Annotated in this window: 50 protein-coding genes, 1 pseudogene and 1 riboswitch; of the genes and pseudogenes, 20 read left to right on the plus strand and 31 right to left on the minus strand. The window is 58.4% G+C overall.

From position 1 onward, the window contains the following. Nucleotides 1-70: hypothetical protein (locus tag MKS11_RS13815; RefSeq protein WP_223349232.1), on the plus strand; the 70-nt coding region annotated here is incomplete at its 5' end. Nucleotides 71-95: 25 nt separating this feature from the next. On the opposite strand, the gene MKS11_RS13820 is transcribed toward MKS11_RS13815, so the two are convergent. Continuing rightward, complete coding sequence (locus tag MKS11_RS13820) at nucleotides 96-743, minus strand: OB-fold protein (RefSeq protein ID WP_284109600.1); 648 nt, start codon at nucleotides 741-743, stop codon at nucleotides 96-98. A gap of 144 nt (nucleotides 744-887) precedes the next feature. On the opposite strand from MKS11_RS13820, the gene MKS11_RS13825 reads away from it, so the two are divergent. After that, nucleotides 888-1097, plus strand: a complete 210-nt coding sequence (locus tag MKS11_RS13825; protein ID WP_110219350.1) for a hypothetical protein — start codon at nucleotides 888-890, stop codon at nucleotides 1095-1097. Between the two features lie 8 nt (nucleotides 1098-1105). Here the strand turns inward: MKS11_RS13825 and MKS11_RS13830 are convergent, their stop codons facing one another. Together MKS11_RS13830 and MKS11_RS13835 are read right to left on the minus strand one after the other, a co-directional pair. Next, nucleotides 1106-2677 (minus strand): DUF262 domain-containing protein, encoded by a 1572-nt coding sequence (locus MKS11_RS13830; protein WP_115728891.1) that lies wholly within the window; start codon nucleotides 2675-2677, stop codon nucleotides 1106-1108. A 100-nt stretch (nucleotides 2678-2777) separates the two neighbouring features. Then, entirely contained in the window at nucleotides 2778-4136 is a 1359-nt protein-coding gene (locus MKS11_RS13835; RefSeq protein ID WP_255148202.1) for an integrase, read from the minus strand. A gap of 66 nt (nucleotides 4137-4202) precedes the next feature. Next, nucleotides 4203-4300, minus strand: a riboswitch (TPP riboswitch). Between the two features lie 184 nt (nucleotides 4301-4484). Here MKS11_RS13835 and MKS11_RS13840 point away from each other — a divergent pair. Next, complete coding sequence (locus MKS11_RS13840) at nucleotides 4485-4907, plus strand: universal stress protein (RefSeq protein ID WP_049093674.1); 423 nt, start codon at nucleotides 4485-4487, stop codon at nucleotides 4905-4907. Here the strand turns inward: MKS11_RS13840 and MKS11_RS13845 are convergent. After that, entirely contained in the window at nucleotides 4904-5818 is a 915-nt protein-coding gene (locus tag MKS11_RS13845) for a LysR family transcriptional regulator (protein WP_048336188.1), read from the minus strand. The two genes, MKS11_RS13840 and MKS11_RS13845, sit on opposite strands and share 4 nt — an antisense overlap. A gap of 120 nt (nucleotides 5819-5938) precedes the next feature. Between MKS11_RS13845 and MKS11_RS13850 the strand changes: the two genes are divergently transcribed. Together MKS11_RS13850 and MKS11_RS13855 are read left to right on the plus strand one after the other, a co-directional pair. Further along, a complete protein-coding gene (locus MKS11_RS13850; protein WP_114505950.1) occupies nucleotides 5939-7750 on the plus strand; it encodes an adenine deaminase in 1812 nt (603 codons plus the stop codon). Nucleotides 7751-7752: 2 nt separating this feature from the next. Further along, complete coding sequence (locus tag MKS11_RS13855; protein ID WP_023318729.1) at nucleotides 7753-9096, plus strand: NCS2 family permease; 1344 nt, start codon at nucleotides 7753-7755, stop codon at nucleotides 9094-9096. Here MKS11_RS13855 and MKS11_RS13860 read toward each other — a convergent pair. Continuing rightward, nucleotides 9086-9985, minus strand: coding sequence for a LysR family transcriptional regulator (locus MKS11_RS13860; RefSeq protein WP_211773132.1), 900 nt, complete (start codon nucleotides 9983-9985; stop codon nucleotides 9086-9088). The genes MKS11_RS13855 and MKS11_RS13860 overlap by 11 nt on opposite strands. Before the next feature lie 183 nt (nucleotides 9986-10168). Between MKS11_RS13860 and MKS11_RS13865 the strand changes: the two genes are divergently transcribed. Both MKS11_RS13865 and MKS11_RS13870 read left to right on the plus strand, forming a co-directional pair. Further along, entirely contained in the window at nucleotides 10169-10486 is a 318-nt protein-coding gene (locus MKS11_RS13865) for an RcnB family protein (RefSeq protein WP_004201590.1), read from the plus strand. After that, nucleotides 10476-10922 carry a GNAT family N-acetyltransferase gene (locus tag MKS11_RS13870; RefSeq protein ID WP_032431098.1) on the plus strand — a complete coding sequence of 149 codons (447 nt, stop codon included), beginning with the start codon at nucleotides 10476-10478 and terminating at the stop codon, nucleotides 10920-10922. Before MKS11_RS13865 ends, MKS11_RS13870 begins: the two co-directional genes overlap by 11 nt. Here MKS11_RS13870 and apbC read toward each other — a convergent pair. After that, nucleotides 10919-12028: an iron-sulfur cluster carrier protein ApbC gene (gene apbC / locus MKS11_RS13875; RefSeq protein WP_004201592.1), complete on the minus strand. Its 1110-nt coding sequence runs from the start codon at nucleotides 12026-12028 to the stop codon at nucleotides 10919-10921. The genes MKS11_RS13870 and apbC overlap by 4 nt on opposite strands. A gap of 153 nt (nucleotides 12029-12181) precedes the next feature. On the opposite strand from apbC, the gene metG reads away from it, so the two are divergent. Next, nucleotides 12182-14215, plus strand: a complete 2034-nt coding sequence (metG, locus tag MKS11_RS13880) for a methionine--tRNA ligase (RefSeq protein ID WP_032456480.1) — start codon at nucleotides 12182-12184, stop codon at nucleotides 14213-14215. A 109-nt stretch (nucleotides 14216-14324) separates the two neighbouring features. Here the strand turns inward: metG and MKS11_RS13885 are convergent, their stop codons facing one another. Genes MKS11_RS13885 through MKS11_RS13895 form a run of 3 tightly spaced genes read right to left on the minus strand, consistent with a single transcriptional unit; the run spans nucleotide 14325 to nucleotide 17244 of the window. Next, a complete protein-coding gene (locus MKS11_RS13885; protein ID WP_017899341.1) occupies nucleotides 14325-14795 on the minus strand; it encodes a DUF1456 family protein in 471 nt (156 codons plus the stop codon). Between the two features lie 47 nt (nucleotides 14796-14842). After that, nucleotides 14843-15562: a two-component system response regulator BtsR gene (btsR, locus tag MKS11_RS13890; RefSeq protein WP_004144215.1), complete on the minus strand. Its 720-nt coding sequence runs from the start codon at nucleotides 15560-15562 to the stop codon at nucleotides 14843-14845. Further along, nucleotides 15556-17244, minus strand: coding sequence for a sensor histidine kinase (locus MKS11_RS13895; protein ID WP_004201596.1), 1689 nt, complete (start codon nucleotides 17242-17244; stop codon nucleotides 15556-15558). The genes btsR and MKS11_RS13895 overlap by 7 nt, the downstream gene beginning before the upstream one ends. Nucleotides 17245-17473: 229 nt before the next feature. Between MKS11_RS13895 and MKS11_RS13900 the strand changes: the two genes are divergently transcribed. Then, on the plus strand, nucleotides 17474-17587 hold the full coding sequence (locus tag MKS11_RS13900; protein ID WP_002912762.1) for a protein YohO: 114 nt from the start codon (nucleotides 17474-17476) through the stop codon (nucleotides 17585-17587). Here the strand turns inward: MKS11_RS13900 and MKS11_RS13905 are convergent. From MKS11_RS13905 to bglX, 5 genes are all read right to left on the minus strand, one after another. Continuing rightward, nucleotides 17562-18299, minus strand: a complete 738-nt coding sequence (locus tag MKS11_RS13905) for an ABC transporter permease (protein WP_017899339.1) — start codon at nucleotides 18297-18299, stop codon at nucleotides 17562-17564. The two genes, MKS11_RS13900 and MKS11_RS13905, sit on opposite strands and share 26 nt — an antisense overlap. Beyond that, complete coding sequence (locus MKS11_RS13910) at nucleotides 18283-19230, minus strand: ABC transporter ATP-binding protein (protein ID WP_017899338.1); 948 nt, start codon at nucleotides 19228-19230, stop codon at nucleotides 18283-18285. Before MKS11_RS13910 ends, MKS11_RS13905 begins: the two co-directional genes overlap by 17 nt. Next, nucleotides 19223-20380, minus strand: a complete 1158-nt coding sequence (locus MKS11_RS13915; RefSeq protein ID WP_284109601.1) for an ABC transporter permease — start codon at nucleotides 20378-20380, stop codon at nucleotides 19223-19225. The genes MKS11_RS13910 and MKS11_RS13915 overlap by 8 nt, the downstream gene beginning before the upstream one ends. A 7-nt stretch (nucleotides 20381-20387) precedes the next feature. Continuing rightward, the gene (locus MKS11_RS13920) at nucleotides 20388-21305 is read right to left on the minus strand and encodes an ABC transporter substrate-binding protein (RefSeq protein ID WP_004201600.1); all 918 of its coding nucleotides are present in this window, start codon (nucleotides 21303-21305) and stop codon (nucleotides 20388-20390) included. A 136-nt stretch (nucleotides 21306-21441) separates the two neighbouring features. After that, nucleotides 21442-23739, minus strand: a complete 2298-nt coding sequence (gene bglX / locus MKS11_RS13925; RefSeq protein WP_004201601.1) for a beta-glucosidase BglX — start codon at nucleotides 23737-23739, stop codon at nucleotides 21442-21444. 194 nt (nucleotides 23740-23933) lie between these two features. Between bglX and dld the strand changes: the two genes are divergently transcribed. Together dld and MKS11_RS13935 are read left to right on the plus strand one after the other, a co-directional pair. Then, a complete protein-coding gene (gene dld, locus MKS11_RS13930) occupies nucleotides 23934-25679 on the plus strand; it encodes a D-lactate dehydrogenase (protein ID WP_004201602.1) in 1746 nt (581 codons plus the stop codon). 85 nt (nucleotides 25680-25764) lie between these two features. Next, entirely contained in the window at nucleotides 25765-26319 is a 555-nt protein-coding gene (locus MKS11_RS13935) for a GNAT family N-acetyltransferase (RefSeq protein ID WP_002912829.1), read from the plus strand. Between the two features lie 346 nt (nucleotides 26320-26665). Here the strand turns inward: MKS11_RS13935 and pbpG are convergent, their stop codons facing one another. Both pbpG and MKS11_RS13945 read right to left on the minus strand, forming a co-directional pair. Beyond that, entirely contained in the window at nucleotides 26666-27616 is a 951-nt protein-coding gene (gene pbpG, locus MKS11_RS13940) for a D-alanyl-D-alanine endopeptidase (protein WP_017899335.1), read from the minus strand. Between the two features lie 188 nt (nucleotides 27617-27804). Beyond that, nucleotides 27805-28392, minus strand: a complete 588-nt coding sequence (locus MKS11_RS13945) for a Yip1 family protein (protein WP_004201605.1) — start codon at nucleotides 28390-28392, stop codon at nucleotides 27805-27807. Nucleotides 28393-28545: 153 nt separating this feature from the next. Here MKS11_RS13945 and MKS11_RS13950 point away from each other — a divergent pair, with 153 nt between their 5' ends. Next, entirely contained in the window at nucleotides 28546-29115 is a 570-nt protein-coding gene (locus tag MKS11_RS13950) for a DedA family protein (protein WP_023318737.1), read from the plus strand. Nucleotides 29116-29148: 33 nt separating this feature from the next. Here MKS11_RS13950 and mdtQ read toward each other — a convergent pair whose 3' ends face one another. Next, nucleotides 29149-30588 (minus strand): multidrug resistance outer membrane protein MdtQ, encoded by a 1440-nt coding sequence (gene mdtQ / locus MKS11_RS13955; RefSeq protein WP_023318738.1) that lies wholly within the window; start codon nucleotides 30586-30588, stop codon nucleotides 29149-29151. A gap of 128 nt (nucleotides 30589-30716) precedes the next feature. Here mdtQ and MKS11_RS13960 point away from each other — a divergent pair, with 128 nt between their 5' ends. Beyond that, the gene (locus MKS11_RS13960) at nucleotides 30717-31451 is read left to right on the plus strand and encodes a bifunctional 2-polyprenyl-6-hydroxyphenol methylase/3-demethylubiquinol 3-O-methyltransferase UbiG (protein ID WP_043520336.1); all 735 of its coding nucleotides are present in this window, start codon (nucleotides 30717-30719) and stop codon (nucleotides 31449-31451) included. 33 nt (nucleotides 31452-31484) lie between these two features. Here MKS11_RS13960 and MKS11_RS13965 read toward each other — a convergent pair whose 3' ends face one another. The 5 genes and pseudogenes from MKS11_RS13965 to dusC form a co-directional block, all read right to left on the minus strand. After that, the gene (locus MKS11_RS13965; protein ID WP_023318740.1) at nucleotides 31485-32879 is read right to left on the minus strand and encodes a glycoside hydrolase family 1 protein; all 1395 of its coding nucleotides are present in this window, start codon (nucleotides 32877-32879) and stop codon (nucleotides 31485-31487) included. A gap of 15 nt (nucleotides 32880-32894) precedes the next feature. Next, nucleotides 32895-34869: pseudogene (gene bglF, locus MKS11_RS13970) on the minus strand (PTS beta-glucoside transporter subunit IIABC). Between the two features lie 28 nt (nucleotides 34870-34897). Continuing rightward, a complete protein-coding gene (bglG, locus tag MKS11_RS13975) occupies nucleotides 34898-35731 on the minus strand; it encodes a transcriptional antiterminator BglG (RefSeq protein WP_048295206.1) in 834 nt (277 codons plus the stop codon). Nucleotides 35732-35886: 155 nt separating this feature from the next. Beyond that, nucleotides 35887-37251, minus strand: coding sequence for a carbohydrate porin (locus MKS11_RS13980; RefSeq protein WP_048295207.1), 1365 nt, complete (start codon nucleotides 37249-37251; stop codon nucleotides 35887-35889). Between the two features lie 356 nt (nucleotides 37252-37607). After that, nucleotides 37608-38540, minus strand: coding sequence for a tRNA dihydrouridine(16) synthase DusC (dusC, locus tag MKS11_RS13985; protein WP_014907191.1), 933 nt, complete (start codon nucleotides 38538-38540; stop codon nucleotides 37608-37610). A 357-nt stretch (nucleotides 38541-38897) separates the two neighbouring features. Here dusC and MKS11_RS13990 point away from each other — a divergent pair, with 357 nt between their 5' ends. The 4 genes from MKS11_RS13990 to sanA all read left to right on the plus strand — a co-directional run bounded on the left by MKS11_RS13990 (nucleotide 38898) and on the right by sanA (nucleotide 41992). Next, nucleotides 38898-39302 carry a CidA/LrgA family protein gene (locus tag MKS11_RS13990; RefSeq protein WP_004201620.1) on the plus strand — a complete coding sequence of 135 codons (405 nt, stop codon included), beginning with the start codon at nucleotides 38898-38900 and terminating at the stop codon, nucleotides 39300-39302. Next, a complete protein-coding gene (locus tag MKS11_RS13995; RefSeq protein WP_004201621.1) occupies nucleotides 39292-39987 on the plus strand; it encodes a CidB/LrgB family autolysis modulator in 696 nt (231 codons plus the stop codon). The genes MKS11_RS13990 and MKS11_RS13995 overlap by 11 nt, the downstream gene beginning before the upstream one ends. Before the next feature lie 128 nt (nucleotides 39988-40115). Further along, on the plus strand, nucleotides 40116-41000 hold the full coding sequence (gene cdd, locus MKS11_RS14000) for a cytidine deaminase (protein WP_049093651.1): 885 nt from the start codon (nucleotides 40116-40118) through the stop codon (nucleotides 40998-41000). A gap of 275 nt (nucleotides 41001-41275) precedes the next feature. Then, nucleotides 41276-41992, plus strand: a complete 717-nt coding sequence (gene sanA, locus MKS11_RS14005) for an outer membrane permeability protein SanA (RefSeq protein ID WP_004201624.1) — start codon at nucleotides 41276-41278, stop codon at nucleotides 41990-41992. Nucleotides 41993-42062: 70 nt separating this feature from the next. On the opposite strand, the gene mglC is transcribed toward sanA, so the two are convergent. From mglC to folE, 6 genes are all read right to left on the minus strand, one after another. After that, a complete protein-coding gene (gene mglC, locus MKS11_RS14010) occupies nucleotides 42063-43073 on the minus strand; it encodes a galactose/methyl galactoside ABC transporter permease MglC (RefSeq protein ID WP_002912871.1) in 1011 nt (336 codons plus the stop codon). A 15-nt stretch (nucleotides 43074-43088) separates the two neighbouring features. Continuing rightward, nucleotides 43089-44609: a galactose/methyl galactoside ABC transporter ATP-binding protein MglA gene (gene mglA, locus MKS11_RS14015; RefSeq protein WP_004201625.1), complete on the minus strand. Its 1521-nt coding sequence runs from the start codon at nucleotides 44607-44609 to the stop codon at nucleotides 43089-43091. 118 nt (nucleotides 44610-44727) lie between these two features. Beyond that, nucleotides 44728-45726: a galactose/glucose ABC transporter substrate-binding protein MglB gene (gene mglB / locus MKS11_RS14020; protein WP_004201626.1), complete on the minus strand. Its 999-nt coding sequence runs from the start codon at nucleotides 45724-45726 to the stop codon at nucleotides 44728-44730. Between the two features lie 295 nt (nucleotides 45727-46021). Further along, nucleotides 46022-47044 (minus strand): HTH-type transcriptional regulator GalS, encoded by a 1023-nt coding sequence (gene galS / locus MKS11_RS14025; protein WP_017899327.1) that lies wholly within the window; start codon nucleotides 47042-47044, stop codon nucleotides 46022-46024. Nucleotides 47045-47199: 155 nt separating this feature from the next. Then, nucleotides 47200-48357, minus strand: coding sequence for a DUF418 domain-containing protein YeiB (gene yeiB / locus MKS11_RS14030; RefSeq protein ID WP_135729887.1), 1158 nt, complete (start codon nucleotides 48355-48357; stop codon nucleotides 47200-47202). A gap of 15 nt (nucleotides 48358-48372) precedes the next feature. Continuing rightward, nucleotides 48373-49041: a GTP cyclohydrolase I FolE gene (gene folE, locus MKS11_RS14035; RefSeq protein ID WP_004201633.1), complete on the minus strand. Its 669-nt coding sequence runs from the start codon at nucleotides 49039-49041 to the stop codon at nucleotides 48373-48375. A gap of 360 nt (nucleotides 49042-49401) precedes the next feature. On the opposite strand from folE, the gene fghA reads away from it, so the two are divergent. Then, on the plus strand, nucleotides 49402-50235 hold the full coding sequence (fghA, locus tag MKS11_RS14040) for an S-formylglutathione hydrolase (protein WP_004201634.1): 834 nt from the start codon (nucleotides 49402-49404) through the stop codon (nucleotides 50233-50235). Nucleotides 50236-50305: 70 nt separating this feature from the next. Here the strand turns inward: fghA and cirA are convergent, their stop codons facing one another. The 3 genes from cirA to yieE form a co-directional block, all read right to left on the minus strand. After that, nucleotides 50306-52279 carry a catecholate siderophore receptor CirA gene (gene cirA, locus MKS11_RS14045; RefSeq protein WP_023318747.1) on the minus strand — a complete coding sequence of 658 codons (1974 nt, stop codon included), beginning with the start codon at nucleotides 52277-52279 and terminating at the stop codon, nucleotides 50306-50308. A gap of 300 nt (nucleotides 52280-52579) precedes the next feature. Then, entirely contained in the window at nucleotides 52580-54049 is a 1470-nt protein-coding gene (locus MKS11_RS14050) for an amino acid permease (protein ID WP_004201637.1), read from the minus strand. A 181-nt stretch (nucleotides 54050-54230) separates the two neighbouring features. Continuing rightward, a complete protein-coding gene (gene yieE, locus MKS11_RS14055) occupies nucleotides 54231-55097 on the minus strand; it encodes a DNA-binding transcriptional regulator YeiE (RefSeq protein WP_004201638.1) in 867 nt (288 codons plus the stop codon). 265 nt (nucleotides 55098-55362) lie between these two features. On the opposite strand from yieE, the gene MKS11_RS14060 reads away from it, so the two are divergent. Beyond that, nucleotides 55363-56412, plus strand: coding sequence for a YeiH family protein (locus tag MKS11_RS14060; protein WP_004201639.1), 1050 nt, complete (start codon nucleotides 55363-55365; stop codon nucleotides 56410-56412). 71 nt (nucleotides 56413-56483) lie between these two features. Continuing rightward, nucleotides 56484-57338 carry a deoxyribonuclease IV gene (nfo, locus tag MKS11_RS14065; RefSeq protein ID WP_023318749.1) on the plus strand — a complete coding sequence of 285 codons (855 nt, stop codon included), beginning with the start codon at nucleotides 56484-56486 and terminating at the stop codon, nucleotides 57336-57338. Nucleotides 57339-57347: the final 9 nt, after the last annotated feature.

Below are 57347 nucleotides of genomic sequence, written 5' to 3' on the forward strand. Positions count from 1 at the left end.
TATGGCCCTGGTACGAGCGCTGAACAAAATGACGAAAGCAGGTATGCCTGAAAGCGTGCGTATTGCCTGAAAACACAACCCGCTACGGGGGAGACTTACCCGAAATCTGATTTATTCAACAAAGCCACATCATCCGTGAAATTTTTAGTTATATCCTGAACAACTCCTGTGATTTCGACGTTACGACCACCAATTTTGTCATCTGCCGCAACTTCATTTTCACTATACAGTTCAGCCAGAGTTTTTGCTGTTGTACGGTAAATTCCATCATCAGAAGCTGGCACTTTGGGTTTACTATCGGCAACCTGCGATTGTTCCAGATTAGTCATACTAGCAACGACCGTTTTTATAAATTCTTTTTGCATCATGGTATAGGCCGCTGCACCACCACAACTATCAATCGCGATTTTTTCTTTGGTGATAAGTTTACCTTTTTCCTTCAGGCCGTTACCGAATCCAGCCCCCAAAACGATAGCATTGTGCACATTATCGTAACTCGCCGTGCCCTTCTTCATACCCTCCGTTGCTCGTTTGATCAATACGTCCTCAGAACCGCCTTTCAATGTTTGTTCACATCCAGCAGTAATCAACGTTTTGACATAGTCAGCTAGGTACTCGGGATATGGCTGTACCTCCGTAGTCGGAACGACTTCAGCGAAGGATGAGAAGGATAAGAATACAAGAGGTAATGCAAGAATCTTTTTCAAAACAGCCTCCATAGCTGAATAGATTAAGTACACCATCGGTAAGTTCCCCAACGTTTTTGATTACTTTAATCGATCGAATCAATAAAATCGATCAGTAAAATTGATCAACCTTGTTACTATAATCGTTGAACGATGCATGCAATTTAGCATTGAAGAGGGCAAATCATTCAAGGGGGAGATATGAGAGGTATTCTATTGATTTGCGGTATGTTGCTGGCTTTTAATGCTGCGGCAACCACAATCACCATGAGCAACCCCGACGAGCAGGAGCTAAAGGGCGGAAAGCGGCTTTGCACTTACGAAAACAACATTTATCTGTTTACGCTGGTAACTCGTTCGCAGTCCTGCCCATACTCAAAAACCTTCAACACAAAGGACTCTGAAAAGTGATCTAGGAGTTAGCACTTCACAGACTGGTTACAGTAAGGATGTGTTAGCTGTACGTTGTCAGAACTTCCATCCCCACCTTCACGTACACGCACGATATGATCATATGAAACGGATTTCTCTGTATCGAGGTATCCTTCACAAATAGGGCATTTCAGGGCGTTACGGAGTGCAACCTCTATAAAAACCTTACTTTTTTGCTCATCGCTTATTTTCGCAGATGTTCTCTTAAAATCGCCAGAGATGATCCTGCCCTCCAATTCAGCTAGTTCGATGAGCTTACTCTCATCAATGCTATCCCCAAGCTTTAGCGATTTAATTACTGAGTTCAAAAAATCAGAGTAACGAGTTACTCGAACATTACTCCCAGGTTTTTGCACAATCATCGCTATCAAATCTTTGAATTCAATCATTATTTTTTCAAGCTTGGATCTGATTGATATAAAGTCTCTGAAGAATTGGTTATTGTTGTTAGAAAGTTGTTTTGCAACTAGTAAAACTGTACCCAAAAACATCGGTGTGGAATGTATTCCTGTTGGACCATAAAAATAGATCGCAGGATGAAGCCCCAAACTACCATCACCGTTACCAGTAATCCTGTTGCTCAATGTTGTAGCTTTGGAAAGAATTCTTAATGTATCTGCACCTGATACATCATCGGGATAATCCTCAATCTTCTTCAGCACTCCATTCTGACTGCAATCGGTAATCAGTAAGAAATCTTTTAATACTTGGATTGCAGTCCTAACACCTCTTGATCCTCCCAATGGAAGATCAAGTGTTTTGATCGGGCGATCAACTTCAGGTTCAAAAAGCATTCGATGTAACTTTGCAGATTTTTCCTCAAGTTGTTGCGCAATGCTTTGATCAAATGCCGACCAATACCGATGGCCTCTGCCCGCACGGATAATCGCACGTGTTGCTATTGGTATGCTCTTTTTACGATTTTTGAGGAGCATTTCCTCAATAGCATCTAGTGGTGTCCCCTTCATGTTGATATTGAAGAATGATGTTTCAGCTTTATCAACATCACCTACAACCCACTGAACAGAGATTCCACGAGAAGTTAATACACTAATTCTTCTCTGCTGCTCTTCAGTTAAAGAGGCATCGTCTGCAAGTAGTTTCTGATAATATTCCCAGCTACCGACCCGATCCTTTACAAGTTTTCTAGTTCTCTCAGCTGCTCGGCGCTGTTCGCGAGGAATATCGTGCCCAAACAGCTGGTGGGATACATGACCATCCCCATAATCATCTTCGACCCATGCACGTAAAGCACTCAGCCGATGCCCCCCATCAATCACGAAGAGATTGGTAGAAGATCGCCACAAAATGACAGAGGGTATTAAATCGCCGTTGATGTAGCATTCGAGTAGCGATACAACTTGTTCTGGCCCCCAATGATTGGTTTCTCGTTGGAAATCAGGTTTTCGAAGTAAGGCAGCGATTCCGCTTCCCGATTTCAATTCTCTTGCAGGAATGCTGTTCAGCGTTTCGTATGATGAATGATCTTGGATCTTTAAAGCCAAATCAGCACGCTTAATCAGCGCATCTAAATTCACAAGATTGGAGCGAGCAACCATGTCTATGTTCCTCAAGATGAAAATATGCTCATTATATCTTCAGTGTATGGGTAACAACATGATTTTCTCGACTTTCTGACACTTAAACGCAAAAATCATCTCAGCTTGTCCAGCTCAACCCATCAATCACATAGCAGATGGTTGATAATGGGAACGTGTGAAGATAGCGCCTGGTAATCCCTAACCCGCTTTTCTCATGTCCAACCACCTGTTGCAGGTGCGCTAAGTTGCCAACCCAACCAGCTAAACAGGTTGAGATCATCGTGTGCCGAAAACTATGCACCAATCGCCGCTGCCCATAATCATCAAGGTATGGAATACCAAGCTGGTCGCGAACGTCAGCTAACACTTTGCCGATCTTCGGCATGTTCTTGCCAGACACAGGCGAGAAGATTTTTTCTTTCCACTGCCGATTAACGAAATCAAGAAAACCCCACTCGATCAGTTTGGGATGGATCGCAACTTGTCGCGTTGCATTCTCCGTTTTGCCCTGCCCTCCTTCTGCTATCAGGAGATAATGCCGCTGGCTGTCCTCGTCATACTTGATCTGTGATTTCTCCAGTTTGGCGATCTCTCCTCTTCTGGCTCCGGTGTATGCCAACAACAAGGTGATCCACTTCTGCCACCCGTCGGGCTGCTTGAGCGCCCACCCCACAAACTTTCTCATTTCTGCTGCACTGTATGCCCCAAACCTCGCTTTCGACGGTGTGGCGACAACTCCATCAGTCGGAGACTTCTCCAGAATATCTTTATTGTCAGTCAGGAAGGTTTTGAACAGCGATTTATAAATCTTCAAATGCTTGTGGATAGACTCAGCGCCTACCAAATCTTCAGGCGGGACATCATCACACTCGATTAGTTGCTGAACAGTCATCGACCGATAAGGCTGCACAACACGCTTAGGCAAGTTTTCAACAATTTCCATCACCTGCTTAATGTCTTGCTTGGTGATCGTGGTTACGTCTGTAGATGCACCCAAAACAATCATCAGCACTTCCATAAAGCGCTCATTGGCCTGTGAGATTGCCTTCGTCCAGTTCTGAGCCTTCTCCTTTTTGTACATATTCCACGCGCCAGCCAGCGTTAGCACTTCTTTTGGCTCATCTTGCTTTTGTGGCCTAGTAACTGCTGCCGGGGTAATAGTCTCCCTGTATTCCTGAACTACCATCGGCTGGATATTGTGCTGCGCGTAATTGAGAAACTGATGTGCAATCCAGCGATCTTTTTGCTGTTTCAAGCGATTGCCATACTCAGAAAGACGCTTACCGAAGTGATCCGGTTGGATGGTTCCACATTGAACCAGAGGAATTACAGGAGAAGCAAAAGACATGAGCAACTGAGCCTGGGCGTAGCTGTCAGTCTCCAAAGACTTGCGAAAATATTTATTACCGGGCAGGCGAAAACGAACGTAATAAATCCCGTTGCGTGTGATGGTGTGACGTATGGTTCTGTGGCCCATTCTGAAAGCCTCATTGAGTAATGAACTATCAAAACAGGACGTTAAAGCTAGAAATTTCTTTTTATTTTCAATGGATAATAGCCAGACTACGCTGGCATTATCCAGATCAGGTGGTACGGGTATTTCTCAGCCTTCAACGAAGAAGGGCACCCCGAGTCAAAATAGTGAAATTGTTAAGCGTTGTGGAATTTACCGCAACTCACCGGTTCATACAACAAGCCTTTAGCCCTGCAACGACACCATCGCGGCTATCATGCTTATCAATCGACCGGGCAAGATTGCATTCCGCTGCTGGCGAGCGGAAAATGATGACATCACGCGCTATTTAGCCTACCGAGGATATACGCCATGGCCGTTTATCACCATGCGCTGGTACTGATCAACAGCAGTCAGGACGGCGTCCCGCTGCTCGAGCATGCCGCCAGAATGGCAGAAGAGAACGGCATGCGCATCACCATCGCCCACATCAGCACCGACTACCGGGCGCTGAACTATGTTTCCGACAGCCTGCGCGACGATCAGGTCTCGCAGGAGGTGATCCAGGCCAAAGCCCTGCTCAACGAGCTGGCCTGCACCGTCTCCCTGCCGGTGGATACCCTCTCGCTGGTGACCACCCGCCGCTTTGAAGATGTCGAAACCTGCGTTCGACAGCGGCAGATCGATTTAATTATTGCCGGACACCATAACCGGCTGCTGGGCGTCCTCTCCTCACACTCGCTGGAGTACATCAACCACTTAACCATAGACGTGCTGATCAAGCACCTGCCCTAGCGCAAGGCGGCCTGCAGCAGGGAAAAACAGTCTTCGATAAGCGGCGGCAGCGCCTGCGGCCCGCGCATCAGGGCCACCGTGCGGGTCAGCGCCGGCTGCTGCAGCTGCGCGACCTTGAGCGCCGGGTCCTGCAGATGGGTGGTGTACAGCTCCGGCAGTATCGCCACCGCTAAGCGCGAGCGCACCAGGCCATACAGGGTTTCAATATAGTCCACCTGGTAGCGGGTGGTCAGCGTCAGGCGATGGCTCTCCACTAATGCCGCTACCAGCCGCTGGATATTGCCCTTCGAGAACACGGCAATGTCCCGCCCCACCAGCTGTTTCCACGGCAGATGCGCCTGCGCGGCCAGCGGATCGTCGCGGTGCAGCACCGCCACGAAGGGATCGTCGCGCAGCGGATAGACCAGCAGTTCTGCGGGCAGTGAGCTGTCGATCGCCCCGATGCCGAAATCAATCTCGCCGCGCTGCAGCGCCTGGATGAGCGCATCGTTGGTCTGATCGTGAAATTCAATACGCAGGCGGGGAAAGGCCTGGGCCAGGGTCTGCGGCAGCAGCGGAAACAGCAGCGAACTGACCGACGGCACCAGGCCGATGCGCACCGTCCCATCGCCGCCCGCCTCGACGATCTGCTGCATATCGAAAAAGGCCGCCTGCGCCACGCTGAGGATCCGCTGGGCGTGGGGTAAAATCGCCGCCCCCAGCTCAGTCAGGGTGACCGCCGAAGCGGTGCGGTTGACCAGCTTGCCGCCGAGCACCGTTTCAATCTGCCGCAGAGCGCTGCTCAGCGCCGGCTGGCTAATCGCCAGCCGACTGGCGGTATCGGTAAAATGGCGCAGCTGGGCCAGGGTGACGAAATACTGAAGCTGTTTAAGAGAGAGCGCGGGCAGCCGCTGCCAGGGTTCGTTCATCATCGGGTTCGCTACGGTGGTCCTGCACAATAACCCGAGCTTATCGGGTGATAAATTTATTCATCTGGGCAAACGTTTGCTGTGCCCCTAGAGTATCCGCATTATCCTTGTGCCGGAGTGGTTATGTCCAGCAATGCTCAAGTCCGCCGTCGCGCCGTACAGGCCGCGCGCGGCGAATCCCCGTTTGATCTGCTGCTGGTCGATGCGCAGATCGTCGATATGGTCACGGGCGAAATTCGCCCCGCTGACGTCGGTATCGTCGGCGAGATGATCGCCAGCGTCCACCCCCGCGGCAGCCGCGCCGACGCCCATAAAGTGCGTTCCCTGGCCGGTAGCTACCTGTCGCCCGGCCTGATGGACACCCACGTGCACCTCGAAAGCTCGCATCTGCCACCTGAGCGCTACGCCGAAATCGTCCTCACCCAGGGCACCACCGCGGTGTTCTGGGATCCGCATGAGCTGGCCAATGTCCTCGGCGTCGAGGGCGTGCGCTACGCGGTAGACGCCAGCCGCCACCTGCCGCTGCAGGTGATGGTCGCCGCGCCGTCGAGCGTCCCCTCCACCCCCGGCCTCGAAATGTCCGGCGCCGATTTCGCCGGCGCGGAAATGGAGACCATGCTCGGCTGGCCGGAAGTGCGCGGCGTGGCGGAAGTGATGGATATGCACGGCGTGCTGCACGGCAGCGAGCGGATGCAGGAGATTGTCCAGGCCGGTCTTAACAGCGGTAAACTGATTGAAGGCCATGCCCGCGGCCTGAGCGGCGCCGACCTGCAGGCCTACCTCGCCGCCGGCGTCACCTCCGATCATGAACTGACCTCGGCGGACGACGCGCTGGAAAAACTGCGCGCCGGACTGACGATCGAGATCCGCGGCTCGCACCCCTATCTGCTGCCGGATATCGTCGCGGCGTTGAAAACGCTGCCGCACCTCTCCTCGCAGATCACCGTCTGCACCGATGACGTGCCGCCGGATATGCTGCTGGAGAAAGGCGGGATCATCGCCCTGCTCAACCTGCTGATCGAGCACGGTTTACCGGCGGTCGACGCGCTGCGTTTCGCCACCCTCAACGCCGCTATTCGTCTGCAGCGCCACGATCTCGGGCTGATTGCTGCCGGGCGACGCGCCGACCTGGTGGTGTTTGACTCCCTGGAAAAACTGGCGGCCCGCGAAGTCTATGTTGGCGGGGAACGGCTGGCCCATGCCGGCCGCCTGCTGAAGCCGATCGCCCCGGCGCCGGGCGTGACGCCGCCGCGCGATACCTTACAGATAGCCCCCCTCGCCGCCGATGACTTTATCCTGCGCATCAAGGGCATTCGCCACGGCGTCGCCCGCCTGCGCCATATCCGCGGCGCGCGCTTCACCCAGTGGGGTGAGGTCGAGGTGCAGATCCGCGACGGCCAGGTCCAGCTGCCCGCCGGCTTCAGCCTGATCTGGGTCAAGCACCGCCACGGCCGCCATCAGGCGACGCCGCAAATCGCCCTGCTTGAAGGCTGGGGCGAGCTGCGCGGCGCCATCGCCACCAGCTACTCCCACGACTCACATAATCTGGTGGTGCTCGGGCGCGATGCTGAGGATATGGCGCTGGCGGCCAACCAGCTTATCGCCTCCGGCGGCGGGATGGCGCTGGCGCAACAGGGCGAGATCCTCGCCCATGTGGCGATGCCGATTGCCGGCATGCTGTCGGATCTGCCGGCCGCCGAGCTGGCGCGTCAGTTCCGCGAGCTGCGCGATCTGAGCAGCAGAGTCGCTGACTGGGAGCCGCCGTACCGGGTCTTCAAGGCTATTGAAGGCACCTGTCTTGCCTGTAACGCCGGGCCGCATTTAACCGATTTGGGTCTCACCGACGGCGGCAGCCGCCAGATAGTCGACCCGTTGATAGCCTGCCGGGAGACCCCGGCGCCAACGCCTCACAACAATAATCCTCAGGGAGCCTGAGCATGGCCGATAACACACTTCACTCTTCCGCCCGCGATAACTGGCTGGAGCGCCGCTTTGCGCTGCGCTCGCGCGGCGGCACGCTACGCACCGAATGCCTGGCCGGGATCACCGGTTTCCTCGCCGCCGCCTATTTACTGGTGGTCATCCCGGGACTGCTGGCGATCGGCGGGATGGACAAAGGCGCCGCCACCACCGGCACCATTCTGGTCTTCGTCGTCGGTTCGCTGCTGATGGCGTTTTACGCCAACCTGCCGTTTATCGTCGGCCCGGGCATTGGCGGCTCGGTGCTGGTAGGGGTTACGCTGGCCGGTAGCGAGGGGATTGGCTGGCAGACAGGCCTCGGGATCGCCTGCTGGTCAGGGGTTCTCTTCTTCCTGCTGACCCGCTTTGGCCTGCGCGAAGTGGTCACCCGCTCGGTGCCGCAGTCGATCAAGCTGGGGCTGACGGCCTCCATCGGCCTGTTTGTCGCCGTCCTCGGCTTTCGCAACGCCGGGCTGGTGCTCGCCAATGCGAAAACCAACGCCCTGATGCTCGGCGACTTTCTCGCCCCCGGCGCGCTGGTGGCGCTGTGCGGCCTGTTCCTGGCGATAGCCCTGCAGGCGCGTAAGGTGCCGGGCGCCATTTTGTGGGCCATTCTGTGCGCTACCCTGGTGGGGATCCCGTTCGGCGTGACCAAACTGCCGACGCATTTTATCGATGTCCCCCACTCGCTGGCGCCGGTGCTGGGACAGGTTGACCTGCTGGGGGCGTTAAACATCGCCTTCCTGCCGTTCCTGTTCGTCTTTTTCGCTTCTGAGTTTTTCTCCACCATGGGGACGACGCTGGCGGTGGGCGGCGAGGCAGGTCTGCTGGATGAAGAAGGCAACATGCCGCAGATTAATCGCCCGTTTATGGTCGATTCGATTGCTGCGGCGCTCGGCCCGTGGGTGGGGATTCCGGCGGCAACGGCGCTGATCGAGTCCTCGGCGGCAGCGGAAGCCGGCGGCAAAACCGGCCTCACCGCGCTGTCGGCGGCGGTGATGTTCCTGCTGATGCTGCTGTTCACGCCGGTGGCGCTGATGATCCCGAAGGAGGCCACCGCCCCGGCGCTGATCCTGATCGGCCTGAACATGTTCAGCGGCCTGCGCAAAGTGGATCTCGGCAACTTCACCGACGGCCTGCCGGTACTGATGATGGTGATGATCACCCTCATCGCCAACAGCTTCGGCACCGGTATCGCCGGCGGGCTGCTGTTTTACATTGTGATCAAGGCCATCGCCGGCAAGTGGCGGGAAATCCCGATTGGCCTGTGGGTGCTGGCCGTCCCTCTGGTCTACTACTTCGCGACCTTAGTCAGACATTAAGCCCTTCACAATGTGCTTTCACCTCTTCATATAACAAACGCACCGCGGCAGAGAGCTGCTTGCGGTGCGGACAAATCAGGTTCAACGGCACCATATCCCCCTGGTAACGCGGCAGCAGGCGCCGCAGGCGGCCCGCCCGCAGATCGTCGCTGACGTCGAGCATCGATTTATAGGCAATGCCCTCCCCGGCCACCGCCAGCCGCCGGATCACCTCCGCGTCGTCGCTCATCACCGTGCCGGAGACCTTCTGCTGCTGAACTTTTCCGTCGAGGCTCAGTGACCAGCGGTCGAACGGGCGGCCGCGCAAAATGTAGATCAACGCATTGTGCTGGCCGAGCTCCTGAAGGGTCTGCGGCTCGCCGTGGCGGGCGATCCACTCTGGGGAGGCCACCAGCACCCGACGATTTTCCGGCGCCACCGGCAGCGAAATAAACGAGGCGTCATCGTTATTGCCATAGCGAAACGCGACGTCCACCGGATCTTTAAACACGTCGGTCAGCTGGTCGGAAAAGAGCAGCCGCAGGCGCAGCGCCGGATGGCGTTGCCGAAAGTCGCGGAACAAGGTCAGGAGCAGGTTACGCCCGAGGTCTGACGGCACGGCAATCTGCAGCATGCCGCGAATTTCATCATCCGGGGTCTGGATCTTCTGCAGGCCGGCCTCGAGGGTATCGAGCATCTGGGTGGCATACGGCAGCCAGGTCTCCCCCTCCGGCGTCAGGCGCAGGCTGCGGGTCGAGCGGGCGAACAGGCGAATATTGAGGATCGTCTCCAGACGTTTAATCGCCGCGCTCACCTGCGCCGGCTGCTGCCCCGCCTCGCGCGCGGCGTCGCTAAAACTGCCCAGTGCCGCGGCGCGGACAAATAAGGTCAGATCTTCCAACCTGAACATGCCGATTCTCCCCTGCTTCAGATTGCTCCCAAAATACGCATCACCGTCGCTGCAACGCAAGCGGCGCCGGACTTGCGCCGTGTTTTGCTTACACTTTTTAAAAATCCAGTGCTTGCCATTTCAGCAACGCATCAGGAATGATACGAGGCTGCTATTTTGAGTCCAGGTAATATTGAGGAAATTATGCGTAAAACAAAAATGATGCTTCTGGGCGTACTCCTTGCCACCGCTGGCGCCAGCTGGACGGCTTCTGCCGCGGGGATCGATCAGTATGCGCTGAAAGAGTTCACCGCCGACTTCACCCAGTTTCACATTGGCGACACCGTTCCGGCGATGTACCTTACCCCGGAATACAACATCAAAGGCTGGCAGCAGCGTAATCTTCCCGCGCCGGACGCCGGCAGCCACTGGACCTATATGGGCGGTAACTACGTGCTGATCACCGACACCGAAGGCAAAATCCTCAAGGTGTACGACGGCGAGATCTTCTATCATCGCTGATCCGCTTAATATCCGCATCCGCCCCGGCGAACCAGCGGACTCTCCGGCGCTGCGCCAGCTCTTCCTGCGGGCGCGCAGTGTATCGTGGACCTGGCTTCCCTCCACGACCTGGCGGCTGGAAGATTTCGATGCCGCCACCGCGGATGAACAGCTGTGGGTCGCGGAATGCGACGGCCTGCCGGTGGGCTTTGCCGCCGTATGGACCGCCGATAATTTCCTTCACCATCTGTTCGTCGACCCGGACTGGCAGGGCAAACATATCGGCAGCGCGCTGCTGGCGCAGGTCGAACGGACCTTTACCGCCAGCGGGACGCTGAAGTGCCTGATGGAAAATAAAAACGCCCTGCGCTTCTACCAGCGTCACGGCTGGACCATCGAAGCACAGGGCGCCTCGCCCGAGGGCGGATACTGGCTGATGCGCTCGCCGCGGCCTTAAACGGCGCGGAAGGCAATCTCACCCGGGATCACTTCTCCCTGCCAGTACATCTGGGCCGCCACCCGGCCCGCCAGCTGGCGGTAAATGTCGGTAAATTCGCTTTCCGGACGCGCCACCACCGTCGGCGTGCCGTTATCCAGATCTTCCCGCAGCGTAATATGCAGCGGCAGCTGGCCCAGCAGCTGGGTGTGGTATTTCTCGGCCAGTTTTTGCGCGCCGCCGGTGCCGAAGATCGGCTCGTGGTGCCCGCAGTTGCTGCAGATATGCATGCTCATGTTTTCCACGATCCCCAGCACTGGCACTTCCACTTTCTCGAACATCACGATGCCCTTTTTGGCGTCGATCAGCGCGATGTCCTGCGGCGTGGTGACCACCACCGCGCCGGTGACCGGAATGTTCTGCGCCAGCGTCAGTTGAATGTCGCCAGTGCCCGGCGGCATATCCAGCACCAGGTAATCCAGATCCGGCCACAGGGTCTCCTGCAGCATCTGCATCAGCGCCTTGCTGGCCATCGGGCCGCGCCAGACCATGGCGTTGTCGTCAGTCACCAGGTAGCCGATGGAATTGGTGGCCAGCCCGTACTTCATGATCGGCGCCATATGGGTGCCGTCCGGCGAGGTCGGGCGGCTGTCCTCCGCGCCAAGCATGGTCGGAATCGACGGGCCGTAGATATCGGCATCCAGAATGCCCACCTTCGCCCCTTCCGCGGCGAGTGCCAGCGCCAGGTTTACCGCCGTGGAGGATTTACCGACGCCGCCTTTCCCGGAGCTGATGGCGATAATGTTCTTCACGCCGTTGATCCCGGGCTGGTTTTTCACGCGCTTGAGGGTGGCGATGCTGTGGGTCAGCTTCCAGTCGATAGCCTTCGCGCCAGTGATGCGCAGCAGCTCGGCGCTACACTGCTCTTTCAGCGCTTCGAAGGCGCTGCTCCAGACGAACGGCATCTGCAGCTCAATATGAATGGTATCATCCAGCCAGGCGACATGGTGCAGCGCCTTGAGGGTGGTGAGGTTATGCTTCAGGGTTGGGTGCTGGAAATTGGCCAGCGTCCCGGCGACCATCGCACGTAGGCGCTCGGGGGATTTGGCCTGGGATTGCGAATTCATCCCGACTCCTTTGTTGTTTTGAGATGCTTTCAGTAATCACAGAGTTTATCACAGGTAAGGATTATCCATATATGGGCAGCCATTTATGGCGCACCCACAGCCCTTTTGGTAATATCGGAAGCCCTTTTTACAACAGAAGATGTAATGCTCACTATGACTCAAGTCGCGAAGAAAATTCTGGTAACGTGCGCCCTGCCGTACGCCAACGGCTCCATCCACCTCGGCCACATGCTGGAGCACATCCAGGCTGATGTCTGGGTCCGTTACCAGCGAATGCGCGGCCATGAAGTCAACTTCATCTGCGCCGACGACGCCCACGGCACGCCGATTATGCTCAAGGCGCAACAGCTCGGTATCACTCCGGAGCAGATGATTGGTGAGATGAGCCAGGAGCATCAGACCGATTTTGCCGGCTTCGACATCAGCTACGATAACTATCACTCGACGCATAGCGATGAGAACCGCGAGCTGTCGGAGCTGATCTACACTCGTCTGAAAGAGAACGGTTTTATCAAAAACCGTACCATCTCTCAGCTCTACGATCCGGAAAAAGGCATGTTCCTGCCGGACCGTTTTGTGAAAGGCACCTGTCCGAAGTGTAAATCTCCAGACCAGTACGGCGATAACTGCGAAGTGTGCGGCGCGACTTACAGCCCTACCGAGCTTATCGACCCGAAATCGGTGGTCTCCGGCGCCACGCCGGTGATGCGTGACTCCGAACACTTCTTCTTCGACCTGCCGTCATTCAGCGAAATGCTGCAGGCGTGGACCCGCAGCGGCGCGCTGCAGGAGCAGGTGGCGAACAAAATGCAGGAGTGGTTTGAGTCCGGCCTGCAGCAGTGGGACATCTCCCGCGATGCGCCGTACTTCGGCTTCGAAATTCCGAACGCGCCGGGCAAATACTTCTACGTCTGGCTGGACGCGCCGATCGGCTACATGGGCTCCTTCAAGAACCTGTGCGACAAGCGCGGCGACACCACCAGCTTCGACGAATACTGGAAGAAAGACTCCACGGCCGAGCTGTATCACTTTATCGGCAAGGACATCGTCTACTTCCACAGCCTGTTCTGGCCGGCGATGCTGGAAGGCAGCAACTTCCGTAAGCCGACTAACCTGTTCGTGCACGGCTACGTGACGGTCAACGGCGCGAAGATGTCCAAGTCGCGCGGGACCTTTATCAAGGCCAGCACCTGGTTAAATCATTTCGACGCTGACAGCCTGCGCTACTACTACACCGCCAAGCTCTCTTCGCGCATCGATGACATCGACCTTAACCTGGAAGACTTTATCCAGCGCGTGAATGCCGACATCGTCAACAAGGTGGTTAACCTCGCCTCGCGCAACGCCGGCTTTATCAGCAAGCGTTTTGACGGCGTGCTGGCCGCTGAGCTGGCCGACCCGGCGCTGTACAAAACCTTCACCGACGCGGCGGAAAGCATCGGCGAAGCGTGGGACAGCCGCGAGTTCGGTAAGGCCATCCGCGAAATCATGGCGCTCGCCGACGTGGCCAACCGCTATGTCGATGAGCAGGCGCCGTGGGTGGTGGCGAAACAGGAAGGCCGCGACGCCGACCTGCAGGCCATCTGCACCATGGGTCTGAACATGTTCCGCGTGCTGATGACCTGGCTGAAACCGGTCCTGCCGCAGCTGGCCGCGCGTGCGGAAGCGTTCCTTAACAGCGAGCTGAGCTGGGACGCCATTCAGCAGCCGCTGCTGGCGCATAAGGTCAATCCGTTTAAGGCGCTGTACAACCGCATCGAGATGAAACAGGTCGAAGCCCTGGTTGAAGCGTCAAAAGAAGAGGTGAAAGCCGCAGCTGCGCCAGTGACCGGCCCGCTGGCGGACGATCCGATTCAGGACACCATCACCTTTGACGATTTCGCCAAAGTCGATCTGCGCGTGGCGCTGATTGAGAACGCGGAATTTGTTGAAGGCTCCGACAAGCTGCTGCGCCTGACGCTGGATCTTGGCGGCGAGAAGCGTAACGTCTTCTCCGGCATCCGCTCCGCTTATCCGGATCCGCAGCCGCTGATTGGCCGCCTGACGGTGATGGTCGCCAACCTGGCGCCGCGCAAAATGCGCTTCGGTATCTCGGAAGGGATGGTGATGGCCGCCGGCCCTGGCGGGAAGGATATCTTCCTGTTAAGCCCTGACGACGGCGCCAGGCCGGGTCAGCAGGTGAAATAATAAAAAAGCCGGATTAACCATCCGGCTTTTTTTTGCCCGGCGGCGCTGCGCTTGCACGGGCCTACGGGTTATGTAGACCGGGTAAGGCGAAACCGCCACCCGGCAAAAATCACGGTTTCGGGTGATGCACCCGCTGGGTCAGCCCGCGCAGGAAATTGCGCAGAAACTGGTCGCCGCACTCGCGGTAGTTTTTGTGGTCAGGCGATCGCATCATGGCGGTCACTTCCGGCACCGACACGCGGTATTTCTGCTCGCTCATGATCGCCACAATATCGTCCGTTTTCAGCGAGAAGGCGATCCGTAGCTTTTTCAGCACCGTGTTGTTATTCACCCGACGCTCCAGCGCTAACTCCGGCGCCGAATCGTCTTTGCCGCGCTTGTCATAGATAAGGCCGTTGAGGAAACCCGACAGGATAATGTCCGGGCAGCGGACAAAGCCCTCTTCATCCTCTTTCGTGGTCCAGGTGTCGAAGCTGGCGGAGGTGGATTCCATCGCGGATAGCGCAAGAATGCGCACCATATCGTTATTATTGACTTTCAGGGTGTAGCGCAGGCTACGAAGAATATCATTACTGAGCATGAGTGCCTTTTACTGTCGATGATGCAATGGGGCGCAGTGTAGCAGCTTTACAGGCCAATCGCCTCTTTCAGGCTTTTTAAATAGCGTCGGCTCACCGGCACCGTTTGCCCGGCGCGCATTAGCAGCTCCGCCTGACCATTCTCCTCCAGGCGAATCTCCTTCAGGTGCGCCATATTCACCAGATACTGGCGATGGCAGCGCAGCAGCGGCGTGCGGCTCTCAAGGGTGCGCAGGGTCAGCTCGGTAAACCCTTCCTTGCCCTCGCGGTCGGTCACGTAGATGCCGCTCATCCGGCTGCTGACGAAGGCTACATCCTCCATCTGCAGCAGCCAGATACGGCTGTGACCGGTACAGGGTATGTATTTCAGCGTCTGCTGAGCATCATCCAGCAGCGACACATCCTGCAGATTACGCTCCTGGCGCAGGCGGGCGAGGGTTTTCTCCAGCCGCGCAGCTTCAATCGGCTTGAGCAGATAGTCAAAAGCGTGCTCCTCAAAGGCTTTCACCGCGTATTCATCAAAGGCGGTGAGAAACACAATATAGGGGCGGTGCTCCGGGTCGAGCATCCCGACCATCTCCAGACCGCTGATGCGCGGCATCTGGATGTCGAGAAACAACACGTCGGGACGCAGCTTATGTACCGCGCCAATCGCCTCCACCGCGTTGCCGCACTCGCCGACGATCTCGATATCGCGCTGTGTCTCCAGCAATATACGCAGGTTTTCCCGCGCCAGCGGCTCATCATCGACGATCAATACTCTCAGCATGCATTCTCCTCCAGGGGCAGACGTAGGGTGACACGGGTAAAGCGCTCCGGCTCGCAGGTGACGCTGATGCCGCAGTCGGCGCCAAAACGCGCCCGCAGCCGCCTGTCCACCAGATTCATCCCCAGCCCGCTGGCCTGAGGGTTGGCCTGGTACAGCCCGGCGTTATCTTCGATATCCAGCTGCAGCCAGCGATCGTCCTGGCTGGCGCGAATGGTAATTTCGCCGACGCCAAGATGCTGCGATGTGCCATGCTTAATGGCGTTCTCCACGATCGGCTGCAGGGTAAAGGCCGGCAGCTGGTGATGCGCCAGCCCTTCCGGCACCGCCATCTGGATCTGCAGGTTAGCCTGAAAGCGGGCCTTCTCAATCTGCAGATAGGCGTTAACATGCTCTATCTCATCGGCGAGGGTGACGATTTCCGTCGGCCGCTTCAGGTTCTTGCGAAAGAAGGTCGACAGATACTGCACTAGCTGGCCGGCCTGCTCGCTGTCGCGACGGATCACCGCCTTCAGGGTGTTGAGCGCGTTAAACAGGAAGTGCGGGTTAACCTGGGCATGCAGGAGCTTGATTTCGGATTGCGTCAGCAGCGCCTTCTGCCGCTCGTACTGCCCGGCGAGGATCTGCGCCGACAGCAGCTGAGCAATCCCCTCTCCGAGGGTGCGGTTGATCGAACTGAACAGACGGTTTTTCGCCTCATACAGTTTGATGGTGCCGATCACCCGCTGGTTCTCACCGCGTAAGGGGATCACCAGCGTCGATCCCAGCTTACAGTGCGGATGAATCGAGCAGCGGTAGGGCACCTCGTTGCCGTCGGCATACACCACCTCCCCGGTCTCAATCGCCCGTTGCGTATACGACGAGGAGATAGGTTTGCCCGGCAGATGGTGGTCGTCGCCGATGCCGGTAAACGCCAGCAGCTTGTCGCGATCGGTGATCGCCACCGCGCCGATATCCAGCTCCTGGATAAGCACCTGGGCCACCTTCATGCTGTTCTCTTCGTTGAACCCCTGACGCAGGATCCCCTCGGTGGACGCCGCCACCTTCAGCGCCGTGGCGGAAAAAGCGGAGGTGTACTTCTCGAACATCGCCCGCTTGTCCAGCAGAATGCGCATAAACAGCGCCGCACCGACGGTATTGGTCACCATCATCGGCGCGGCAATGCTCTGCACCAGATGCAGGGCGTCCTGGAACGGGCGGGCAATCAGCAGAATGATCATCATCTGCACCAGCTCGGCCACGAAGGTGATCGCCCCGGCGGTGAGCGGGCTAAAGACTTTGTCCGGCCGGCCGCGTTTGACCAGCACGCTGTGCACCAGACCGCCCAGTAGCCCCTCGACGATGGTGGAGACCATACAGCTTAAGGCGGTCATCCCCCCCAGCGAGTAGCGGTGCAGGCCGCCGGTCAGCCCCACCAGCCCGCCGACCACCGGGCCGCCGAGCAGGCCGCCCATCACGGCGCCGATGGCGCGGGTATTGGCGATAGAGTCTTCGATATGCAGACCAAAATAGGTCCCCATAATGCAGAAAATGGAGAAGGTGACGTAGCACAGCAGCTTGTGCGGCAGGCGAACGGTGACTTGCATCAGGGGGATAAACAGTCGGGTTTTGCTCATCAACCACGCGATTACCAAAAATACGCACATCTGCTGAAGCAGCAGCAACACCAGATCAAACTCGTACATACCCGCAAACCACACATTTCAGAAAGCGCGTACCATACCCTGACTGGCGAAAACTTTCTTTGAAGCCCTGCATAAAAATGAAAAATGACGGGCAGGATCACACTTTTTTGCGGCGCGTTGCTCAGCCAAAGCGGCAAAAAGCCCGGCGCGGCGCGCTAAACCGCAATTAATGTTTCATTAACACCTGCGCTTCACCGTATAATCCCCCTGTTAACATCAGGAGCCTATTATGAAGCCAGCGAAAATCGCGGTCGTCACTCTCTTCTTACTTATGGCCATCGGCGGGATCAGCGGCGTAATGCTGGCCGGCTATTCCTTTATTGTGCGTGGCGGTGTCGGCTGATCCAGCGGGTCAGACGCTCAAACGCGCGGTCGACAATGATCGCCGCCAGCGCCACCAGTAGCGCCCCCTGCACAATATAGGCGGTATTAAACCCGCTCAGGCCGATGATGATCGGCGTCCCAAGCGTATTGGCCCCCACCGTCGAGGCTATCGTCGCGGTACCAATATTGACGATGACCGAGGTGCGGATCCCCGCCAGGATCACCGGGGCCGCCAGCGGCAGCTCCACCTTATACAGACGCTGCCAGCCGGTCATTCCCATCCCTTCTGCCACATCTGACACGCCCGACGGTATCGATCCCAGCCCGGCCAGCGTCCCCTGCAGCACCGGCAGTATGCCATACAGCGCGAGGGCGATCAGCGCCGGCAGCCAGCCAAAGCCCAGCACCGGTACCGCCATCGCCAGCACCGCCACCGGCGGAAAGGTCTGCCCGATAGCGGCGATGGTCTCCACCAGCGGACGAAAAGCGCTGCCCGCGGGCCGGGTAACCGCCACCCCTGCCCCCAGCCCGACGGCGGTTGCCACGAGGCTGGATACCACTACCAGCCAGCCGTGATCGAGAGTGAGCGCCCAGAAGCTCTCCTGCTGGTAAACCGGCCGCGGCAGCTCCGGAAACAGCCGGCTGAACAGCGGCGCGCTGTAGGGTAGCCCCATCAGCAGGCCGATGAACAGCGCGATAAGCCACCACAACGGCTCACGAAGCGCCTTCATGACTCGCCTCCTGACGCAGCAGATCGGCAAAATGCAGCGTGCCGCAGGGCTGCCCCTCGGCATCCACCACCGGCAGCGCCTCGCAGCGCCGGGCGACAAACTGCGATAGCGCTTCCCGCAGGGTCATGGTGACGATCAGCCCCTCGCCCGCCAGCCGCTCGTCGGGGCGCAGATAGTCCCGCACCTCACGCAGCGACAGCAGGCGCACGCCCAGCTCGCTGCGGCCAAAAAAGGTCTGCACAAAGCTATTCTCTGGCCGCAGGAGCATCGCCAGCGGCGCCCCCTGCTGGACCACCTCGCCACCGTCCATCAGCACCAGGTGGTCCGCCAGACGCAGCGCTTCGTCAATATCATGGGTCACCAGGACAATCGTCCGCCCCAGCAGGCGGTGAATGCGCAGCATCTCCTGCTGCAGCGCCTCGCGGGTCACCGGGTCGAGAGCGCCGAAGGGTTCATCCATCAGCAGCACCTCCGGGTCTGCCGCCAGCGCCCGCGCCACCCCGACCCGCTGCTGTTGGCCGCCGGAAAGCTGATGGGGGTAGCGGTCGCGCAGCGTCGCCTCCAGCCCCAGCAGCGCCATCAGCTCGTCGACCCGGTCGGCGATCCTCGCCCGCGGCCATTTTTGCAGCTGCGGCACGGTGGCGATATTCTGCGCCACCGTCCAGTGGGGAAACAGGCCGATAGACTGGATGGCATAGCCCATCCGTCGCCGCAGGGTCAGGAGCGGCTGCTGGCGGATGTCTTCGCCGGCAAAGCGAATCATGCCCCGGTCCGGCTCCAGCAGGCGGTTGATCATTTTCAGCGTCGTCGACTTGCCCGAGCCGGAGGTCCCCACCAGCACCGAAAAGGCGCCTTCGCGCAGCTCCAGGGTCAGGTCCTTCACCGCCGGGTGGCCGGCAAACGCTTTGCTGACCCCTTGAAATTCAATCATTGGCCTCTCCTTTTAGCCAGGCGCCCCACAGCGCGAACAGAGCATCCACCACCACCGCCAGGGCAATGGTCGGCACCACGCCCAGCAGCACCAGATCCAGCGCGCTGCTCAGCAGCCCCTGAAATACCAGCGCGCCAAAGCCGCCGGCGCCGATCAGCGCCGCCACCACCGCCATGCCGACGGTTTGCACGCTGACCACCCGCAGGCTGCGCAGCAGCACCGGCATCGCCAGCGGGAGCTGCACCTGACGAAAGCGCTGCCCGGCGCTCATGCCCATCGCCGTCGCGCTCTCCAGCGCATCCTGCGGCACCTGCTGCAGGCCGGTCACCACCCCGCGCACCAGCGGCAACAGCGCATACAACGTCAGGGCAATCAGGGCCGGCGCCACGCCGGTCCCGGAGACGCCCAGCTCGCCCAGCGCCGGAAAATAGCGCGCCACACCGGCAAGCGGGGCAATCAGCAGGCCGAACAGCGCCACCGACGGGATAGTCTGGATCACATTGAGCACGGTGAAGGCCGGCGCCTGCCAGCGCGGACGCCGCCAGAGCCATACCCCCAGCGGCAGGCCGATCAGCAGGCCCGGCAGCAGGGTGCCAAACAGCAGAAGCAGATGCTGGCGCAGAGCGTCGTCAAACACCTCCTGGCGGTTGGCATACTCTTTCAGCAGCGAGAGCTGATCGAGCGCCCCGGCGGCGAGCAGGATGATGGGCAGAAGCCAGACTTGCGCATTGAGCAGCCAGCGCCATAGCGGCCGGGCGGTAAGATGACGAATGGCCTCGCTGGCCAGCAGCAGGCAGAGCGCCAGCGACAGCCACAGGCCGCTGCCGGGCGAGGTGCGCGCCAGCGGCGAGCCGTGCCGGGAGAGCTCAAGCGCCGCCTGGTCGCTGCCCCAGATAAGCAGCGGGAAGAGCAGTTCGGCCAGCAGCAGATGGAGAAGCGGCGCGACCCTGCCCGGCAGCCAGCAGAGCAGGATCCCGGCGAGGGCTGCCGCCAGCTGAACGCCGGCGAGCCAGGGCATCACCTGCCACAGCCCGCGCCCTTCCCCGGAGAGTAAGCGATTCGGCGCGTAAGTGATAAACGGCAGCGCCAGCGTAACCAGCAGCAGGCCTGTCAGCAGCAGGCCGACGCGGTGAGTACAGCGAATGGTCACCGGTGGCTTACTTCAGCAGGCCTTTCTGCTGCAGATAATCTGCCGCCACGCGCTTCGCATCCTGGCCTTCCACCGCGATGCGGGCGTTAAGCTGCTGCAGGGTCTTTTCATCGAGGCTGGCGAAGACCGGCTTCAGCCAGTCGGCGATCTGCGGGTAGGCTTTCAGCACCGTCTCGCGCACCACCGGCGTTGGGGCGTAAATCGGCTGCACGCCCTGCGGGTCGCTCAACGTCTGTAATCCCAGGGCCGCCACCGGGCCGTCGGTGCCGTAGGCCATCGCCGCGTTGACACCGGAGGTCTGCTGCGCCGCCGCTTTGATGGTCACCGCCGTATCGCCCCCGGCCAGCGACAGCAGCTGGTTCTGGTTGAGTTTAAAGTCATACGCTTTTTCAAACGCCGGCAGCGCGTCCGGGCGTTCAATAAACTCCGCCGAGGCCGCCAGCTTAAATTCGCCGCCCTGCTGCAGATAGCGGCTGAGGTCGGCCAGCGAAGTCAGGTGATTTTTCTCCGCCAGCTCCTGACGCACGGCGATGGTCCAGGTGTTGTTAGCCGGCGCCGGGGTAAGCCATACCAGCTGATGTTTCTCCTGATCCAGGCGCTTCACCTTCTCATAGCCCTGCTGGGCATTCTTCCATGCCGGGTCGTTTTCATCTTTAAAGAAAAAAGCGCCATTGCCGGTATATTCCGGGTAGATATCCAGCTCGCCGGCGACAATCGCCCCGCGCACCACCGGCGTGGTGCCGAGCTGGATTTTGTTAATCGTTTTGACGCCGTGGCTTTCCAGCACCTGCTGGATCATATTACCCAGCAGCGCCCCTTCGGTATCAATTTTCGAGCCGACCTTCACCGGCTCCGCCGCCTGCAGCGGCACACTTATCAGGGCGGCCAGCGCCAGCGCGCCGGACCATTTCGTCGCCATCTTCATCCCGCATCCCTCAGTTCTTTTGCGCTTCGCTTACAGAAGCTTAAGAGAAAAGCGTAGTCCATTTGCCAGCGATACGAAAAAGAAAAGGCCGATTAATCGGCCTTTTAAGTGTGACGTTGGGCTTAAGGGCTATGCCTTACAACAGCTCAAACTCGCTCTGCTTCACGCGGGCGGAGTCCACGCCGATAAAGACATTGAATTTGCCCGGCTCAGCGACGTATTTCATCTGCTGGTTCCAGAACTTCAGCGCGTCGACGTCGATCGGGAAGCTGACGGTTTGCGTTTCGCCCGGCTTGAGGTTGACCTTTTTAAAGCCGCGCAGCATTTTCACCGGCCGGCTCATGGAGGCAGTGACGTCCTGCAGATACAGCTGAATGACCGTCGCCCCTTCGCGTTTTCCGGTATTGGTCACCTGCACGCTGGCGGTCACGCTGCCGTCGCGCGGCAGGGTGGCCGACGACATGGTGACATCGGAGACGCTAAAGGTGGTATAGCTCAGGCCGTAGCCAAACGGGTACAGCGGGCCGTTGGCTTCATCGAAGTAGCGCGAGGTGTACTTGTTCGGCTTCTCCGGATTATACGGACGACCGGTATTCAGGTGACTGTAGTAGGTTGGGATCTGCCCCACCGAGCGCGGGAAGGACATCGGCAGCTTGCCCGACGGGTTATAGTCGCCAAACAGCACGTCGGCGATGGCATGCCCGCCTTCGGTGCCGGCAAACCAGGTCTCCAGCAGCGCGTCGGCTTGCTGATCCTCTTTCACCAGCGCCAGCGGACGGCCGTTCATCAGCACCAGCACCAGCGGTTTGCCGGTGGCCTTGAGGGCGGCAATCAGGTTGCGCTGGCTCTGCGGCAGGGTGATGTCGGTCCGGCTGGAGGCCTCATGGGCCATGCCCTGCGCCTCGCCCACTACGGCAACCACCACGTCGGATTGCTTCGCCGCCGCGACGGCTTCGTCGATCATTTCCTGCGGCGAGCGCGGGTCAACCTGCACCGCGTTCTCATACAGGTTAAGGAAATCGACAATGCCTTTGTCGTCGGTAACGTTCGCCCCTTTGGCGTAAATCACTTTGCCGTTATCGCCCAGCGCTTCTTTGATGCCGGTCAGGACGGTCACCGACTGGTCGGCCACGCCCGCTGCCGACCAGCTGCCCATCATGTCGCGTTTGCTGTCCGCCAGCGCGCCCACCACCGCGATAGTGCCGGATTTTTTCAGCGGCAACGTATCAAGCCGGTTTTTCAGCAGCACCAGGCTCTCGCGGGCGACTTCCCGCGCCTCTTTACGATGCAGACGGCTTTCTGCGTTGGTGTCCTGCGGGTCAGAATCTTTTGGCCCCAGGTGGCTGTACGGATCGTTGAACAGCCCCATATCATATTTGACGTTAAGCACGTGACGGGTGGCGTCATCCAGCTCGGCCATGGTCACTTTGCCGGACTTCACCAGCCCCGGCAGGTACTTGCTGTAATACTCGTCGCTCATGCTCATGTTGATGCCGGACTTGAGCGCCACGCGCACCGCGTCTTCCGGGTCGGAGGCCACGCCGTGCTTGATCAGCTCTTTAATGGCGCCGTGGTCGGAGACCGTGATGCCTTTAAAGCCCCACTGGTCGCGCAGGACATCTTTCAGCAGCCAGGAATCGGCGGTCGCCGGGGTGCCGTTCAGCGAATTCAGAGCCACCATCACCGCGCCGCTGCCGGCATCCAGCCCGGCTTTATACGGCGGCATATAGTCGTTGAACAGGCGCTGCGGGCTCATGTCGACCGTGTTGTACTCTTTCCCGCCCTCCACCGCGCCGTAGGCGGCGAAGTGCTTGACGCTGGTCATCACCGAATAGCGGTCCGCCGGGCTCTTGCCCTGCATCGACTCCACCATCGCCTGGCCCATCATCGTGGTCAGATAGGTGTCTTCCCCGAACCCTTCGGAAGCGCGTCCCCAGCGCGGGTCGCGGGAGACGTCGACCATCGGCGCCCAGGTCATGTTCAGGCCGTCATCGGCGGCTTCATAAGCTGACACCCGGCCCACGGTCTTCACCGCGTCAAGGTTAAACGACGAGGCCAGGCCGAGGCTTATCGGGAAGACGGTGCGCTGGCCGTGCAGCACATCGTAGGCAAAGAACAGCGGGATTTTCAGGCGGCTGAGCTGCATCACCTGATCCTGCATAACGCGGATATCCGGGCGGGTAACGGTATTAAAAATCGCCCCCACCTGACCGTTTTTGATCATTTCACGGATCGCCTCTTTGGGGTTATCCGGGCCGACGCTTATCAGACGCAGCTGGCCGATTTTCTCGTCTACGGTCATTTTTTTCAGCAGGTCGGTGACAAAAGCATCCCGCGCCTGCGGGGTCAGGGGGTGGTTACCAAACAGTTCATCCGCCAGCGCGGGTTGCAGCGCCAGACTCACGGCGACGCCTACAGTGCAGAGCCATTTCATTGTTATCTCGCTTTTTCTCAGACGGGGACTCGGTAAAACATAATAAAAACCGCAGTTTGCCATATATATAAACAACGCGCCCGCAGAATGCTAAGGTTCTTCTCTGATTTTTGCGAAACATTCATGCATCAAATTGTCATACAAAGCGCTATGCTTATCCTCGATATTTCGCGCACCACCACAAGGAGTGGAACATGTCATCTGCACCCACTAACACCAATAAAACGTTTCTGGCTGACCTCGCGCGCCTGGTTGGCCCTTCGCATCTGCTGACCGACCCGGCAAAAACCCAGCGCTACCGCAAAGGCTTCCGCTCCGGTCAGGGCGAGGCGCTGGCGGTTGTCTTTCCCGGCACCCTTTTGGAACTCTGGCGCGTGCTCAACGCCTGCGTCGACGCCGATAAAATCATTCTGATGCAGGCGGCCAACACCGGCCTGACCGAAGGCTCCACCCCCAACGGCAATGATTACGATCGCGAGATCGTGATTATCAGCACTCTGCGCCTGGATAAACTGCATCTGCTGGACAAAGGCGAGCAGGTGCTGGCCTGGCCCGGCACCACGCTCTACTCACTGGAAAAAGCGCTGAAACCGCTGGGGCGCGAGCCGCACTCAGTGATCGGCTCATCGTGCATCGGCGCGTCGGTGATCGGCGGGATCTGCAATAACTCCGGCGGTTCCCTGGTGCAGCGCGGGCCGGCCTACACCGAGATGTCGCTGTTCGCACAGATTGACGCCGACGGCAAGCTGAAGCTGGTCAACCATCTGGGCATCGATCTCGGCAGTACGCCGGAGCAGATCCTCAGCCGACTCGACGACGAGCGGATCAGCGATAGCGATGTGCTGCACGATGGCCGCCACGCCCACGATCACGACTATGTTACCCGCGTGCGCGATGTCGATGCCGACACCCCGGCACGCTACAACGCTGACCCGGACCGCCTGTTCGAATCCTCCGGCTGCGCCGGCAAGCTGGCGGTTTTCGCCGTGCGTCTCGATACCTTCCCGGCGGAAAAGCGCCAGCAGGTGTTTTACATTGGCACGAACCAGCCGCAGGTATTGACCGAGATCCGCCGCCATATCCTCGCCGAGTTCCAGCATCTGCCGGTGGCCGGGGAATATATGCACCGCGATATTTACGATATCGCCGAGAAGTATGGCAAAGACACCTTCCTGATGATCGACAAGCTCGGCACCGACAAAATGCCGTTCTTCTTCACCATGAAGGGGCGCACCGACGCGATGCTGGAGAAAGTGTCGCTGTTTAAACCGCACTTTACCGACCGCTTTATGCAGAAGCTCGGCCACGTCTTCCCGGCGCATTTACCGGAGCGGATGAAAACCTGGCGCGACAAATATGAACACCATCTGCTGCTGAAGATGGCCGGCGACGGCATCGAAGAAGCACAGCGCTGGCTGACGGAATACTTCCAGCAGGCCGAGGGAGATTTCTTCGCCTGTACGCCAGAAGAAGGCAGCAAGGCATTCCTCCACCGCTTTGCCGCCGCCGGCGCGGCGATCCGCTATCAGGCGGTGCATGCCGACGAAGTCGAAGATATTCTGGCGCTGGATATCGCCCTGCGCCGCAACGATACCGAGTGGTTCGAACATCTGCCGCCGGAGATCGACAGCCAGCTGGTGCACAAGCTCTACTATGGCCACTTTATGTGTCATGTGTTCCATCAGGATTACATCGTCAAGAAAGGGGTCGATGCCCATGCGCTGAAGGAGCAGATGCTGGAGTTGCTGAAAGCGCGCGGCGCCCAGTACCCGGCGGAGCATAACGTGGGTCATCTGTATGAAGCGCCGGAGAGCCTGCAGCAGTTCTATCGCCAGAACGATCCGACCAACAGCATGAACCCGGGGATTGGTAAAACCAGCAAGCAAAAATACTGGGGTGAAGCGGCCCCGGCGCCGGTCTCCCCGGCGGATCCGCAATAATCGGCGGCAGGGCTATTCAGCCTGGCGCTTCTGTATTACGCTGCACTCCGGAGAATGTCTCTCCGGCAGATTCAGGAGCGCCGCCATGCCCGCAGAGGCCCCGTTACTCGACAGTGATTTAGAAATTCGTGAAGCGCTGCCCGACGATGCGCACGCCATCGCCGCGCTGTATGTCTGGCACGTGCTTAATGGCCGCGCCTCCTTCGAAGAGATCCCCCCCACCGTTGACGAAATGCGTAAACGGATCCAGACCGTGCGCGATAACGGGCTGCCCTGGCTGGTCGCGCTGTGGCGCGGGGCTATCGTCGGCTACTGCTACGCCACTTTCTATCGCCCGCGCCCGGCCTATCGCTATACCCTCGAGGAATCGATCTACGTGGAGTCCGGAATGGGCGGGCGCGGCATCGGCAGCGCGCTGCTGTCGCGGCTGATCGCCGAATGCGAGAAAGGCCCGTGGCGGCAGATGCTGGCGATCATCGGCGATGGCCATAACAATGCCGGCTCGCTGGCGATCCATAAAAAGTTCGGTTTTACCGTGGCGGGTCAGCTGCGCAGCGTCGGCTATAAGATGGGCGACTGGCGGGATACGTTGATTATGCAGCGCGCGCTGGGTGACGGCGACTGGACGCTCCCGGAGTAATATTCGGCGTCAAATCCCCGGCTCGCGGCGTAAACGCCTCAGCCGGGCTACCGTTCAGCGCGGTTCCCCAGGCCGGCTAAGGCGTCAGCCACCATCCGCCACAAACACCGGCACTCAGCCTGATTGCCCGGCGGCGCTGCGCTTGCCGGGCCTACGAAGGGGGCGAACCCGGCGCCAAATCACCCAGGCCGGATAAGACGTCAGCCGCCATCCGGCACAAACACCGGCACTCAGCCTGATTACCCGGCGGCGCTGCGCTTGCCGGGCCTACGAAGGGGGCGAACCGGGTGCCAAATCACGTAGCCCGGATAAGGCGCAATGCGCCGTCATCCGGGGGATGTGCAGGTTAATCGTTCTGCGCGGTCTGGGCGCCGCCTTTCAGCATCGCCTCCGCCATCTGCGCTTCGCGCTGCTTCTTATAGCTCAGCGCCGAAGCCGGCACCGGCATCACCTTCCCGGTCTCGATCCACGTGCGCAAACGGCTGGCGTCGGCAAAGTGGGTATATTTGCCGAAGGCATCCATCACCACCAGCGCCACCGGGCGTTGGTTGATCACCGTGCGCATAATCAGGCAGTGGCCGGCGGCGTTGGTGAAGCCGGTTTTGGTCAGCTGGATGTTCCAGTTGTCGCGATACACCAGATGGTTAGTGTTGCGGAACGGCAGGCTGTAGGCCGGATGGGCAAAGGTGGCGGTCTCTTCTTTGGTGGTGCTCAGCTGGCCGATCAGCGGGTACTGCTCGCTGGCGATCAGCAGTTTGGTCAGATCGCGGGCGGTGGAGACGTTATGCACTGACAGTCCGGTGGGCTCCACGTAGCGGGTATGGGTCATACCCAGCGCCTGCGCTTTGGCGTTCATCGCGCGAATAAAGGCGTCGTAGCCGCCAGGATAGTGATGCGCCAGGCTGGCGGCCGCACGGTTCTCGGAAGACATCAGCGCCAGCAGCAGCATATCGCGGCGGCTGATTTGGCTGTTGAGACGCACGCGCGAGTAAATCCCCTTCATTTCCGGGGTATGGCTGATATCCACCGTCAGCATCTCATCCAGCGGCAGATGGGCATCGAGCACCACCATGGCGGTCATCACCTTGGTGATCGACGCCATCGGGCGCACCAGATCCGGCTGGCTGGCGTAAATGATTTTTTTGGTGGCCAGATCGACGATCATGGCGCTGCCGGAAGCGATGTCCGGCTGCGAGGCGGTCACCGCCGCGGAGGTTTTTGCTAACGCCTGGGGCGCAAAAGGCACAGCCAGCAGCAAGGTCAGGCTGAGCAAAGAGACTCGAAATTTCGGCATCATGGGCATTCTGAAAAGTATTTTTGCACGTTATGCAACGTACGCCGCGAGGTTAAGTGGGCAACTTCGCTGGCAAACGCCATCATACCGCGCTGTAAGGCCCTGTGCCTAATAAGAATCGTGAAGAAATGCTGCATTGCCGACATAAAATACATATTTGCCGGCAATGCATATTGACCCGCTACGTCCGATCAGAAGAGTCGGTAGCCATACCCCCACAGCACCACGGTGATCGCCAGCAGGACTTCCAGCACCAGCACCCCGATGGCCAAAGTTGAGCTGGCGAAACTGAGCCCCTCTTCCCGGTTAATGCTCAGGAAGGTCGGGATCCCGAGATAGAGCAGATAGCCAGTATAGAACAGGGCAATGGTACCGATCAGCGCGCATAGCCAGACCAGCGGATAGAGCGCCACAATCCCGCTCAGGAACAGCGGTGTGGCCACATAGCCGGCAAATACCATGCAGCGTTTCAGGGAAGGCTGCTGTGGATACTGCCTGGCCATCCACCAGATGACCCGCCCCATGATCGCCACCCCGGCGAGCATCACGGCATAAAACAGCACCGCCAGCGCCAGCCCGGTCAACATCGACAGTTTAATAATAGTGCCGTCGCCGAAGTTCCAGCCCAACTGCGTGGTGCCGATAAAGGCGCAAACCACCGGAACCGCCGCCATCAGCAGCACATGGTGCGTATAGTGATGAGAAATGGTTTCATTCTCGCTCTTAATCACGCTCATCTCCCGGTTGGGATGAGCGAAGAGCCCCCAGACATGGTTCATAGCGTCCCCCTTGTCACGGCTTCGTACTGCACTGATCCAAGTATAATTCACCCTGTAGATTATTTTGTGTACAGCGCAAAAAATCTGCCTCGCCGCGTTTTGGTCAGTAGGGTGTATGATTAAGAGGTGATGAGGTAAGGAGAAAAGCTGTTTATGGATATCAATCACCTGATTTCCCAGTATGGCTACGCGGCGCTGATCGTCGGCAGCATGGCGGAAGGTGAGACCATTACCCTGCTGGGCGGCGTCGCAGCGCATCAGGGGCTACTGAAGTTTCCCCTGGTGGTGATCGCCGTCGCCCTCGGCGGGATGATTGGCGATCAGCTGCTCTATCTGCTTGGTCGCCGCTTCGGCGGGCGCATTCTGCGCCGTTTCGCCAGCCAGAAGGCGCGGATCCGGAAAGCGCAGCGCATGATCCAGCACCGGCCGTGGCTGTTTGTCATCGGCACCCGCTTTATGTACGGCTTCCGGGTGATCGGCCCCCTGCTGATCGGCGCCAGCCGCCTGCCGCCGCGCATTTTCCTGCCGCTGAATATTGTCGGAGCGCTGGTGTGGGCCCTGCTGTTTACCACCATAGGCTATCTTGGCGGCGAGGTGGTCGGCCCGTGGCTGCACCATCTGGACGCCCATCTGAAGCATTGGATCTGGCTGATCCTCGCGGTGCTGGTGGTCGTGGCCGCCCACTGGTGGCTCAGGCGGCGCGAGAGTAAGAAGAAAGACTGAGCGGCGCGCCCGCGGGCGCACCGTGGTTGGCGGTTACTTCACCGTCTGATGGTAGCCGCCGCCAAGGGCCGAGGTCAGCTGAATGCTGGCGTCAATCCACTGGCCGTGCAGGCGCAAGGCGGTGATACGCTCCTGCAGCGCCGGGAGTTTCGCCAGGCTCACCCTGGAGCCGGGCAGGATCCCCGCCGCCATTCGGGCCTGCGCCAGATCCACCACCCGCTGGGCGTCTTTTTCAACCTGCTGCTGCTGTTGGCTTTTGGCCATCAGCGTCTCAACCTGGCTGGCGGTTTTCGCCACCTGGTTGACGGCGTCCACCACCGCTTTGTTGTATTGGGCGATGGACAGGCTGTTCTGCGCGCTGGCGATATCCAGATTAGCATTGAGACGACCGCTGTCGAAGATCGGCAGCGTCAGTCCGGCGGTGACGCCCATCTGCTGCGCCGAATGGCGGAAAAGATCGCTTAAGTGCAGGGCATCCTGCTGCAGGAAAGCCATCAGGTTGATGTCCGGATAAAACGCCGCCTTCGCCGCGTCCACTTCGCTCAGCGACGCCTCGATATACCAGTGAGCGACCTGCAGATCCGGGCGGCGCGCCAGCAGCTCATAGCCGAGGGTATCCGGCAGCTGCGCGCTGACCGTCGGCAGGCTGGCGGGTTTGAGGTTTAGCGACTGGCTCTGGCTGTTGGTCAGGGCCATCAGCCGCGCTTCAATCTCTTTCATCGTGCCCGCCACGTCCGCCAGCTGCTGGTCGGTTTTGCTGACGTTAATATCGTTCTCCGCCCCTTCGGCGGAGTTGGTGATCCCGCGCTGATACAGGGCCTTGTCGACCGTCACGATATTATTTTGCTCGTTTTTCACCTGCTGCAGCACCGCTTTGATCGCCGCTTCCGTCTGCCACTGCCAGTACAGGCGCGCCACGCTGCCGGAGAGCAGCTCGCGGGTCTGGGCCTGCTCGGCCACCTGGGCTTTCAGCTCGCCGATGCGCGCTTTCACCAGCGCGCGGTTTTTGCCCCACAGATCGAGATCCCAGCCGGCAGTCAGGCCGAAGGTGCCATTGGTGTACCACGGGCCGGTATTGCCGTCGGTATCGGTGGCGAACGGCCCCATCAGGCCTTCAGCGGACATTTTCTGCCGTTCGATATCGGCGGAGAAATCCATCTCCGGGCCAAGATTCGCCTGCGACATTCGCGCCTGCGCTTCAGCAAGCCTGATGCGCTGTTCGGCAATCTGCATGTCCGGCGCGTTGGCGAGTGCGCGCTGAATCAGATTATCCAGTTGGGCATCGTGGTAGTCTTTCCACCAGTCGGTGTGTGGCCAGCCATTTTTGACGGCGGCGGGAAGATCCATGGAAACGTGGGAAGCCGGAATTTGCTGCTGCGGCGGATTAGCGACCTCATGAGAAGGCGCGCAGCCAGCCAGCGCGATGGCCAGGGGCAACGCCGCCAGCACGCTATTTTTTAATATCAATTTCATTTAACAGGTCAGATAACGTAATCAGGTTGGTTATCATAAATTAATTGAATTAAACGCGTTTAGTAAAGCGTGTGACTAAATTATTAGTTAGCTAAAAATAAACAACCTTATCAATTCAAGGGATGAATATGAGTCAGAATATTTATGACGACCCGCAGTTCTTTGCCGGCTATGCGACCCTCGATCGCTCGGTGAAGGGACTGGAGGGTGCACCAGAGTGGCCATCGCTGCAGGCAATGCTGCCGCCAGTAACCGGTTTGCGGGTGGTGGATCTCGGTTGTGGCTACGGCTGGTTTTGCCGCTGGGCGCTGCAGCAGGGAGCCAGCCAGATAATTGGTTTTGATATCTCCCGACGTATGCTGACGCAGGCGCGAGAGATGACCCGCGGGGATGAGATTGACTACCGCTGCGCCGATCTGCAAACCCTGACGTTGCCCGCCAACAGCTGCGATCTGGTCTATAGCTCACTGGCGCTCCATTACTTACCAGACATAGCCCCGCTCTTCACTGCCCTGCAGCAGGCGCTGGTCCCTGGCGGCATCCTGGTCTTTTCCGCGGAACATCCCATCTATACCGCGCCGCTGCAGCAGGGATGGCAGGTGAATGAGCAGGGGCAAAAAAGCTGGCCGGTCAGCCACTATCAGCAGGAGGGCGAGCGCGTAAGCAACTGGTTTGCCGAGGGCGTCATTAAACAGCACCGCAAACTCTCAAGCTGGGTAAACGCGCTTATTGCCGCTGGTTTTGTGCTGGAGCAGCTGGATGAGTGGGGTCCGAGCGCCGAACAGATTGCTCAACAGCCCGCCCTGGATGAAGAGAAAGAGCGTCCGATGATCTTTTTACTGCGCGCGCGTAAACCGGGCTGATCCCTCGCCCGGCGATGGCCGGGCGGGGAAGCATTACGCTTTCAGGCTGGCGCCGCGGCTGGCAATCACCTCTTTATACCAGTCAAAGCTCTTCTTCTTACTGCGTGCCAGGGTGCCGGTGCCGTCATCATGGCGGTCGACATAGATAAAGCCGTATCGCTTCGACAGCTCCGCCTTCGAGGCGCTCACCAGGTCAATCGGCCCCCAGCTGGTAAAGCCCATCAGCTCAACGCCATCGTCAATGGCTTCCCGCGCCTGCACCAGGTGGTCGTTCAGGTAGCTGATGCGATAGTCATCATTAATGCTGCCGTCGGCTTCCACCTTATCTTTGGCGCCCAGACCGTTTTCCACGATAAACAGCGGCTTCTGATAGCGATCCCACAGCACGTTCAGCAGCGTACGCAGGCCGAGGGGGTCTATCTGCCAGCCCCACTCCGAGCTCGCCAGGTGCGGGTTCGGCACCATGCTGAGAATATTGCCGCGCGCCTGCTGGTTCAGCGCCTCATCGGCGGTGACGCATCCGGTCATGTAGTAGCTGAAGGAGATAAAATCGACGGTGGTTTTCAGCGTTTCGCGATCGGCCTCGGTGATGTCGAGCGTGATGCCGTTGTCGCGGAAAAAGCGCTGCATATAGCCCGGGTACGCCCCGCGCGCCTGCACGTCGCCGAAGAACTGCCAGCTGCGGTTCTCCTGCAGCGTCTCAAACACATCTTCCGGTTTGCAGCTCAGGGGATACATCAGCCCGCCGAGCAGCATATTGCCGATTTTGCCCTCGGGCACCAGCTCATGACAGGCTTTGACCGCCAGCGCGCTGGCCACCAGCTGGTGATGAATGGCCTGATACACCTCGCCTTTACTGCTGCCGGCCGGCAAGCCGACGCCGGTCATCGGGGCATGCAGCGACATATTGATTTCGTTAAAGGTCAGCCACAGTTTGACTTTGTTTTTATAACGGCTGAACACCGTCCGGGCGTAGCGCTCAAAGAAGCCAATCACCTGCCGGCTGCCCCAGCCGCCGTAATTTTTCACCAGCGCCCATGGCATTTCATAATGCGACAGCGTCACCAGCGGAGTGATGTTGTGCTTCGCCATCTCGTCGAACAATTTGTCGTAGAACGCGAGGCCGGCTTCGTTCGGCTCGGCATCGTCGCCGTTGGGGTAGATGCGGGTCCAGGCGATGGAGACTCGCAGGCAGTTAAAGCCCATCTCGGCAAACAGGGCGATATCTTCCGGGTAGCGATGGTAAAAATCGATCGCCACATCCTTTATGCCGCTGTCGCCGGGTACGCGCTCGACCACTTCGCCGAAGACGCCGTGCGGCTGCACATCGGAGGTGGATAACCCTTTGCCATCTTCCAGGTACGCCCCTTCCACCTGATTCGCCGCGGTCGCGCCGCCCCATAAAAAATCTGTCGGGAATGTTTTCATCTCTCTCTCCTGTGATTAATGGCTGACTGACAACAACGGCTGACCGGCTTCGACGGCGCTGGGCGCCACCGTGTCGATCTCACGATAGTCATCGCTGTTGCTGATAATAATCGGGGTCGCCAGGTCGTAACCGGCGTCCAGAATCGCCTGACGATCGAACTCAATCAGTAGATCGCCGGCCTGTACCCTGTCGCCCTCTTTCACATGCGCGGTAAACGGCACGCCGTCGAGTTTGACCGTGTCGATGCCAACGTGGATCAGCAGCTCGATGCCGCTGTCGCTCTGCAGGCCGATGGCGTGTTTAGTCTGAAACAGGGAAGCCACTTCGCCCGGGAATGGGGCAATGACTTTGCCCACCGCCGGGATAATGGCGACTCCTTTCCCCAACAGGCCGCTGGCGAAGGTGCTGTCCGGCACCTGATCGAGGGCGATGACGCTGCCGCTCATCGGCGCCAGGATGTCATTTGCCGAGACCGGCGCTACCGCCACGGCGCCCGGCGCGGCGCTGGCGCGCGGCAGGCCGGCGAAGAAGGTCAGCACGCAGGCGAGCACGAAAGCCACGCCGGTGCCGATAAGCCCGCCCCAGACGCTGGCGTCAATCCCGCCGGGCGGGATCATTTGCGCCGGGAAAAAGATGTTTGGCAGGCCAAACGAGTAGGCATAACTGTTGCTAAAGGCAGTGATCGCCCCGCCAATCGCCCCGGCGACACAGCCGAAGATAAACGGACGGCGCAGCGGCAGAGTCAGGCCATAGATAGCCGGCTCGGTGATGCCGAACAGCCCGGCGGAGAAGGCGGAACCGGCCAGCACCCGCTGGCGCGCATCGCGGGTGGCGAGGAAAATACCGAGCACGGCGCCCACCTGGGCAATCACCGCCGGGAGGATAATAGGCAGCATGGAGTCGTGACCAAGCACCGTCATGTTATTGATCATCAATGGCACCAGCCCCCAGTGCAGGCCGAAAATAACGCACACCTGCCACATGGCGCCCAGTACCGCGCCCGCCAGCCATGGCGCAAACGCGTAGATAAACTGGTAGCCGTTGGCCAGCAGATGGCTCAGCCAGGTGGCGACCGGGCCAATCACCAGGAAGGTGAGCGGGACCACCACCGCCAGGCAGATGGCCGGGCTGAAGAAGTTTTTCATCGATGACGGCAACAGCGCGTTGCTCTTGCGCTCCAGCCAGCAGGAGACCCATGAGGCGAGAATAATCGGGATCACTGACGAGCTGTAGTTGATAAAGGTCACCGGAATGCCGAGAAAGTGCTCCACCGCCGCGCCCGGCGCCTGGCTGGCCTCAAAGGCCTGAATCATCAGCGGGTGGGTTAACGCCCCGCCAATCACCATCGAGATAAACGGGTTGCCGCCAAACTTCTTCCCGGCGGTATAGCCAAGAAACAGCGGGAAGAAAAAGAACAGCGCGTCGCTGGCAGCAAACCAGATTTTATAAGTCCCCTGCTCCGGCGTAAGCCAGCCGCAGGTCACCGCCAGCGCCAGCAGGCCTTTCAGCAGACCGGTTGCCGCCATCACGCCGATAAACGGTGTAAAAATGCCGGAGATGATGTCGATAAGCTGGCTTAACACCGATCCTTTGGCCGCTTTTTCCTCGGCAACCGGTTCGCTGTCATCGCTTAACCCCGCCTCCTGGCGCACCGCCAGCCAGACGTCGTGAACGTGGTTGCCAATCACCACCTGAAACTGGCCGCCGCTCTCCACCACCATAATCACGCCCGGATTGGCCTTCAGCCCTTCGGCATCGGCTTTGCCGTTATCCTTCAGTTTAAAACGCAGACGTGTCGCACAGTGAACCAGACTCACAATGTTCTCTTTGCCGCCGACGCGGTTGAGAATATCCTGCGCGAGTGCTTTATATTCCATGCTCTTTTCCTTACTGCCGCTGCCCGCAGACAACCGGCGACTGAGTAGTAAAAATAAAAAAAACCCGAGAACCACGCCGGTAGGCGTCGCGCTCAGGTTTTGCCTGCATCATGCAGTAACAATCCAGTTTGTCGGGAGACTTAGCGTCCCTCTTTTCTTACCCGTTCAATATGAATGGCAAGAAACATAATTTCTTCGGTGGTCAGCGCACGCTGATACTGCTTTTGCAGATGCGTCGCCACCGTTTCCGCACACTTCCACGCTTTGGCGTAGTTGTCTTTCACCGCGCTGTGCAGCGAGACGTCGTCATCTTCCACCACCGTGCGGGTCAGCATCCGCTGAGCGAAAAACTTCAGGTGGGTGACGAAACGCTGATAGCTCAGCGACTCCTCGTCGTAGTTCAGCTGCAGCTGATACTTCACCAGCTGCAGGATCTCCTGCATCACCCGGGTCACGTGCATGACCTCCGGCATTTCGCTGTTGAGCTGCGCCGTCACCAGATGCAGGGCGATAAATCCGGCTTCATCCTCCGCCAGCGCCACGCCTAGCCTTTTGGCAATGATGGCCCTTGCCTCCTGGCCCAGCGCGAACTCCTTCGGATACAGCCGCTTAATCTCCCACAGCAGCACGTTACGCAGTGCGATGCCCTTTTTCTGCCGCTCGATAGCAAAATGACAGTGATCCGTTAACGTGATGTACAAACTTTCCTGTAACTTGCCCAACCGCCCGCGTGCCAGGTCGATAATGCGATCGCAGGTGGTCATCACTTCTAACGGAATCTGACTGAGCAGCTCGCCTAAGCGGCCGACCAGCTCATCGCTTTGTAAGGCGAAAACTTTTTCAATTTTACTGTCGTCCAGCACGTCGCCCGGGCGTTTCTGAAAGGCCAGCCCTCGCCCCATCACCACCTGTTCGCGCCGGTGCTCGTCGAGAACCACCACCACATTGTTATTGAGTACTTTGGCGATTTGCATATAGACCCCAGAAACAAAAAAACCTGACCCCCGACGAAACGCCAGGTGATCAGGTTTTGCCTGCCGCAGCAGTTGCAATCCAACGCCAGCACTGTAACAACTTCTGCTGCGCGCTCAACCTGACAAGTGAAAAAACGTGATTAAGATCGCGACTATCAGAAGGTCACGATGGTTTTCCACTCCACTACCCACGCGTCCTGGGTCTGCGCGACGCCGCCCGGACGGTGCCAGTACTGCAGGCCCGGCTGCAGCTCCAGCCAGGAGACCGGGCGGAAGCGATAATAGAGTTCACCGTTCAGCGAGTGGCCGGCCACCGGCTGGTAAGCCGGATCGTTATAGTCGGTGGCGCCGCTTATCTGATTCATATAGCGCTGATTACGTGCGTAGTGGCTGCTCATGTCGATCCACGTCAGGCCGAAGCCGATCCAGTCCTCCGGACGGGCGTCAAACAGACCGCGGTAGCGCATGGAGGCGGCGACGGCGGAGTGGATATAGTTGCTGCGCTGGTCGCTGAGGCTGCCGCTCAGCGAGACGCTCATCCCCCGCAGCGGGTCGTCGGCGTGGCGGGTGATCTGCTGGTTCAGGCCGGCGTACATAAACCAGGTGCTGTCGTGCTCGGCGTAACCTTGCGGATCGGTCGCCCCGGCGCCGCCGGATTTACCGCTGTAGAGGTCGCTCTGCGGCGCGTTAGTCCAGACCACGCCAAGGTTATAGGCTCCCGGCAGGCCATTAATCAGCGGACGGGTTTCGATCTCCATCGGCAGTAAGATGCCTTTGCTACCCTTCGTCGACCAGCTCCACGCGTGGCTGCGCGCGGTAGCCTGCGGGTTCTGCTCCATCACCCCGCCTTTGAGGGTGACGGTCGGCGTCAGCTTGTACTCCAGGGTGGTGCCCCAGGTATGAATGTTCCAGTTATTCCAGGTCAGCGAGTTGGCCGATTTCCCACCGCACTGGGTCAGCAGCTGAAAATCGCAGGGTATGATCTGGTCGAAGGTTTGCACCTTGTTCATCATGCCGATGCGCCAGGTCAGGCGGCGGTCGTCAAAGCTGCGGGCAAAGGTCAGCCAGCCGAGACGGGTGATCGACCCGCCGCCCCAGCTCTCCTGCGACAGATCGTTGAAGCTGACCCGCGGATCCTGCAGCCGTTTCGTGGTGAGGTTATCATCATGGTTGCGATTGACGATATTACCCTCAAGCCGCGCGTCCGGTATGCCGGTCCAGCGCTCCAGATCCTGGGTAAAGGTCAATGACACCTGGTCAATATAGGCCAGATGTTTATCATGGTTATAGCCGCCGCCGGCGTTGTAGGCCATCTCGTTAAGATAGCCAAGATTATAATGAAAGCCGTTCTCTTCAAGGATGGGACGAATGCCCAGCATATCGCCCAGCAGCCCTGGCTGTCCGGCTTCAAACCCCAGCACGCTGCCGTTCCACGCCGGGGTTTGCGCCGCGTTCACGGCGGGCGCCATAGTCGCCAGCGCCGCGCCGATAAAAAGCTGATTTATTTTTTTGTTATGCATTGTGATCTCCACCGTGACTGAATAAAAACAAAGGGGATCCCCAGGCTATTTATTTACCCGTTTTCTTTTTTTAAAAATGAATGGCAAAAAGCGTCCGTCGGTAATAAAACCGCGACAATGCCAGAGAAATCGTTATTCACATCTCATTGTTTTACATCATCATTTTATCCACCCTGAATTTTTACCAAAAAAAAACCTAAGCACTTTGCGCCACGAATGACGAAAGTGCTTAGGTTTTGCCTGAGTTCAGTAGCAATCCTGAATTGATTGACCGCACATTATCACTTTATTCAACCCATGCCTATCATCAATAGGCATGCAAGTAATAATATGTGAAGCGAATAACAGTATGGCGGTTAATAGCGGCCGATCGCCACCGCTATTTCAGCAGACGTTTGCAGGGCGCGAATTTCATTAAACAGGGTCAGCGCCTCGGTATATTCCTTGCGTAAATAGCCTAACCACTGCTTAATTCTCGCCACATGATACAGGCCGGTATCACCCTGCTTTTCCAGGCGGGTATATTTTTGCAACAGCTGGACCACCTGCGGCCACGGCATGCGCGGTTCATTGTATTTGATCACCCGGCTGAGGTTCGGCACATTGAGCGCCCCGCGGCCAATCATCACCGAATCGCAGCCGGTGACGGCCATACAGTCCTGCGCGCTTTGCCAGTCCCAGATCTCGCCGTTGGCGACCACCGGGATAGTCAGGCGCTGGCGGATCTCGCCGATCGCCTGCCAGTTGATGCGTTCGGCTTTGTAGCCATCTTCTTTGGTACGGCCGTGAACCACCAGTTCGCTGGCCCCCGCCTGCTGCACCGCGTCGGCGATTTCAAAGCGCCGTTCACCGCTGTCCCAGCCAAGACGAACTTTCACCGTCACCGGCAGATGCTCGGGAACCGCCTCTCGCATGGCTTTCGCGCCGCGATAGATCAACTCTGGATCTTTCAGCAGCGTTGCCCCGCCGCCGCTGCCGTTTACCAGCTTCGACGGACAGCCGCAGTTTAAATCAACGCCCCACGACCCCAGCGCCACCGCGCGGGCGGCATTTTCCGCCAGCCACTCGGGATATTGTCCCAGCAGCTGGACGCGGACGCGGGTGCCGGACGGCGTGCGGCTCTGGTGATGCAGTTCCGGGCATAGCCTGTAGAACGATTTTACCGGCAGCAGTTGATCCACCACGCGCAGAAATTCGGTGATGCAGAGATCGTAATCGTTAACCTCGGTCAGCAGCTCACGCACCAGCGAATCGAGCACGCCTTCCATCGGCGCCAGTAGAACACGCATATCGTTACCCGGAAAAAAAAGAGGCGCTATGGTAGCGCCTCCGGGCGCTGGTTGAAAGCGCTCAATGCGTCCGACCCGGCGCACTCCGGTCCCCGGACGCCCGAGGCGGCAAAACGGCGAGATAATCTCTATGCTTTACAGGGGCCTGTGGCGTCTCATTTACCTTTATTTGCCGCGCCTCGTCCAGCAAGGTAGCGTGGGGAGAGAAACCGTCTAAGCCGCAAGGCTTCGGACTCTGACGGGCGAGACGATGGTTCCCGTAAGCTATCAGCGCTATGCATAGAATTCATGATGTGATCGGTAGCACATTTTAGGGATTAATTGTATGATGAATGCACTTCATCAAGGGTTATTACCATGAGTAAATCGCTGACTATTATCTGGCAGTACCTGCGGGCTTTCGTCCTGATTTACGCCTGCCTGTACGCCGGAATTTTTATCGCCGGGCTGCTGCCTATCACTATCCCCGGCAGCATCATCGGCATGCTGATCCTCTTCGTGCTGCTAGCGCTGCAAATTATGCCGCCGCAATGGGTCAACCCCGGCTGCAATATCCTGATCCGCTATATGGCGCTCCTGTTCGTGCCGATCGGCGTCGGCGTGATGCAGTACTGGGATCTGCTACGCGCCCAGCTTGGGCCTGTCGTTATCTCCTGCGCCATCAGCACGCTGGTGGTGTTTGTGGTGGTGAGCTGGAGTTCCCATCTGGTGCATGGCGAACGTAAAGTGATTGGGCAAAAGGAAAAGAAAAATGATGCATGAAATCTGGTGGTCGCTACCGCTTACCCTGATCGTCTTTTTCCTCGCCCGCAAACTGGCGGCCCGCTTCAAGTTCCCGCTGCTCAACCCGCTGCTGGTGGCGATGGTGGTGATCATTCCCTTTCTGCTGCTGACCGGGATCTCCTATGAACGTTATTTTGCCGGCAGCAAGATCCTGAACGATCTGCTGCAGCCGGCGGTGGTCGCGCTGGCCTTCCCGCTATATGAACAGCTGCACCAGATCCGCGCGCGCTGGAAATCGATCATCACCATCTGCTTTATCGGCAGCTGTGTGGCGATGATCACCGGCACCACCGTGGCCCTGCTGATGGGCGCCACGCCGCAAATCGCCGCCTCTGTTCTGCCCAAATCGGTGACCACGCCGATTGCGATGGCGGTGAGCGGCAGTATCGGCGGCATCCCGGCCATCAGCGCCGTGTGCGTGATTTTTGTCGGTATCCTTGGCGCGGTATTCGGCCATACGCTGCTCAACCTGATGCGTATTCGCACCAAAGCATCACGTGGCCTGTCGATGGGCACCGCCTCGCACGCCCTCGGTACCGCCCGCTGTGCGGAACTGGACTATCAGGAAGGAGCGTTCAGCTCGCTGGCGCTGGTGCTGTGCGGGATCATCACCTCGTTGATGGCACCATTTTTATTCCCGCTGATCCTCGCGGTGGTGGGATGAATTGTGATTCAAATCACATTTCTTAATGCAACAAAGAAAAGTTGCATTAGCAATGGGATGTAAATCACATTTGAAACCCCTTGACGCCCGTACACTGGTTCCCCATTACACTGTTATGAGGCAACGCTATGCACTCACGTTTTCAAGCTGCTTTGACTACCCTGGCAGCAGACCTGCAGGCGGCCATCTCCCCGATGCTCGCCGACCCGCACTTCCCGGCGCTGCTCGAAGCCGATCAGGTGGCGACGCTGCAACAGGCGACAGGTCTGGACGAAGACGCGCTGGCCTTTGCGCTACTGCCGCTGGCCGCCGCCTGCGCGCGCGCCGACCTTTCCCACTTTAACGTCGGGGCTATCGCCCGCGGCGTCAGCGGCCGCTGGTACTTTGGCGGCAACATGGAGTTTCTCGGCGCCACCATGCAGCAGACCGTCCATGCAGAGCAGAGCGCCATCAGCCACGCCTGGCTGCGCGGTGAAACCTCCCTGCGCGCTATCACGGTGAACTACACGCCGTGCGGCCATTGTCGTCAGTTTATGAACGAACTGAACAGCGGACTGGCGCTGCGCATTCATCTGCCCGGTCGCGAAGCCCATGCGCTGCAGCACTATCTGCCGGATGCCTTCGGCCCGAAAGACCTGGAGATCAAAACCCTGCTGATGGACCACCAGAACCACGGCTTCCCGGTCAGCGGCGATGCCCTGTCCCAGGCGGCGATTGAGGCCGCTAACCGCTGCCACGCGCCGTACAGCCACTCGCCTTCCGGCGTAGCGCTGGAGCTGAAAGATGGCACCCTTTTCAGCGGCAGCTATGCGGAAAACGCGGCGTTCAACCCGACGCTGCCGCCGCTGCAGGGGGCGCTGAATCTCCTCAGCCTCAACGGCTATGATTATCCGGACATCCAGCGGGCGATCCTGGCGGAGAAAGCCGATGCGGCGCTGATTCAGTGGGACGCCACCGTCGCCACCCTGAAGGCGCTGGGCTGCCACAATATCGAGCGCGTGCTGTTAGGTTAATCCGCCTGCGCAGACGGCCGGATGGCGTCTTCGGCTTATCCGGCCTACCTTTTATACCCTTAGGTGTCGGGTGGCGCTACGCTTACCCGACCTACGGTTCGCGCCATGGCGAGCTGAAGATCCCTATGCCGGGTGTCGGCTCACGCCTTACCCGGCCTGCGTTCGGCGATCTGTCTATATTGCTGAAAATCCCCGCAATCAAACGCGGGTTTCTTGCGCTTACCCGGCGGGTAAAGTAGCCTGAAGACTCCGTTGTCTATTATTGAGCCAAGTTCATGTTAAAGCGTGTGTTCTACAGCCTGTTAGTCCTGCTCGGCCTGCTGCTGTTGACCGTGCTGGGTCTTGACCGTTGGATGAGCTGGAAAACCGCGCCCTATATCTATGACGAGCTGCAGGACCTCCCCTACCGCCAGGTCGGCGTGGTGCTGGGCACTGCTAAATACTACCGCACCGGCGTCATCAATCAGTATTACCGCTACCGCATCCAGGGCGCGCTGAACGCCTACAACAGCGGCAAGGTCAACTATCTGCTGCTGAGCGGCGATAATGCTCTGCAAAGCTACAATGAACCGATGACCATGCGCCGGGACCTGATTAAAGGCGGCGTCGATCCGGCGGATATCGTGCTGGACTATGCCGGTTTCCGCACGCTTGACTCGATCGTCCGCACCCGCAAAGTGTTCGACACCAACGACTTCATTATCATCACCCAGCGCTTCCACTGCGAACGGGCGCTGTTTATCGCCCTGCATATGGGGATCCAGGCCCAGTGCTACGCGGTGCCGTCGCCGAAGGATATGTGGAGCGTGCGGCTGCGCGAATTCGGCGCCCGCTTTGGCGCGCTGGCGGACCTCTACATCTTCAAACGGGAACCGCGCTTCCTTGGCCCTTTAATCCCGATTCCGGCGCAGCAGCACGACGTGCCGGATGACGCCCAGTCCTACCCGGCGGTCACGCCGGAGCAGCTGCTGGAGCTGCAGAAAGAAAAGTAGCCTCCATCATCGCATCCGTTTCAGGTATAAAAAAACCCGCGCCAGGCGCGGGTTTTTACTCAGGCATAAATTACTTCTTACGGGCGTATTTCAGGGAATCCAGCGCCACGGCGAAGATAATGATCGCCCCCTTGATGATGTACTGCCAGTAAGGGTTGACGCCAATGTAGGTCAGGCCATAGTTGATCACGGTGAAGATAATTACCCCTGTCACCACGCCGAATACGGTCCCTACCCCGCCGCTGAACGATACACCGCCCACCACGCAGGCGGCGATGGCGTCCAGTTCGTACATAAAGCCGAGGTTATTGGTCGCCGAGCCGATACGACCGGCTTCCAGCAGGCCGCCGAAGGCGTAGAACACCCCGGAGAGGGCATAGATCATCAGCAGGTTCAACGCCACGTTAACCCCGGAGACTTTCGCCGCTTCCGGGTTACCGCCGATAGCGAAAATGTTTTTGCCAAAGCGCGTCTTGTTCCACAGGATCCAGACAAAGAAGACGGCAATCAGCGCGTAGAAGGTAATGTAGGACAGGCGGAACGAGCCCAGCGCCACAAACCCCTGCGCGAAATGGGAGAAGTGACTGTCGAAGCCGGAGATCGGCGACGCGCCCACGAAATCGTAGTACAGCGAGTTAATGCCGTAGACGATGATCATGGTCCCGAGGGTGGTAATAAACGGCGTTACGTTCAGATAGGCAATGACGATCCCGTTAATCAGCCCGATGACCGCCCCGATGGCGCATACCAGCAGGATGACCAGTGGGATCGGCATGGTCGCCATATCCGGGAACACCTTGTTGGCATTATCCACCGCCTGCAGCATGGTCGCGGCAATCACCGCCGCCAGTCCCACCTGACGGCCGGCGGAGAGGTCCGTGCCCTGCGTGACGATCAGTCCGGCCACGCCGAGGGCAATAATAATACGCACCGAGGACTGGGTCAGAATATTACTCAGGTTGAGCAGACTTAAAAATGTCGGATCCTGGAAAATAATAATGGCCAACAGGACCAGAAGGACGACATATATCCCACCCTCTTTCAGGTAAGTGAGAAAACTCTTTTTATTTAACGCACTCATGTGAAGCCCCTGATCTTAAAGGTGCAATGACGCAAGACGCAGTATTTCGTTTTGCGTGGTGGTTTTAGTCTCAACAATGCCCGCGACCAGGCCGTTGCTCATTACCAGAATGCGGTCGGTAATCCCCAGCAGTTCCGGCATTTCGGAAGAAATAATAATGATCCCTTTATCTTTTTTAGCCAGCTCGGCAATCAGCTGATAGATCTCGAATTTGGCACCGACGTCGATACCGCGCGTCGGCTCGTCCAGCATCAGGATCTCCGGCTGGGTCAGCAGCCAGCGGCCAATAATGACCTTTTGTTGGTTACCACCGGAAAGCGAACCAATCTGCGTATGCTGGCCGGGGGTTTTAACGCGCATGGAGTCAATCACCCATTGGGTATCGCTCTTCATCCGCGAGTTATCCAGCAAGCCGACGCTGTTTTTATATTTCTTAATATTGGAGATCAGCGAGTTAAAACCGATGTCCAGATAGGCGTAAATTCCGGTGGAGCGCCGCTCCTCGGTTACCAGCGCAAAACCGTGGTTAATCGCCTCATTGGCGCTGTGGTTGTTGATCTTCTTCCCGTGCAGGGTAATGGTGCCGCTGGCCTTCTCACGGATCCCGAACAGGGTCTCCACGATGTCGGTACGCTTCGCGCCCACCAGACCGGCGATACCGAGAATTTCGCCCTTATGCAGGTCGAAGGAGACATCGCGAATGGAGGGCTGGCGCAGGGAGGTGAGATTGCGCACCTGGAGGATGACTTCCCCCGGGGTGTTTTCACGATCCGGGAAGCGCTGATTGAGCGAACGCCCGACCATCATGGCGATGATCTTGTCCATATCCAGCCCTTCCAGCGGCTGGGTAGCGATCCACTGGCCGTCGCGCAGGATGGTAATTTCATCGCACAGCTGGAAAATCTCTTCCATTTTGTGCGAGATATAGACGATACCGCAGCCGCGATCTTTCAGCTTGCGGATGATCTTGAACAGATGGTTGACCTCTTTCTCCGTCAGCGATGACGTCGGCTCGTCCATGATGACGATTTTGGCGTCATAGGAAAACGCCTTCGCGATCTCAATCATCTGCATCTGAGATACCGATAAAGTCCCGACGCGGGCGCGCGGATCGATATCAATATCCAGCTCATCAAAAATAGCCTTGGTATCCCGGTACATTTTGTCCTGATCGACAAACATGCCTTTGGTGGGATAGCGGCCGAGCCACATGTTGTCCATGACCGAACGCTGTAAGACCAGGTTTAATTCCTGATGCACCATCGAAATACCGTTTTCCAGGGCTTCTTTCGCCGAATGGAAATCGATCTCTTTTCCCTGAAAAAGAATGCTGCCGGAATCTTTTTGATAGATCCCAAAAAGGCATTTTAATAATGTCGATTTTCCGGCGCCGTTCTCACCCATTAACGCATGAATGGAGTGCGGACGAACCTTCAGGTTGACATTATCAAGAGCCTTGACGCCAGGAAACGATTTGTTGATGTTGGTCATCTCCAACAAATATTCGCCTGACCGTTCGCTATTATTGCTGACCATAGTTATACCTGGCTGCGTTCATGCACGCCCCGTCCGGCGCAATAACGCCAGCAGGAGTCTGGTTCTGTATCAGGAATAATCGGGCGTGGATAACCCACGCCCGCAACTCACATCACGATTATTTGCCGGTAAACTGGCTCAGGTTGTCTTTATCGACCCCCACGTAGGGGACGCGAACAATCTTGTTGTCAATTTTCCAGTTGGTGCCTGCCGCCGCCTCTTTTCCGTCGGCAAGGTTTTTCGCCAGCTCGAAGGTCGCTTTCGCCTGGTTGTTAGCATCGTTCAGCACGGTACCGGCCATCGCGCCGGATTTCACCAGCGCCAGGGCTTCCGGCAGGGCGTCAACGCCGAACACCGGAATGCTGCTCTTGTTGTGCGCTTTCAGCGCTTCAACCGCACCCATCGCCATGGCGTCATTGTTGGCGATCACCACTTCAATCTTGTTCGCATTCGGGCCGGAGAGCCAGGCGTCCATTTTGTCTTTCGCCTGGGCGGTATCCCACATAGCGGTGTCCATCTGCAGCTGCTGGGTCTTCAGACCTTTATCGTTCAACTCTTTGATAACGTAGGTGGTACGTGCTTCCGCATCCGGATGGCCCGGCTCGCCTTTCAGCAGGACGTACTGGATCTGGCCGTCTTTATTCAGATCCCAGTTCGGGTTTGCTTTCCAGTGCTTGGCGATCAGATCGCCCTGAATAATCCCGGACTCTTTCGAGTCGGTACCGACGTAGTAAGCCTTGTCATAACTATCCAGCGCTTTACGGGAAGGCTCTTTGTTGAAGAACACCACCGGAATATTCTGCCCGCGCGCTTTTTCGATGACCGTTCCCGCCGCAGCCGGGTCAACCAGGTTGATCGCCAGGGCTTTCACGCCTTTCGCCAGCAGCACGTCAATCTGATCGTTTTGTTTCGACTGGTCGTTCTGCGAGTCATTCATCAGCAGCTGGACGTCAGGCGCGGATTTGCCATCTTTTTCAATCGCCTTACGCACCACCGACATAAAGTTGTCGTCATATTTATAAATCGTCACGCCGATACGGGTATCTGCTGCGTGTGCTGCGGCGCCAAATAACAGACCAGCCATTACAGCAGAGAGGGTAAACACCTTCTTATTCATGGAATCTCCGGTTTTATTATGCAGGGTCATTTTTGTGAAAAGTGCGGGCGGGACTTGTTGCATTAGTGTTACCGCACAACGCATTTCACGACGAAAATTCGGTCTTCCGTGTCGGGTAACGCTCCAGGAAAATACGACTCTAATACTCGTTTAACGCCTTGTTCCTAATGATAAAAGTGAGGATTTTCCCTCACCTTGTGGTTCAGACTGGTAAACGCTGCCATCATAATCAGGCGAATGTTAATATACTGTGAATTTACTCACAAATTGAAAGCGGTTACATCCCGCTGCCGCTTCAGTTAGTGATCGGCCCCACAGTTTGCCGCTGGGCAACGGAGTGACGGCGCACCAGGGTCGGCATAAAGCAGTGCGTCGCCTCGCGATCCAGCTTGCCGGCCGCCCCCAGCAGCGCCAGCTCGGTGGCCAGCTTCGCCATCGACATCACCGGATAGCGCACGGTGGTCAGTTGAGGATCGGTGTAACGGGAAATAGGAATATCATCAAAGCCAATCAGCGACAGATGCTGCGGCACGACAATGCCGTTATCCTTTAGCGTTGTCAGCGCGCCGGCCGCCATGCTGTCGTTGTAGGCGAACACGGCGGTGAGGCCGAGATTCCGCCCCAGCAGTTCGACCATCGCCGCTTCGCCGCCCTGCATGTCCGGGGAGCCGGACCCGACCCAGCTGTCCGGGGCGATGATGCCCTGCTCCTGCAGCGCTTTGCTCCACCCTTCCCGGCGCATATCGTCGTCTTCAATGCCGTGATTTGAGGAGAGATAGCCGATGCGCTGGTGGCCGTGATTGAGCAGCATGCGGGTAGCCATCAGCGCGCCGCTGACGTTGTCGAGACCCACGCAGCGATGGGCAAAGCCCGGCACGATGCGGTTGATCAGCACCATCCCCGGGATATGTTGCATAAAGTCGCTCAGTTCAGCATCGCTGAGCGCTTTCGAATGGACGATCAGCGCCGAGCAGCGCTGGCGGATCAGCACCTCGATGGCGTGGCGCTCTTTTTCCGCCTCGTGATAGCTGTTGCCGATCAGCACATACTTCTGATGCTGCTGGGCGACGGTATCCACCGCTTTCACCAGCGCGCCGAAGAAGGCATCGGAGACGTCCATCACCACCACGCCGATGGTATCGCTGACCTGGGTGGCCAGCGCCTGGGCATTGGCGTTTGGCCGGTAGCCCAGCTGGGTCACCGCTTTCATCACGACGTCGCGCGTATCCGGACTCACCAGCGCGCTGTTGTTCAGCACCCGCGACACGGTGGCCACGGATACGCCCGCCTGGCGGGCGACATCACGAATAGTGATCATACTCAGCGACCTTAAGAGAATTACAGCACGTCACATTCACCTCCTGTGCTCAGCAAGGAGGCTATTCTGGCAGCGACCCGCGGTCCGCTACGTGAGTGAGGTCACACGGCTGGAAACGTTTACATCCGTTTTGTTAATGATTGTGATCGAGATCGTTATCTGGATGTATCTTTCAATGATGTCCCTGACGCACGCAGGGTTAACTGACGCCACAGCCATTCCACCGGCCCCTGGCGGAAGCGACGCAGCCAGAGTGATGACAGAAGGAGGTTTACGGCCCAGATGGGGGGAACAAAGGCCAGCAGCTGCAGACGATCGAAGCGCATAAACAGCCCGAGATGATAAAACAGGGTGGTGCAGATCAGGGTCTGCAGCAAATAGTTGGTCAGCGCCATGCGTCCAACGCAGGCGATAGCCCCCACCAGGCGGAAACGGCAGAGCTGCGGCCAGTAGCCCCAGGCCAGCGAGGCATAGCCGATAGCCTGCAGCGGGGCGCTAAGTTCACGCGGCGCCTGCAGTAAAAACGCGCACCAGCGATAGTCCCAGGCCAGATACCACTGGGCGACGATGGCCGGCACATTCACCGCCATCCCGGCCACCACCAGCAGCACGCCGGTGCGCCGATAGTGACGCTGGCTGAACTGCCCTTTCAGCCAGCCGCTGCGCATCAGCGCCGCGCCTATCAGCATCATCCCCGCCAGCTGCCAGCCATACTGCGCGCCGAGCGCCAGCAGATTGTCCGACAGCATATCCGCCCGGTTGCTGACCGCCTCCATGCCGCCGTGCAGCTTCCAGTACTGCTCATACTGCAGATTGGCCGCGTCCGGGACCCAGGAGCGATTGGCTGCGGGTCCGGAGATCATCCCCAGCAGGACCAGCACCGCAATGCCGGTGAGGTAGAGCACCACCCCGGTGTTGAACAGCGATTTGACATGCTGAGCCTCGCGCACCATGCGCCAGCTCACCAGCCCCACCAGGGCGTAGGCCAGCAGAATATCGCCATCCCAGAAGAAAAGACCGTGAATGAAACCAAGCAGCGCCAGCAGGGTCAGGCGCGACTGGATCCAGCGTTTTCCGCGGGGGAGCAGAAGCTGCAGACCGGCGCCAAACAGCAGCGCGAACAGGGTGAGAAATTTCACCTGCGCCAGCAGGTCGAGAAGCGCCCAGGTCCAGGTATCGCTGAGGGTCGCGCTTCCTGACCAGGCCGGATTGAGGTAAGCGGCCTTCGGCAAGCCGAAGGCGCTGATATTGAGAAGCAGGATACCGAGGATGGCGACGCCGCGGACAAAGTCCAGCGTGACATTTCTCTCCATGTACCCTGCTCCGTTTTAGCTGTGGTGACGTACTGCGCGCAGGAATTCCTGGCGGGTATTCTGGCTGGATTTGAACAGGCCACCGAGGGAGGTGGTGGTAGTGGCGCTGGTCGCGTCGCGGATGCCGCGCGCTTTCACGCAGTAATGCACCGCGTCAATGGATACCGCCACGTTGCTGGTGCCGAGCAGCGTCTGCAGCGCAATCAGGATCTGCTGCGTCAGACGCTCCTGGACCTGCGGACGCTGGGCGAAAAACTGCACGATACGGTTGATTTTCGACAGGCCAATCACCGAATCTTTCGGGATATAGGCTACCGTCGCTTTACCATCGATGGTGACGAAATGGTGTTCACAGGTGCTGGTCAGGGTGATATCGCGTACAGTGACCATTTCATCGACCTTCATTTTGTTTTCAATGACGGTGATTTTCGGGAAGCGAGAATAATCCAGTCCGGAGAAGATCTCATCGACATACATTTTGGCGATGCGATGCGGGGTCTCCATCAGACTGTCATCACTCAGATCCAGATTCAGCAGTTGCATAATCTCGGTCATATGACCGGTAATCAAACGCTTGCGTGTTTCGTTATCAATTTCTTGTACTGGCGCACGCATCGGCGTCTCCAGCCCACGAGCGACCAGCGCTTCATGAACGAGGACGGCTTCTTTACTCAGTGATGACATTTGGGTTTCTCCTGCAGGTGTGGCGCTCTTTGCTTTTTCTGGGGGCAAAGTTTGTATTCATTGTGCGTGAGGCGGCGCACAGAATCCAGTAGCCGTAACGATAATTATTGAAATTGGCGCTGCCTTTTATTAAGGCGCGAAGTCTCGCCTCAAGCGCGGCGCCAAATCCCTACCGCCGAATCCGGAATGATCCAACCGCTGTACGCATCCATAAGCGCCATCGCTACACCGGCATGTTGGCTATAAGTTGCATTAATGATGCAGTAAGTTCTCAAAAGGAGAAAGTGAAAGTTGCTCACCGGCTAATGAAATATCTGTATTATTAACGTTTACGCGCACACCCCTTCCGAGGAGCCTTGCATGGAACTGCTTGAAGAGCATCGCTGTTTTGACGGCCGGCAACAACGCTGGCGTCATCACTCCCCTGTCCTGAACTGCGCCATGACGTTCAGCATTTTTTTACCGCCTGAGCGCGAAACGCCGCCGCCGGTGCTGTACTGGCTGTCCGGGCTGACCTGTAACGATGAAAACTTTACCACCAAGGCGGGCGCGCAGCGCATTGCCGCCGAACTGGGCATCGCGCTGGTGATGCCGGATACCAGCCCGCGCGGTGATGAGGTGGCCAACGACGACAGTTACGATCTGGGGCAAGGCGCCGGCTTCTACCTGAACGCCACCCAGGCGCCCTGGGCGGCGCACTATCGAATGTACGATTACCTGCGCGACGAACTGCCCGCGATTATCCGCAGCGAGTTTAGCATCGGCGACCGCTGCGCCATCAGCGGCCACTCGATGGGCGGTCACGGCGCGCTTATCATGGCGCTCAACAATCCCGGCCGCTACGTCAGCGTCTCCGCCTTCGCGCCGATCGTCAATCCCTCCCAGGTGCCGTGGGGTAAGAAAGCGTTTACCGCCTATCTCGGCGCCGATGAATCGACATGGCACGCCTGGGACAGCTGCGCCCTGATGCAGGCCAGCCAGCCGGCGGACGCTGTGCCGACGCTTATCGATCAGGGCGACAGCGATCCATTCCTTGCCGGACAGTTGCAGCCGGCGGTACTGGCGGAGGTCGCGCGGCAGAAGGCCTGGCCGTTAACGCTGCGCATCCAGCCCGGTTACGACCACAGCTACTACTTCATTGCCTCGTTTATTGAAGACCATCTGCGCTTCCATGCGCAGCATCTCTTTGGCTAAACGCAAATGCGCCGCGAAGCTGCTTCGCGGCGCATGTTCAGGCCTACAGGACGCGTTTTAGCGCCGGCAATCAGAAGCGATAATCCACCGCCATAAAGTAGCGACGGCCCTCTTCGGTATAGCTGTAGTCGTCCCGGCTGAGATCTTTATCGCCCACGTTCTGCACCCCGGAGCGCAGTTTCACATTCTTGGTGACCTGCCACGCCGCGCCGACGTCAAACAGGGTATAGCCGCCCGGCGTTTTGCCGGTGGCGCTCACCGCGCGCTGCTGGCCAGTATAGTTGGCCGTCACGTAGAAGGACCAGTCATCCAGCGGTTTCCAGTCGAGCGTGCCGTTGGCGGTATGGAACGGCAGCGTCTGCAGCGGTTTGTCGCCGCCGTTGCTCAGATCGCGACCATCGTTGTAGGTGTAGTTCACCGTCAGCTTCCACTCATCGCCAAACGGGATCTTCACCTCGGTCTCCACCCCTTTGATGCGCGCTTTGTTGACGTTGAAATAGCGGAAGATCGGCACGCGCTTGCCGTTGACGGTTTTCCAGCCGACAAAGTTCGGGTAGCCCGGCGCTTCGCTGGCGCTGGAGGTGCGCAGAACATCGATCATGTCGTCGACATTATTCTGGAAGGTGGTGATGCTGCCTTCGACATTTTCAAGCCAGCCCTCTTCCCCGCGGTAGTAGAGACCGAGCTCGAAGCTTTCGCTGGTTTCCGGTTTTAGATCCGGGTTACCAACGATGCTGCACGAGCCGCGGCAGGAGTTGGTGGTCCAGTCGGGATTAAGCTGCAGCAGGGACGGGGCTTTAAACGCCGTCGCCCAGCCGCCTTTGACGGTGACGGTATCGGTGGCGTTATACACCAGATAGGCGCGCGGGCTCCAGTGATCGCCATAGGTCTGATGGTCGTCCATACGAATGCCGGTGGTCAGCGCCAGCGGCTCGATGATGCGCCATTCGTCTTCAATAAACAGGGCGTACTGGCTGGCCGACGTTGACTGACCGCCGCTGCTCAGGTTGACCGGATCTTTCAGCTTGTCGTGGCGCCATTCGCCGCCGAAGGTCACCAGCTGGTTAATCATGTCCAGCGGCAGAACGTACTTGCCGTCGATGGCATTGCTTTCCGAAGTGATGGTCCCGTTCTGCCCCGGATTTTTGTTATCCACCTTTTCGCCGTAGAACTTGAGCTCGCTGTTGCCCATATCCCAGCGGCCGTTATGGCTCAGGGAGTAGTTCTCACGCTCAAGGCGGTTGCGGTCAAGGGAATCGGAGTCGCGATCCTGGCGGTCAAAGCCATAGCCCGCGGTGAAATCGTGGCTGTCGTTCGGCGTCCAGGCGAATTCAACATTGCCATCGCGGCTGGTGAAGCCCTCGATGCGCGGCGTTTCGCCGGTGGCATTGCTGGAGGACTGCGGATCGTCCTTGGCGCGTTTCGCCAGGCTGCCGTAGGCCTTCATCCCAAGCACGCCGTCGATCAGCGGGCCGCTGGTGAAGAACTGGCCGTTCCAGGTATCCCCGCGGTCGCGGTGCTCCTGGATGGTGGTATCAGCGCTCAGCGTCCCGGTCCATTTCTGGCCGATTTTTTTGGTAATAATGTTGACCACGCCGCCGAGCGCATCGGAGCCGTACAGGGAAGACATCGGGCCGCGCACCACTTCGATACGTTCGATGGCATCCACCGGGATCCAGTTAAGGTCGAAGTCGTTGTGGCGGAAGACGGCGTTTCGCGAGTTGACGCGCTTGCCGTCAACCAGGATCAGGGTATAGCTGCTGCTCAGACCGCGGATGCTGACGCCTTTGCGGTTATCCCCTTCGTTGGTGAGCTGGACCCCGGGCACATCGCGCAGTACGTCTTTCAGGTTCTGGACCGGCTTGCGCTGCAAATCCTGCTGAGTGATGACGCTGATGCTCGCCGGCGCGTCTTTGACGCTCTGTTCAGTCGCCGAGGCGGTCACCACCAGCGTTTCTTCATTCACGTCGGCCAGGGCCGGAAACGCCAACGATACGACGGACGCAGACAATCCCGCCCGGATAAAAGGGTTTAACCTGAACATTCCAAATCTCCATGAGGTGTACAACCAAACAAACAAAAAAGGTGCTGCTCACACGCGCTGGCGGCCTGCCGCTCTGTCGGCGGTAGACTCGCTGTTTTCTTGTCGATGTGGCTGGTCGCCCGATGTCAGTCTGTACACATGGCAGAGACGGGGGAGTGGCTTCATCCGTAATGGTCGGAAATGATAAAGATAATGATTTCTATTATCAATATAATTATGAAGAATTGTGTCAGGCTGTAACTGCGCGGACATAAAAAAAGCCCTCTGTATCAGAGGGCTTATGCTGTATCACCGCCGGGATTAACGCTTAAAGCGGTCCGGGAAGGTCATATCGCTGTAACGAACGAAGCGGGTGCCTTTCGCCAGTTTGTAGCCAAACCAGATGACGAGGAACAGCGGAATACCGATGTAGGTCGCCGCCACACCGCCCCAGTCAATGGTGTCCTTGAGGAACGCTTCATAGTTCTGTCCCAGGGTGATGATGAGGCACAGCACGAAGGCGAAGATCGGCCCCAGCGGGAAGAACCCGGAACGATACGGCAGGTTATTGAGATCGTTACCCTGCAGGACGTAGCCGCGACGGAAACGGTAGTGGCTGATGGCAATCCCCAGCCAGGCGATAAAGCCCGTCATCCCGGAGGTGTTCAGCAGCCACAGGTACACCGTCTGGTTACCGAACATCGAAGTCAGGAAGCACAGCGCCGCGATAACGGTGGTCGCGTACAGGGCGTTGCGCGGCACGCCGCCACGCGACAGCTTCGAGAAGATGCGCGGCGCTTTGCCGTCGCAGGCCAGGGTATACAGCATACGCGTAGAGGCGTACATCCCCGAGTTACCCGCCGACAGAACGGCCGTCAGGATAACGGCGTTCATGATCGCCGCCGCCGACAGCAGACCGGCGTGCTGGAAGACCAGCGTGAACGGGCTGACGGAGATATCTTTAACGTCGTTGCGCAGCAGGCTCGGATCGGTATATGGAATGATCAGGCTGATAATCAGGATCGCGAAGACGTAAAACAGCAGGATACGCCAGAAGACCTGGCGCACCGCGCGCGGAATGTTCTTCTCCGGGTTCTCAGACTCACCGGCGGCAATACCGATAAGCTCGGTGCCCTGGAAGGAGAAGCCGACAATCATCGCCACGCCGATCATCGCCGAGAAGCCGCCGGCAAACGGCGCATCCGCGATCCCCCAGTTGCTCCAGCCGGCAGGCTGCGCCCCTTTGAAGATGCCGACAATCATCATCACGCCGACGATGATAAAGATAATGACGGTGGCCACTTTGATCAGCGAGAACCAGTATTCCGCCTCGCCAAAGCCGCGCACCGAGATCCAGTTCAGCAGGAACATAATGCCGAGGAACAAGGCGCTCCAAATCCAGCCCGGGGTGTCAGGGAACCAGTAGCTCATCACCAGCTGCGAGGCCACCAGATCAACGGCGATCGTTACCGCCCAGTTGTACCAGTAGTTCCAGCCCAGCGCGAAGCCAAAGCCCTCTTCAACATAATTCTGCCCGTAGGTGGCGAAGGAACCGGACACCGGCATAAACGCCGCCAGTTCGCCCAGGCTGGTCATCAGGAAATAGACCATCAGACCGATCAGAATATAAGACAGCAGCGCCCCGCCGGGACCTGCTTGCGAAATTGTTGCGCCAGAGGCAACAAAAAGACCCGTACCGATGGAACCGCCGATGGCGATCATGGTCAAGTGGCGCGCCTTCAGTTCACGACGTAGCGTGGGCGCTTCTGTGGTTTTAGTTTCCGAAACCATGTGATAATGCTATCCATCTAAAAAATGAGGCGCGATTGTAGCAGACGATCGGGGTTCCATCCGGTACAAATGCAAAGTTATAAGAGAGCTTCATGATCGACCGCAAATTATTAGTAAAGCACTAACCTGCGGAATTGCCAGCAAATTCCCCCCACCATTATCAGGCGATAAAGCCGGATCGCTACACCTGGCAATACTGCAGAAAACGTTGTAATGCTTTAGAAATATGCTTCTGCCGGTGGTGGATCCGCCATAGCGTGCGCGTCAGCCGGGGCAGCGGCACTTTCAGCTCCGCCAGCGTGCCGGAGGCCAGCTGTTCGGCAATCACCCGCCGCGATAAGCAGCTGATCCCCAGCCCATGGCGTACCGCGTGTTTGATCGCCTCCGAGTTGCCGAGCTCCATCCCCAGATGAAACGCCGGCAGATGCGACAGCAGAACGTAATCGACAATCTCCCGGGTGCCGGACCCATGCTCGCGCAGGATCCACGGCGCCTCGGCCAGTTGCTGCAGGGTCACCTCCCCCGCCAGCAGCGGCGAGTCAGGCGCGGCAAACACCACCAGCTCATCTTCCAGCCACGGCTCGGCAATAATATCGGCGGCATGACACGGCCCCTCGATCAGACCGAAATCCACCCGCAGGTCGGCAACGGCGTTGATCACGTCCAGGCTGTTGCCCACGCTCAGCTCAACCGGCAGATCCGGGAAGTCATGGCGATAGCGGGCGATGATCTCCGGCATAATATAGTTGCCGATGGTGCTGCTGGCGTAGACCCGAATCGCCCCGTTGTCGCCGCGAAACAGCTGCTCGATCTCCAGGGCCCGCTCCAGCAGCGCCAGGGCGCGCGGATAGAGCAACCGTCCATGCTCATTGACCACCAGCCGCTTGCCGACGCGGTCGAACAGCTGTACGCCGAGCTGCCCTTCCAGATCGGTCAGCGCGGCGCTGACCGCAGATTGCGAAAGCGCCAGCATCTGTGACGCCTGAGTGGTCGACCCACTCTTGTGGACTTCGGCGAACACTTCCAGCTGCCGCAGCGTAATATGCATAACCCACCCGTTGAGTAATCCAGTCTGAATAACCTTTCTTACTATGGTGACACAAATCGAGGCGGCTGATGGAAGGAAAATCCCCTTACGTCACAAAATCATCGTCTTGCTGACAAGAACAGCTCGCCTCCGCGCCTCACTCCCCTGCCCCATTGTCACCGGCGAAGCGGTCATTAACCACTTATTACGATTGATTATAAACATATAATCAATTTTATATTTAATCCCGCGCGGCGTAACCTTTAGGCAGACAAAGGAGAAGGTTATGACAGCACTCACTTTACCCACCAAACATCGTTCCCTGTGGCATTTTGTCCCAGGCCTGGCGCTAACCGCCGCCCTGACCGGCGCCGCCCTGTGGGCCGGTAGCTTTCCGGCCATTGCCGGGGCGGGCTTCAGCGCCCTGACCCTCGCTATCCTGTTCGGGATGGTCGTCGGTAACACGGTCTATCCGAAAATCTGGCAACCCTGCGACGGCGGGGTGATCTTCGCCAAACAGCATCTGCTGCGCCTGGGGATCATCCTCTACGGCTTCCGCCTGACGTTCGCCCAGATTGCCGACGTCGGCGTGAGCGGTATTTTGATTGACGTTCTGACGCTCTCCAGCACCTTTTTCATCGCCTGCTTCCTGGGCCAGAAAGTGTTTGGGCTCGATAAGCACACCAGTTGGCTGATCGGCGCCGGCAGCAGCATCTGCGGCGCTGCAGCTGTGCTCGCCAGCGAGCCGGTGGTCAAAGCCGAAGCCAGTAAAGTGACCGTCGCCGTCGCCACGGTGGTGATCTTCGGTACCATCGCCATCTTCCTCTACCCGGCGATGTACCCGCTGCTGGCGCACTGGTTTACCCCGGAGACCTACGGGATCTATATGGGTTCCACCATGCATGAAGTGGCGCAGGTCGTCGCCGCCGGCCATGCGGTCAGCCCGGATGCGGAGAATGCCGCGGTTATCGCTAAAATGCTGCGCGTGATGATGCTGGCCCCGTTCCTGCTGTTCCTGGCGGCGCGTGTTAAACAGCTGACCCCGGCGGGTAACGGCGAGAAAAGCAAAATCACCATTCCGTGGTTTGCCATTATGTTCATCCTGGTGGCAGTGTTTAACTCCTTCCATCTGCTGCCGAAAGCGGTAGTGGATATGCTGGTGACGCTGGATACCGTCCTGCTGGCGATGGCCATGGCCGCTCTTGGGGTGACCACTCACGTCAGCGCGCTGAAAAAAGCCGGGGCGAAACCGCTGCTGATGGCGCTGATGCTGTTCGTCTGGTTGATTGTTGGCGGTGGGGCCATTAACGTCGCGATCCACAGCCTGATGGCATAAAGCACTACATCTTTCTCCAGTTAAGCCGCTATCATTACCCACCCCCCAGCGGCTTTAACTGGAGTTTTTTTATGAAATACGTAGGAGCGCACGTGAGCGCCTCAGGTGGACTGGCCAATGCCGCCATTCGCGCCGCCGAAATCGAAGCAACCGCCTTCGCCCTCTTCACCAAAAACCAGCGCCAGTGGCGCGCCGCGCCGCTCAGCGACGAGACCATCGCCGAATTCAAAGCCGCCTGTGAAAAGTATCACTTTGGCCCCGGGCAGATCCTGCCGCACGACAGCTACCTGATTAACCTCGGCCATCCGGTGGAAGAAGCGCTGGAAAAATCCCGTGATGCCTTCATCGATGAGATGACCCGCTGCCAGCAGCTGGGGCTGACGCTGCTCAACTTCCACCCCGGCAGCCATCTGCAGCAGATCCCGGAGGAGGAGTGCCTGGCGCGCATCGCCGAATCGATCAATATCGCGCTGGCCAAGACCGAAGGCGTCACCGCCGTGATCGAAAACACCGCCGGCCAGGGCAGCAACCTCGGCTTTAAGTTCGAGCATCTCGCGGCCATCATCGATGGCGTGGAAGATAAAACCCGTGTCGGCGTCTGCATCGATACCTGCCACGCCTTCGCCGCCGGCTACGACCTGCGCAGCGCCGAAGCCTGCGAGAAGACCTTTGCCGACTTCGAGCGTATCGTCGGCTTTCAGTATCTGCGCGGCATGCACCTCAACGATGCCAAGAGCGCCTTTGGCAGCCGGGTTGACCGTCACCATAGTCTGGGGGAAGGCAACATCGGCCACGACTGCTTCAGCTGGATCATGCAGGACAGCCGCTTCGACGGCATTCCGCTGATTCTGGAAACCATCAACCCGGATATCTGGGCGGAAGAGATAGCCTGGCTGCGGGCGCAGCAGATCGCCGAAGTGGCGTAAACAGAGACA

This window comes from Klebsiella sp. K5-45 (assembly GCF_030128605.1).
GTDB lineage: Bacteria > Pseudomonadota > Gammaproteobacteria > Enterobacterales > Enterobacteriaceae > Klebsiella > Klebsiella quasipneumoniae.

Excerpts from the sequence above, each read along its gene's own strand:
- MKS11_RS13820 (WP_284109600.1), bottom strand. The coding sequence starts at position 743 with ATGGTGTACTTAATCTATTCAGCTATGGAGGCTGTTTTGAAAAAGATT.
- MKS11_RS13825 (WP_110219350.1), top strand. The coding sequence starts at position 888 with ATGAGAGGTATTCTATTGATTTGCGGTATGTTGCTGGCTTTTAATGCT.
- MKS11_RS13830 (WP_115728891.1), bottom strand. The coding sequence starts at position 2,677 with ATGGTTGCTCGCTCCAATCTTGTGAATTTAGATGCGCTGATTAAGCGT.
- MKS11_RS13835 (WP_255148202.1), bottom strand. The coding sequence starts at position 4,136 with ATGGGCCACAGAACCATACGTCACACCATCACACGCAACGGGATTTAT.
- MKS11_RS13840 (WP_049093674.1), top strand. The coding sequence starts at position 4,485 with ATGGCCGTTTATCACCATGCGCTGGTACTGATCAACAGCAGTCAGGAC.
- MKS11_RS13845 (WP_048336188.1), bottom strand. The coding sequence starts at position 5,818 with ATGATGAACGAACCCTGGCAGCGGCTGCCCGCGCTCTCTCTTAAACAG.
- MKS11_RS13850 (WP_114505950.1), top strand. The coding sequence starts at position 5,939 with ATGTCCAGCAATGCTCAAGTCCGCCGTCGCGCCGTACAGGCCGCGCGC.
- MKS11_RS13855 (WP_023318729.1), top strand. The coding sequence starts at position 7,753 with ATGGCCGATAACACACTTCACTCTTCCGCCCGCGATAACTGGCTGGAG.
- MKS11_RS13860 (WP_211773132.1), bottom strand. The coding sequence starts at position 9,985 with ATGTTCAGGTTGGAAGATCTGACCTTATTTGTCCGCGCCGCGGCACTG.
- MKS11_RS13865 (WP_004201590.1), top strand. The coding sequence starts at position 10,169 with ATGCGTAAAACAAAAATGATGCTTCTGGGCGTACTCCTTGCCACCGCT.
- apbC (WP_004201592.1), bottom strand. The coding sequence starts at position 12,028 with ATGAATTCGCAATCCCAGGCCAAATCCCCCGAGCGCCTACGTGCGATG.
- metG (WP_032456480.1), top strand. The coding sequence starts at position 12,182 with ATGACTCAAGTCGCGAAGAAAATTCTGGTAACGTGCGCCCTGCCGTAC.
- MKS11_RS13885 (WP_017899341.1), bottom strand. The coding sequence starts at position 14,795 with ATGCTCAGTAATGATATTCTTCGTAGCCTGCGCTACACCCTGAAAGTC.
- btsR (WP_004144215.1), bottom strand. The coding sequence starts at position 15,562 with ATGCTGAGAGTATTGATCGTCGATGATGAGCCGCTGGCGCGGGAAAAC.
- MKS11_RS13895 (WP_004201596.1), bottom strand. The coding sequence starts at position 17,244 with ATGTACGAGTTTGATCTGGTGTTGCTGCTGCTTCAGCAGATGTGCGTA.
- MKS11_RS13900 (WP_002912762.1), top strand. The coding sequence starts at position 17,474 with ATGAAGCCAGCGAAAATCGCGGTCGTCACTCTCTTCTTACTTATGGCC.
- MKS11_RS13905 (WP_017899339.1), bottom strand. The coding sequence starts at position 18,299 with ATGAAGGCGCTTCGTGAGCCGTTGTGGTGGCTTATCGCGCTGTTCATC.
- MKS11_RS13910 (WP_017899338.1), bottom strand. The coding sequence starts at position 19,230 with ATGATTGAATTTCAAGGGGTCAGCAAAGCGTTTGCCGGCCACCCGGCG.
- MKS11_RS13920 (WP_004201600.1), bottom strand. The coding sequence starts at position 21,305 with ATGAAGATGGCGACGAAATGGTCCGGCGCGCTGGCGCTGGCCGCCCTG.
- bglX (WP_004201601.1), bottom strand. The coding sequence starts at position 23,739 with ATGAAATGGCTCTGCACTGTAGGCGTCGCCGTGAGTCTGGCGCTGCAA.
- dld (WP_004201602.1), top strand. The coding sequence starts at position 23,934 with ATGTCATCTGCACCCACTAACACCAATAAAACGTTTCTGGCTGACCTC.
- MKS11_RS13935 (WP_002912829.1), top strand. The coding sequence starts at position 25,765 with ATGCCCGCAGAGGCCCCGTTACTCGACAGTGATTTAGAAATTCGTGAA.
- pbpG (WP_017899335.1), bottom strand. The coding sequence starts at position 27,616 with ATGATGCCGAAATTTCGAGTCTCTTTGCTCAGCCTGACCTTGCTGCTG.
- MKS11_RS13945 (WP_004201605.1), bottom strand. The coding sequence starts at position 28,392 with ATGAACCATGTCTGGGGGCTCTTCGCTCATCCCAACCGGGAGATGAGC.
- MKS11_RS13950 (WP_023318737.1), top strand. The coding sequence starts at position 28,546 with ATGGATATCAATCACCTGATTTCCCAGTATGGCTACGCGGCGCTGATC.
- mdtQ (WP_023318738.1), bottom strand. The coding sequence starts at position 30,588 with ATGAAATTGATATTAAAAAATAGCGTGCTGGCGGCGTTGCCCCTGGCC.
- MKS11_RS13960 (WP_043520336.1), top strand. The coding sequence starts at position 30,717 with ATGAGTCAGAATATTTATGACGACCCGCAGTTCTTTGCCGGCTATGCG.
- MKS11_RS13965 (WP_023318740.1), bottom strand. The coding sequence starts at position 32,879 with ATGAAAACATTCCCGACAGATTTTTTATGGGGCGGCGCGACCGCGGCG.
- bglG (WP_048295206.1), bottom strand. The coding sequence starts at position 35,731 with ATGCAAATCGCCAAAGTACTCAATAACAATGTGGTGGTGGTTCTCGAC.
- MKS11_RS13980 (WP_048295207.1), bottom strand. The coding sequence starts at position 37,251 with ATGCATAACAAAAAAATAAATCAGCTTTTTATCGGCGCGGCGCTGGCG.
- dusC (WP_014907191.1), bottom strand. The coding sequence starts at position 38,540 with ATGCGTGTTCTACTGGCGCCGATGGAAGGCGTGCTCGATTCGCTGGTG.
- MKS11_RS13990 (WP_004201620.1), top strand. The coding sequence starts at position 38,898 with ATGAGTAAATCGCTGACTATTATCTGGCAGTACCTGCGGGCTTTCGTC.
- MKS11_RS13995 (WP_004201621.1), top strand. The coding sequence starts at position 39,292 with ATGATGCATGAAATCTGGTGGTCGCTACCGCTTACCCTGATCGTCTTT.
- cdd (WP_049093651.1), top strand. The coding sequence starts at position 40,116 with ATGCACTCACGTTTTCAAGCTGCTTTGACTACCCTGGCAGCAGACCTG.
- sanA (WP_004201624.1), top strand. The coding sequence starts at position 41,276 with ATGTTAAAGCGTGTGTTCTACAGCCTGTTAGTCCTGCTCGGCCTGCTG.
- mglC (WP_002912871.1), bottom strand. The coding sequence starts at position 43,073 with ATGAGTGCGTTAAATAAAAAGAGTTTTCTCACTTACCTGAAAGAGGGT.
- mglA (WP_004201625.1), bottom strand. The coding sequence starts at position 44,609 with ATGGTCAGCAATAATAGCGAACGGTCAGGCGAATATTTGTTGGAGATG.
- mglB (WP_004201626.1), bottom strand. The coding sequence starts at position 45,726 with ATGAATAAGAAGGTGTTTACCCTCTCTGCTGTAATGGCTGGTCTGTTA.
- galS (WP_017899327.1), bottom strand. The coding sequence starts at position 47,044 with ATGATCACTATTCGTGATGTCGCCCGCCAGGCGGGCGTATCCGTGGCC.
- yeiB (WP_135729887.1), bottom strand. The coding sequence starts at position 48,357 with ATGGAGAGAAATGTCACGCTGGACTTTGTCCGCGGCGTCGCCATCCTC.
- folE (WP_004201633.1), bottom strand. The coding sequence starts at position 49,041 with ATGTCATCACTGAGTAAAGAAGCCGTCCTCGTTCATGAAGCGCTGGTC.
- fghA (WP_004201634.1), top strand. The coding sequence starts at position 49,402 with ATGGAACTGCTTGAAGAGCATCGCTGTTTTGACGGCCGGCAACAACGC.
- cirA (WP_023318747.1), bottom strand. The coding sequence starts at position 52,279 with ATGTTCAGGTTAAACCCTTTTATCCGGGCGGGATTGTCTGCGTCCGTC.
- MKS11_RS14050 (WP_004201637.1), bottom strand. The coding sequence starts at position 54,049 with ATGGTTTCGGAAACTAAAACCACAGAAGCGCCCACGCTACGTCGTGAA.
- yieE (WP_004201638.1), bottom strand. The coding sequence starts at position 55,097 with ATGCATATTACGCTGCGGCAGCTGGAAGTGTTCGCCGAAGTCCACAAG.
- MKS11_RS14060 (WP_004201639.1), top strand. The coding sequence starts at position 55,363 with ATGACAGCACTCACTTTACCCACCAAACATCGTTCCCTGTGGCATTTT.
- nfo (WP_023318749.1), top strand. The coding sequence starts at position 56,484 with ATGAAATACGTAGGAGCGCACGTGAGCGCCTCAGGTGGACTGGCCAAT.